This window comes from Persicobacter diffluens, from assembly GCF_036244895.1.
In the GTDB taxonomy this organism is placed as follows: Bacteria; Bacteroidota; Bacteroidia; order Cytophagales; family Cyclobacteriaceae; genus Persicobacter; species Persicobacter diffluens.
Genome location: NZ_BQKE01000005.1, coordinates 173014 through 230684, shown reverse-complemented (window position 1 = coordinate 230684; position 57671 = coordinate 173014). Strand labels below are relative to the sequence as shown.

The following is a 57671-nucleotide window of genomic DNA, read 5'->3' as shown; positions in this document are numbered from 1 at the left end:
GAAGAATGATCCATTAGTTGGAAAAATTTAACTGCTTTTATGGGTAATGGAATTGGGTGTCCTGCCTTTATTGAATTTTTTCAATGAATCGCAATGCCTATTTACATCTTTGGTGAGTAATGAAGTAATAAAAGGTGGAAAATGTTATCGTTAAAAATACTTTAAATGATTGATAATTAATACATTAAAAATCAATTAGTGGAATAAAAAATGTTTTCCATGGAAAAAATATTCCATCATTTGTTTCCGCTTCGGTATTTTCCAAAATTGAAGTAAGCAAATGAAAAACCTATTTAAATTTTTATAATGAAGGCTCAATTTTTTTTATATGGACTCATTCTTATGCTGCTTTTAAGTTGTGCGGAGCACCAACATGAAGTTGAAAGTGTTAATATAGAAGCACGCGTAGATAGTGTCTTTCAGTTAATGACTTTACAGGAGAAAATCGGACAGCTTATACAGTTTTCGGGAAATGAGGAATTAACGGGCCCGGATTCCAAGACACCGAATGAATTAGAACTTATCAATAAAATTAAAGCCGGAAATGTTGGCGCTATGCTCAATGTGGTCGGCGTGGCCAATGTCCGAGAAATTCAGCGTATGGCCGTTGAAGAAAGTCGGTTGGGAATTCCACTACTTTTTGGTTATGATGTTATACATGGTTTCAAAACGATGTTTCCGATTCCGCTAGGGGAGACCGCTTCCTGGGAACCAGAACTCGCAAAAGCTACTGCCGCAATGGCTGCTTATGAGGCTGCAGCTTCCGGCATTAACTGGACCTTCGCCCCCATGGTGGACATCAGCCGGGATGCTCGTTGGGGACGCGTAATGGAAGGTGCCGGTGAAGATCCATTTTTGAGTGGCGCTTTTTCTGCAGCCCGTGTGCGTGGCTTTCAGGGTGAGGACTTAGCCGATCCACTGACCGTAGCGGCCTGTGCCAAACACTTTGCCGGTTACGGCTATGCAGAAGGCGGCAGAGACTATAATACCACCGAGATCAATACTTCAACTTTACATAATGTAGTGCTGCCGCCCTTTAAAGCATGTGTGGATGCCGGAGTGGCCACGGTCATGAATGCCTTTAATTTGGTGGATGGTATTCCTGCTACTGCACATGCGGGCTTGCAGCGTGAGGTATTAAAAAAGCAGTGGGGATTTGAGGGTTTTGTGGTATCAGACTGGAATTCGATCGGGGAAATGGTCGCGCATGGGGTGGCCGAAAATAAAAAACATGCCGCCTTATTAGCGATGACGGCCGGTTCTGATATGGATATGGAGGGCGACTGTTATGCCCCTCATATGCTGGAATTAGTACAGGAAGGGAAAATTAATGTAGCGGAAGTTGAGGATGCGGTAAGAAGAATACTTCGCGTTAAGTTTCGTTTGGGGCTTTTTGATGATCCTTATCTTTATTGCGTAGAGGAGCGGGAAGGTAATCCGGCTATGCAGCAGCAGGCGGAAGCTTTAGCGCTGAAAGCCGCTCAAAAATCCATTGTTTTGCTTAAAAATGAAAAGCAATTGTTACCGCTTAAGCCCGGTCAAAAAGTAGGGCTGATTGGTCAATTGGCGGATGATAAAGATACGCCATTAGGTTCCTGGAGCGCTCATGCGGTGGAGCAATCGGCAGTTTCTTTATATGAAGGCTTGCAACAAGGCGATCATCAACTATCGGTGCGATATGCCCGTGGCCCACAGGTATTTGATCAGAATACGAGCTTCTTTAAGCCGGTGATCTTTAATCAGGATAATCCGGTGGGCATGGAAGCGGCGATTGAAGTGGCCCGACAGTCGGATGTGGTGGTGCTGGCCATGGGAGAAAGCAGATTTCAATCCGGGGAGGCCCGTTCACAGATGGATATAGGCTTTAAGGGGCTTCAGCTGGAGTTGTTTGAGGCTGTCCGGAGGGTGAATCCCAATGTGGTGGTGGTGCTGATGAATGGCCGGCCATTGGATTTATCGGCCATAGCAGACAAGGCGGCGGCAATTTTGGAATGTTGGCATTTGGGAAGTAAAAGTGGGACGGCCATTGCCTCCGTTTTAACGGGTGAATTTAATCCTGGTGGGAAGTTGCCCATAAGTTTTCCCCGATCCGTCGGACAGGTGCCTATTTATTATGCACGTACCAATACGGGCCGCCCGACAGGGAATGAATCGGTATTGTTTTCCCAATATATAGATGGTCGCAATGATGCACTTTACCCTTTTGGTCATGGCTTAAGTTATACTTCCTTTCAATTGGATGCCCTGGAATTGAGTCAATCGGAAATCAATGCCCAGGAGCAAATAAAAATAAGTGTTAATGTAACGAACACCGGAGCGGTGGCCGGAACGGAAGTGGTTCAATTGTATATTCAGGATGTGGTGGCTTCCTCCGCCCGTCCCGTCAAAGAATTAAAAGGATTTAAAAAAGTGTGGCTGGAGGCCGGAGCGGCTCAGCAGGTCACCTTCGAAATAGATGCGCAAGCGCTTGCTTTTTACACCCCGGAAGGGCTGTGGAAAAGTGAGCCCGGAGTATTCAGGTTGTGGGTCGGCAATAGTGCTGTTGGAGGACTTGAAGGACAATTTAAGTTAATATAATCATGTGCGCTGCAAGCCCGTGGGAAGGGTGTGTTAGCCCTACAAGGGAATTTGGCTGGAGGGATCTGAGGGCGGCTAGTGCAAGATTATCGGTGGAACTTATATTTTTTAATGGAATTTACCTACAACCTACTAAACGCTTAACGAAAGCATGATGTGGTTCATCCTATTTTTTCAATTGAGTTTATTCTCACAGCCGGAGATTGTCATCAGTAATACCCAAATCGGGTACTATATTGATGAGTCAAATGCTATGGAATTTGAGGAGATCAATAAGCCTGAACTCCAATGGCAGCACAAGCTGGATTCGAATAAGATTTTTTATATTAATGATAATGCCGTTACTTATTGGCTCAGATTTCCGATTCCGGATGTGATTCAGCACAATAATGTCAATTACTATCTGGAAATAACCGAATCCCACCTCAATCAGGTATCTGCCTGGGTAAGCGGAAAGACAGGAGCCACTAAAGTTGGGGAGGCCGGTTTTTTCGATCGTTTTCCGGAACGTCAAATACCGCATAAGAATTTTGTATACGGTATACCGGATAAAAATGCAGAAAATTATATTTTTAAAGTAAACTCAAGGAAGAATAGTTCCTTTATCCCTAAATTCAGGTCTATCCATTTTCTGTTTCAATATACTTTATCCGAATACTTTTATTTAGGGATCTATTATGGGCTTATTGGTTTAATTGCGCTATTTAATTTAATTGCTTTTATATTTTTAAGACAAAAAAAGTATTATTATTTAAGTCTTCTTTTTATATGTGGTATTTTATTATCCACCAAAGAGGATAGCTTGTTTTTTCAGTTTTTCTGGCCGGAATTTCCGGGCTTCAATTACTTTGTGTACTTTTTTAGTTATTCGGTTTATACCTTTTATCTCATCAGTTTTATACTCACCAATTTGAATACTCCCGGCCGATGGCTGAAAAGCTATCAGCTATTAATGAGTATTTATTTGGGAACACTGATCTTCAAGGATTTCTTTAATGGGGGAACCATTAACTTCATTACCTGGGCTTATATGCTCCCACTGGTATTGATTTTGGTCAAGATTTTCAAATCCAAAATTGAACCTACTCCAAAATTTATTATGGCTATTGCTTTGGTCATGAATATCATTGTACTGGTGCCTAAGCTGGATTTCTTTAAAATTGATAGTATTTTCGTACTATATTCTTTTAATTTTCTTTTACTTATACAAGGGGTTTTATTCACTATTGTATTAGTGCTGGATTATAAGTGGAGTCTGGCCAAGGCCAGAAATTTTCAGGAGAGTCTGATGGCCGAGCTAAAGCACCGGGAGGCAAAAATCAGCCAACAGGTACATGAAAAAACCTCAGAGATTGAGTCTCAGAAAATCATTATTAGTGAGAAAAACCTGGAATTGTCCACTGCCTATAAGGAATTATATTCAAGCAATCAGGAAGTATCACGATTAAATGAAATTCTTCAAAACCAAAATGTGGCATTAATTGAAGAGTTAAACACCGTCACGCAGGCGACGATCCATTCCAAGCCGGTTTCTTTTTCTTCTTTTCAGAAGCAATTTCCGAATGAAGAAGTCTGTTATCAGTTTATTTTTCAGGTCAAGAGCAGGAATGGATACGTTTGTGAAAAGTGTCAGCATCAGCGGTTTACAGAAGGCTCGGAAATGGAATTGATGCAATGTGCCAAATGCCAGTCGGAAGTCAGCATTACCAGGGGCACCATTTTTCATCGACTCAAAATGGATCTGGCCAAGGCCTTTTATATTACCTTTTATGTTACAACGATGGGGGAAGATTTTAATGTTAGCCAACTCGCGGAAAGTTTAGCATTACCCACGAACACTTGTTGGCGTTTTGTGAGAAAGGTCGCGGATATTAGATATAAAAAACAAGATGTTAAAAATGGTTCATGGGAAGAACTTATTCTCCTTTGATAAGCAAGTCTAGTTGTTTCGATAGTATGCAAAAACATTGATAAAAACTGTTCTACATTTTTTTATATAATTAAAAATAAATATTAATTACCCATGCAGTATTTATACTTTTTTATTACACTGTTCGGATTTTTCATCTCACCAATGTTTTGTTCCGCTCAGGCTCCAATTTTCACCGATTTTTTTACGGCGGATCCTTCAGCACGTGTTTTTAAGGATACCCTGTATGTGTATCCTAGCCATGATCGGGATAGTGCCCGCTGGTGGGATATGGAGGACTACTATGTCTATCGGACCACCGACCTCAAGCATTGGGAAAATGCGGGTAAAATTTTAAGCCTGTCAGATATTGACTGGGCAGAAAAATATGCCTGGGCTCCGGATTGTATAGAGAAAGATGGTCAGTATTATTTTTATTTTCCCACCGATCAAAAACATATCGGTGTCGCCGTAGCAGATCATCCTACCGGCCCTTTTAAAGATGCTTTGCAGCGCCCTTTACTTTCCATTTCGGATCCGGGCGTGATTTGCGATCGTGATTTTATCGATCCTTGCCCATTTATTGACAAAGACGGGCAGGCCTATTTGTTTGTCGGGCAAAACACCCTGAATATCTTAGAACTAAATCCGGATATGGTATCGCATGAAGGTAAAATTCACATTATTGATAATTTACCTGATTTTTTTGAAGCGGTATGGATGCACGAACGGCAGGGGATTTATTATTTGTCCTATTCAGGACATGGAAAAATATATTATGCCACCGCTGACCATCCTACCGGCCCTTTTACTTTTAAAGGCCCAATATTAGGGGAGGTGAATAGTGGAACGAATCATCATTCCATAGTGGAATTTAAAGGTAATTGGTATATGTTTTACCATACAAGTGATTTAGCCCTGAGCAAAATTCCCGCTGATGACCCCGAGCAGCAGTATGTGCAGTGGAGGCGTTCAGTTTGTATGCAACAAATCAAGTATTTGGATAATGGTGATATTCAACCAATCAATCATATGACTCCAAAATTTTAACTTAACTATTTTTTTACTTATGAAAAACGCATTTTACAAAATGCTGTACCGTATTTCGCCGCGGCTGATACGGATAGCTTTCGCTTTTTTGATTATCAGTGGATTAGGACATGCCTCTGTGTATGCGGAGCCGTTACAGGAGATTTCTATCAGCGGTCTGGTGACGGACGCCAATGGGGAGCCGCTCCCGGGTGTCAACGTCATTGAGATGGGAACCACCAACGGAACGAGTACAGATTTGGATGGTAAATTTATCCTGGCGGTACAGGGGCCGGAATCCTCCCTGATCATTAAATTTTTGGGCTATAAAGAAATCAGCCAGCGCGTGGGTAATCAGAGCTACTTCACCTTTACCTTAGAGGAGGATGTGGAACAGTTGGAAGAAGTGGTAGTGGTGGGTTACGGTACTCAGAAGAAGGTCAATGTTACCGGGTCTTTGGCGGCGGTGAAAGGTGGGGAGATCGCAGAAGTGCCTACCACGACGGTTACTAATACTTTAGCCGGTCGGCTTCCGGGTGTAGTGATCATGAACCAGTCCGGGGAGCCCGGAAACGATGGTGCCAGTATTAACATCCGGGGTTTTGGCAAGCCATTGATTTTGGTCGATGGAGTTGAAGGTGATTTTAGTAGAATAGAACCCAATGATATTGAAAGTATTTCCGTCCTAAAAGATGGTGCGGCAGCCATTTATGGTGCTCGTGCCGGTAATGGAGTGGTATTGGTAACGACCAAAAGAGGCGGTGTGGGTAAGCCGCAGGTAAAAGTTTCCAGTGCTTATGGAGTGCAGAGTTCTACCACTTTCCCGGAATATGCGGATGCCTTGCAGTATATGGAATTGGTGAATGATTACCAACCGGGCACCTATGGGGAGGAAGATTTTGAACCTTATCGCAATGGCTCGAAAAAAAGTACGAATTGGTATGATGAGACCTTCCGAAAATCAGCACCTATTTTCAAGTCTAATGTGAACGTTTCCGGCGGAACCGAACAGGTAAAATATTTCGTATCCTATGGTTTTCTGAATCAGGCATCCTTATTAAAAAGTAATGACACCAACTACGGGCAGCATAACTTGCGTTCAAATATTAATTTGGCTTTGAATAAAAATTTGGATTTGCGATTTGACCTGGCTTACCGAAATGAACGTCGTGAGTACCCCGGTTTAGGCATGCAGGATATTATGACCAATGTAGCCTTCTCCAATCCAATGTATCCGGCTGAATATCCTGATCCATCCTACCCGGTACATAATGGTTTCCAAATGGGCCCCAATTATTTATCCAGGGCTGATGTAACAGGTTATAAGCATAATGATTTTGCCAATTTGACCGGAAACTTCGCTTTAGAGTATAAATTCCCATTCCTGGATGGATTGAAAGCGAAAGCTTTTGGGAATATTAATAGCTGGAATACAAGAGATAAGAATTTCAGTAAAGATTATAGTTACTATATGTTTGATCCTACTTCAAATATTTATAGTGAGGTAGTGATGAAAGATGTAACAGGGATTTCCCTAACAGAGGGATATGACAGAGGCCAAACTTTGACAGGGCAGTTTTCTTTACATTATGATCAGACTTTTGGCAAGCATACTGTTTCTTCGATGTTATTGAACGAATTGATTGATTCAAAAGGAGACTACATCATGACCGGCCGTCAGGACTTTATCAGTAGTGCCGTAGATCAGATTTTCGCCAGTAGTGCTTTAACCCAATATACCAATGGGTATGGATGGCAGGATGGTAGAGTATCTTTGGTGGGACGTGTAAATTACAATTATGCGGAAAAGTATCTATTGGAATTTACTTTTCGGAATGATGCATCACCTCGCTTCAACCCGGATCATCGTTGGGGTTTTTTCCCTTCCTTATCAGCAGGATGGAGATTGTCCGAAGAAGATTTTATCAAGTCATTAGGATTGTTTGATAATTTAAAAATACGTACCTCCTATGGGGAGTCAGGATTTGACAATATTGGCCAATACAACTTTTTAACGGGTTATCAATTTGATCGGGTATATGCACTCGGAGGCAATATGACCCCGGGAATTAATACCAAAGGTTTGGCTAACCCTTATGCCACCTGGGAGACCATGACCATGTATAATACCGGTTTGGAATTTGATATGTGGGGAGGGAAATTCTGGGGTGAATTTGATGCGTTTTATCGTACAAGAGAAGGGATTTTAGGGCAACGTAACCTGTCTTTACCGTCTACCATTGGCGCGACTTTACCGGATGAAAATATTAATTCTCAAAATAGCCGTGGTTTTGAATTGATGTTAGGTCATCGGAATACCATTGGGGAATTTCAGTATAATATTTCCGCAAATGTTTCCCTGGCCAAAGCCAAGTGGGATCACTATGATGAACCGGTGTATGAAGACGAGGAGACCCGGGCACGTTACCAACAGTCCGGCCAATGGGTAAATCGATACTTTGGCTTTGAGGCCATGGGCTTATTTACCTCTCAGGAAGAAATTGATGGTTGGGCGAATCAGGAAATTGATCCCAGTGCCGGACATAATGTAAATATCAAACCCGGAGATATTCGCTACAAGGATATTAATGGTGATGGCGTGATAAATGAACTGGATCAGGTAGCTATCGGTAAAGGCCAAATACCGGAAATATTTTATGGTTTAAATGCCGGCTTCTCCTACAAAGGGTTGGATTTCTCAATGTTATGGCAGGGAGCTTCCGGTTTTAATGTGGTCTTTAATGCGGAGGCACAACAACCGTTTTACAATAATGCCGTTCCATTGGCGATGTTTATGGATCGATGGACGCCGGAAAACAATGATCCCAATGCACGCTTTCCGAGAACAGTGAGTAACTCCGGAAATGCCAATAATTATCGAAATTCTTCCTTCTGGTTACAGGATGGATCCTACTTCCGACTTAAGAACTTAGTAGTGGGATATACTATTCCTAATCAGTGGATAAAAAGATCCGGAATAAAAGATTTACGCTTTAATATTTCAGGATCTAATTTATTCACTTTCACCGATGTGTACCCCTATGATCCGGAAACTCCAGTTGGGGGCCGAGGATGGGATTATCCACAGCAAACTACACTAATGTTAGGTATGAATTTCACCTTCTAAATGCTAATTTTTTGATATGAAAAAGTTAATTTTTAATATATTATTAGTGTCCGTATTGGCCTCTTGTTCCCATATTTTGGATAAAACGCCATTGGATATTATCAGTGATGAACAGGTTTGGAATGACCCCAACCTCATCCGCGCTAATTTAGTCCAAATTTACAGTCAGGCACCTACCAGAAGACTTTTTAGCTATGGTTTCCCCTGGGGAGGGGATTGGGATGATGGGAATGCCGAACCGGCGCGGGAGCCTGGCTCCTATGTCGTGATTTCAGATGAAGCGATGGCATCCTATTCCTGGGTGGAATCTCGCATTCGTAATCGCGGAGGCGTACAGCGCAATGATGAGTTCATGAAATACTGGGATTACAAAATTATTCGAAACTGTAATGAGTTTCTAGAAAAAGTTACCGAAGGAAATATCCGGGAGGAAGATAAAGATTTATATAAAGCGGAGGTCAGGTTTTTACGTGCCTTTGTTTATTTTGAAAAGGTGAAGCGTTACGGAGGGGTGCCACTAATTCTTCGCCCACAATCACCGGACGAGCCGGAGGAAACCTTATACCCGGCACGAAATACAGAGCAGGAGGTTTATGATTTTATTATTGATGAGTTAACGGAGATTTCTGAATTGCTGCCCTCCCCGGCAGATATGGAAAAAGGAAGAGCTAATAAGTATGTAGCCTTATCGCTCCTTTCCCGCGTAGCCCTATATGCAGGGAGTATTGCCAAATACGGGCAGGTGCAGCTGAATGGATTATTGGGCATTGGAGCAGATGCTAATAAATATTTCCAAATAAGCCTGGATGCTTCCAATAAAGTCATCAATGAGGGAGGCTATGTGCTCTACAATAATTATGAGGATAAAGCGGAAAATTATCAGCGTATCTTCTTAGATGGTGGTAATCCGGAAATTATTTTTGAGCGGGAATTTGTGGGGAATGGGCTTGGACATAATTTCGATTATTTCAGCGTGGTACAGGGATATGGCTCCGGCTGGGGATCGTATTTGAATCCTACCCTGGAGATGGTGGAAGCTTATGATATGGTGGATGGCTCCGATGGCAAGATTGACTGGGAAAATGCCAGCGGCACGATGGAAGAGATCTTGGCGAATAAGGATCCGCGCTTTCATGGCACGGTGTATTTCCATGGCAATTTTTATAGTGAGGAGCCTTTGGCCATACAAATTGTGGAAGAGGACGGAAATTTATTGGATACCGAACCCGGGGAATGGCGGGAATGGCAAACAGATAAAGGAGAAACCAAGTGGGTGCAGAATGTAGGAAAGAATGCTTTTCCATTTAGTGGTGATGGTACCAAAACGGGTTTTTACATCAAAAAATTCATTAATGTAAGCGATTTCCGGGTGCCTTTTCACCAATCCCCAACCAACTGGGTGGAGTTTCGATTAGCAGAGATTTTACTCAACAAAGCAGAAGCGGCTCAGGAACTTGGGCAAGCCGGGGCATTAGAGGCGGTGAATCAATTACGTGACCGCGCTGGAGTGGCCTTGCATACTTCCATTGATATGGATAAAATCCGAAAGGAAAGACAAGTGGAGCTGGCTTTTGAAACGCATCGAATTTGGGATTTAATTAGATGGCGTGAGGCGGAGCATGTCCTGAATCAGGAATTACATGGAGTATTACCTGTACTAAAAATGCCAGAGGATGAATATCGTTATCAGGTATACTGCTGTGATGCACGTGAAGAAGGACTGGATGCTTCCGTGCCGCGCTTCTTCAATCCGGATCGCATGTATTATTTACCTTTTGGCGAATCAATCGTCAATAATAATCCTAAGATTTTAGAAAATCCCAATTACTAATAATCAGAGGGTGAATGGAAGTTCACCCTCTCTTCTCCATTTTTATCTATGCGACGATTTATATACTTTTTTATTCTTCTCCTTTTGTTGGCTTGTGGCAAGGAAGACCCCATTACGCCTGATTTACCCGAAGCGCCTGAAAACCCTGAGCTGCCGGATACAACTGGGGTATTGAGCCAAGTGCCTAAATTTCGAAGGGATCTTTTGTCGAAAGGGGTGAATTTGGGACATTGGTACGCACAGGCTACAATTGATGAATCCCACCTAAGAGGTCGATTCAGTCCACAGGATTTTGATTTCATTCAAAAGAGTGGTTTCAAGCATATTCGCCTTTCGGTATCTGAAGAGGTTTTTTTTAATGAGCAGCAACCAGCACAACTTCACACGCAGTATCAGGAAGTTTTGGAAGAGCATCTGAATGCCCTGATAGACCGACAAATTGGTGTTATTTTCGATTTACACCCCACTGATGGTTTTAAAGAAAAAGTGCATTATGAGCCGGGTTTTGCTGATAAAGTAAGCATTTTTTGGGGAGCGATGGCGGCGCATCTTAGAAAGTATGATCCGAATTATTTGTACTTAGAGGTGATGAATGAACCCTGGGCAGAAGATCCAACGGCCTGGTATGCCGAGCAGGCGAAATGGGCGGCGGAAATCAGGGAAAATGCGCCGAATCATACCATTATCGTGGACGGCAATCTGCAGGTGAAAAAAGATGACTGGGATGATGTCCGGGCCTTCCTATTGATGGAACCACTGAAAGACAAGAATATTGTATATAATTTACATTTTTATCAGCCGATGCAATTCACGCATCAGGGAGCCGTATGGGGATGGCATGTTTTACCTCATATCAGTGGCTTGGAGTATCCCACTAATGCGAGCAATGCAAATAAAATAAAAGAGGGAGCGCCTGATAATATTGAATTAGGTTGGGCTATGGATAATTATGTAAATGATAATTGGGGTCGGGGGAAAATTTCAGAGGTTGTTGCCCAGATAGGGGATTGGTCGAAGCGGTATAGTGTGCCGGTGACCGTCAATGAATTTGGGGTCTATAATTATGTGACCCCTGAAAATAGCAGAAAATTATATATGAAAGATGTACGCACCCTATTGGAGGCGAATGATCTCGGGTGGAGTGTTTGGGAATATGATAAAGGATTTCAGGTCGTGGACCGGAGCTCGGGCATTCAATTTTTACCCGAAATGAAAGAGGTATTGGGATTTTAATTTATAATTATGAGAAGTTTAGTGTTTTTATTTTTTGGTTTAGCACTCCTGGCTTGTGAGCAAAAGGAGCATGCTTCTTATCTAATGACCTGGTCGGATGAGTTTAATTATCAAGGCTTGCCTGATTCTACCAAATGGAATTATGAGGAAGGCTTTGTGCGGAATAATGAATTACAATATTATACGGTTAAAGACCTCAATAATGTAGCGGTTCGGGATGGTCACCTTGCGATTCAATTGCGAAAAGACAGCGCCGGGAACATCACCTCCGGAAGTTTACATACGCTGGGAAAATTTGAATTTACCTACGGCAAGGTAGAAATTAGAGCTAAAATTCCCCATGGTTTGGGGACCTGGCCGGCACTTTGGACTTTAGGCACCAATATCAAAGAGGTCGGCTGGCCTAAATGCGGGGAAATTGATATCATGGAGTTTGTGGGGTATATGCCGGATACCATCCACGGAACGGTGCATACTCAAAATTATAATCATACCACTAAAACAGATCGTGGAGGCCACTTTTATATGCATGCGCCCTGGGAGGATTTTCATGTTTACTCCATGGAATGGTCACCGGAAGAGATCAGAATTTTTGTGGATAATCAACAGTACTTTTCCATATCGGATGATGGCAGCGGGGAGGATAGCTGGCCTTTTAAAAATCAGGCGCATTATCTATTGCTCAACCTGGCTTTTGGAGGATCCTGGGGCGCTCAACAGGGACTGGATTACAGCATATTTCCACAGGAAATGCTGATTGATTATGTGCGTTATTATCAACTCCAAAGTTTGTAACTGATGAAATTATTTTTTGCCACCCTGCTAAGTTTTCTTCCTTTTTTCTCCTTGTTCTCTGCACCTGTATTGGTCACTTTTTCAGTGGATATGAAACATCAGGACAATTTTGAGGGGGTGGGAATTCAAGGAGGAGTAACCAATTGGGGCGATTTGGTGGTGTTAACCAATGAGCCTGGAACTACCATTTATAAAGGTACCATAACCTTGGATACTGATGAAAATAATTATTCTTATCGATTTGTTAAATTGAATATTGACAACAGCTTCAAAACCTGGGAGGAAAATATTCCATCAGAGTGCACTTTCGATTGGTCGGATGGCCATCGGATTATTTATCCACCCACTCAGGACACCATCTTACCTACCGTATGTTATGCGGCTTGTGCAGCCTGTCAGGATGAACCCGGGGATGCGAAGGAACCTGTAAAGGTGACTTTTCAGGTGGACGCCCAAAATTTGGGAGACATCTCGGGTTTGGGTTTGAATGGAAGCATTAATGACTGGAGCGGCACTATTGAAATGGAGCAAATTTCCGGCTCCACCATTTATCAAGCAACAGTGGAATTGGATCCCGAAGTTACTGGTTATACTTATCGATACACTATATTGGATGCGCAAAAGCAAAGCCTTTACTGGGAGGATGTGCCTGATGACTGTCGTTTGGAAAATGACGATAATCGTTGGTTACCGACGCCCGCTGAGGATACTGTCCTGACCGCCATTTGTTATGGAGAATGCGCGGAATGCGAGCCTGCGGATACGGAGGAAGGAGATTTTATCCAACTTCAGGTTAACATGAAATACTTTCCGGAATTCAAATATCCGGCAGTCACTGGGGGTTTTAATGACTGGGGTACACCCATTCCCTTAAATCAGGTCGGTACTTCCTCCATTTATTCGGCCAAAGTGCCTTATGCTGATAATAATAATGGATATGCTTATCGATTTGTAGCACTCAATGAAAGTGGTGAAATTATTTATTGGGAGACGGTACCGACCGATTGTGCTTTAACAGGGGATGAAAATCGATGGTTTCCATTACCAGCAACCGATACTGAGGTGGCGCCGGTTTGTTTTTCCTGGTGTAGAGATAGTCAGGTGGATGATCAGGTTTTTGAAGTAGATGTTTTAGCCCATGACAATGGTGAAGTGTTGGGTGTGGGGCATTATTTCGAAAATCAGCAGGCGAATTTAAACGCACTTCCTGAGGAAGGATATGTTTTCAAGGGTTGGCAGGTAAATGGTGAAACGGTATCCAATGATAATCCATATCAATTTAACGTAATGAAAGACCTGCAGCTTTCCGCCCTGTTTGCACCTTTAGCGGAGGAAAATTTAAAGATTACTTTTTCTGTGGATGTGGCCAATTTGGAGCAGGTATATGCGGTAGGCTTAACGGGAGGGATTATTGATTGGGGAACGCCCATAGAGATGACCCAACAAGCCGATGCCGGCAGTGTTTATGAAACAACGGTAAGCCTCCCTTTAGCGGAGGCCAATAATATCTACACCTATCGTTTTGTCACGCTTTCACAGGCGAATACCGTGGCCCTTTGGGAAGATGTGCCCCTGGAATGTAGGTTTGAAAATGATGAAAACAGATTTTTTGAAACCCCTGCGGTCGATTTAGTTTTGCCTACGGTATGTTTCAGTTCCTGTGACGAATGTAAGGAGTATATTTTGAACACTTCCTCTGAACTTCAGGTGAAGGTTTATCCGAACCCAGTAAATGAGTTGTTGCGCATCATTCCATTCCATCATCATCAAGGGATGGCCATTTCGATTTATGATTTGCAGGGGAAGCGGCTGTTGGAAGACGAGTTTAAAGCTTCAGAGTACCTGTTGAATGTGGGTTCACTTCCTGCAGGTATTTATTTATTAGAATTGAGACAAAATGATAAATATAAAGTGCAACAGTTCATTAAATATTAGAAATAGTTCAAATTTTTAACATATACCAATATCTGTAGTAAGACTAAATTCATTTCTAACTCCTAAAAAATTGCTGATATTTTTTGAATAGCATCCTTTTGAAAGGTTTGTTGCCCATGGCCCGCTGGCTTTATGGGGGTAAGGTTTCGTTTGGCTTTCAGGGAGACGACCTTTCGAACGGGCTGTTCATTTTTTTTATCTTCATGTGTGTTTATACATGCTCTTAAATCCTTCCGGAAATTCGATTTTTGTAAAAAGCGTTGCCAATTATTTTGAATCTGTAGCAAGCCTACGGATGAAAAAATTCCAAAATCGCTTCCACTCATTCGGATTGCCTAGGGACAGGAGGTATTAAACGCACCCTAAAACTTTAGAAAATTATGAAAACAAAAATCATGGTTTTACTCCTCTGCCTCGGAATAGCCTGGGGAGTAAATGGTCAATCCTATCAATGGGATAATGTGATTGTTGGTGGTGGAGGGTATGTGACGGGTATTGCGATTCATCCAAAAGTCAAGGATGTCGTCTACATGCGAACTGATATTGGCGGTATTTTTCAATGGAGTAGTGCCCAGGATCGCTGGCTACCTTTATTTGGGTGGATTGATGCCGATCACGATAATCTATATGGTGTGGATGGTCTGGCACTGGATCCCAATAATGCGCAGGTTATGTATGCCACGCTGGGCAAATATCCTCTTTACGAGGGGGGAATTTATAAATCTACCGATGGAGGGGTTAACTGGAACAAGCTTCGCGACGAGAAATTTGCTTCCAATATGAAGTTTCGAGAGGTAGGGGAAAACATTATCGTTGACCCGAACAACAGCCAGGTGGTGTATGTCGGTACCCGGCTCAATGGTTTATTACGCAGCACCGATGGAGGGTCTAATTGGTCCACGATCGGTTCGGTGAGCAAAGGTTATGTGGGGGATCCGGCTAATTACTGGGAGCAGGCGAATAATCCGATCGGAATTCGAAATATAGCGATTGACCCTAGCGAAATATCCTCCGGACGCTCGAGAAAAGTCTATGCCACCGTTTATACCGAAGGGGTTTATGTGAGTAATGATGGCGGAAATTCATTCAGTAAAATGAATGGAAGCCCTTCGGATTGCATTCGCACGGTGGTCAATAATCAAGGGCATTTATTTGTGACTACCGAGGACGGCGTGTACCGTTACCGGGGAAGCTGGGAGAAATTGAATGTTAATACGGAAGGCTATAAGATGTTTAATGGCATCTCGATAGATCCTTTTAACCAAGACAACCTGTTTGTCAGTAATGGCCGACAGTTGTGGTGGCAGAAACAATATTTGAGTCAGGATGGGGGCGACAGCTGGCAGGAATACAGTGCTTTTAATGGTCGAATGGAAGTACATGATCGTACCTGGCATGCCGAGGATTTGGGATTTTTCCAGGCCGCTACCGCGGACATTGCCTTTGATCCCCATCAGCAGGGGCGGGTCTATACCACCGACTGGTACCAGGTATGGAGAACCGAGAATTTGTATGAAGTGCCTTCCCATTGGTATAATGATGTGAAGGGACATGAGGAGATTGTAGTCCTGGCTTTATGCAGCCCGCATGAAGGCGTTCCTTTATTTAGTGGGCAGGGAGATGTGGTGGGCTTTCGGCATGACAATCAATTTGAAGTACCGACTAAGCGACTGACTACCAAAGCCGAATGTACCGGTATCGATTATAGTGAATCACAAACCCAACATATGGCCCTGGTTTCCGCCAGCGATTGGTATGGGGCGAATACCCAAATTTTCACTTCCTCTAATTCCGGTGCGGATTTTTATGCCGTTAATCAACCCGCTGGTGCATTGAATGGGAAAATTGCCATGTCGGCTAATGATCCTCAAAAGCTGGTTTATGTTTATGGCAACGCGGCCCCTTATTATTCCACTGACGGTGGCCAAAACTGGAAATCCTCTTCCGGGGCTCCGACGACCGCCCTTACGACCACTTATATGTATCAATATGATGATCCGTTAATTTCGGATCGGAAGCTAAACAATACCTTCTATTTGCTGGATCGGACTCAGGGTAAGTTGTATGAGAGTAATGATGGCGGAGCGAATTGGTATACCATCAATACCGCAGGCCTGGTGAGTAGTGACCAATATGCCAATTTAGGAATTGGCTGGGGTGATTATGGGGATTTGATGGGGGTGAGTCAGGGCAGTGATGGTCTTTGGCTCTCCAATGATCGCGGAAGGAGTTTTACGAAGAATAATTACTTTGAGCTGGCCCGGATGTTTTCTTTCGGTGTGGGCCAACAGGCTACAGGGATGCCTGCCATTTATGTTTACGGTAAGCGAAATGGACAGTGGGGCGTTTTTATTTCTGATGATTTTGGAACCAACTGGAGAAGAATCAATGATGATTTAAGCTATGTCGGTAATGCCCCGACCATGATGAAGGGTGATCGTCAAACTTATGGAAAAGTGTATGTGGGCACCAATGGCAGCGGCTTATTTTACGGAGCCCCTACGGATGATAACAGTCAAAACACCCCTTATCAGGGCTACCGGAGAAGTATACCCGGAACCCTGAAAGTGGTGGAATATGATGAAGGTGGTGAGGGCGTCGCCTATCATGATACGGATGCCTCCAACAATGGGGGGCAATTTCGGTCTGATGGAGTGGACATTGAAAGTTGTAGTGAAGGAGGTTATAATATTGGCTGGACCGCAAGTGGAGAATGGTTGAAGTACAGCCTAAAAGTAGAAAGTGCAGGGAGTTATCAACTTACTGCCCGGGTAGCTTCTGCCATTTCCGGCACCAAGAGCCTAAAAGTGGCTTTAGCCGGGCAGACTCAAACCGCCAGTTTCACTCATGCTGTTGGGTGGCAATCCTGGCATGATCTGGACCTGGGCACTTTCAACCTGCAACAGGGGCAGGTGGAGTTAACCCTCGAAATGCTTTCTGCTAATATCAACCTGCAGTCCCTTACGTTCTCAGCGAACACGGCTTCCTGTACTTATAATTTAGTGAATCCGAATTTTGAAGCCGGGGAGCTCAGTCCGTGGCAGGGATGGAATAACGGACTGGAAACCAATGCTGCTCATGTTTATGAAGGCAGCTATGCCGCCGGGACGTGGTGGGGCGGACAGTTGTCTAACACCCTTAGTGAGTTGGCCCCTTCGGTAGATTATCAAATCAGTGTATATGCCCGTAATCTGGAAGCGGGAAAAAATGGGCAATTTCTGCTTAATGATGCCAATGGCACCATCGCTAGTGTGGACATTACCTCCACCAGCTGGCAGCAGTACACACTCAGCTTTTCCACCGGAACCAATCCCTCTTCCCTCACTGTGGTCGCTAAAGCTCCTGCAGATGCCATGGCGGTATTTGATGATTTTCAGCTTTCCTGTTCGCAAAATCAGCGGAGGGAAACTGAGCCTGCTGCATTCCTCATCACGAATCCGGTGGATCAACAACTTCGGTTGACCATTGAGGAGCAACGTTTTCATCAATGGCAAATCCATAATGGGGATGGCCGACTAATGATCAAAGGTGAATGCCAGCCGGAAACCATTATTTCCACTGCAGGCCTGCCAACTGGGCTTTACTTTATCAGCCTTATGGGCGCTGAGGAGGTGCTGACGGAAAAATTAATTATTCATCATTAATCCGAAAGAAGCAAGCGATAATCTTTGCTTCGCTGCAAGCTGGAAAAAAAATAGACCTTTATTTTATGTTTTTCGTAAGGTTGCCGGGGCAGGATTACAAAGTAAACACAATCAAATTTGAACTATTAAAAATTTAGATAACCTATATTTAATGAACCGAAACTTAACTTCCGAATGAATGATTTGATTCTGGTGGTGCACGATTCGGTTTAATTCAATTTTCCCCTTTCATTTTTTCAATTATGAAACATTTCATACCCTTTATTCTTGTTTTTTGGGCATCAGTTGGCTGCCGACCCTCGCGTAATGTGCAGATGGAAAATCCCCCAAAAGCAGCTTACTATTATGACCTCAGCAATTATAAAAGCCAACCCCTGAATTATTTTGAAAAAATGGAAGGGGATTCTCCTTCCAGAGGAAATATTCGTGTCAATAATCAATATTTGGAGTTAAATGGAAAGGCTTGGTTGCCTACCTATGGGGAATTTCATTTTTCACGTTATGAGGCTGATCGTTGGGAGGAAGAGATATTAAAAATGAAAGCCAGTGGGCTTACTGCTATTTCCTCCTATATCTTTTGGAATCATCATGAAGAAATTGCCGGACAATGGGATTGGAGTGGCAATAAGGATCTGCGGCGTTTCGTACAGCTGTGCCAAAAGCATGATATGTTGTTTTTTGCGAGAATAGGCCCCTGGTGTCATGGGGAGGCTCGCTATGGCGGGCACCCTGATTGGTTAGTGGCGCAGTGTCCGGGCAAAATTTTACGTTCTACCCACCCCCTGTATCTGGAGCCGGTGAAAAAATTGTATGCCCAGATTGCCAAACAACTGGAGGGTTTATTTTGGGAAGACGGTGGACCTATTTTCGCCATTCAGTTTGATAATGAAAACTGGGAGAGTGGTCCGGGAAAAGGCCGGGAGCTTATTGATGCGGAAAAGGCCATTGCTTTGGAGTTGGGCATGAAAGCCCCTCTATATACCATCACCGGATGGGCCAATGCGGAATTTACCCAAGGGGAAGTGATTCCCGCTTTCGGCGGTTATGTCGATTATTTTTGGTCTGAAGCGCCGGAATTTTATCGTTGTGCTTCTTTTAGTTTTAGTGAAATCCGGCCCGATGGGGACATTGGCACCGATATGGGATTGCAACAACGATTTGATGATAAATACCTTAATAATCCTTTTTTAACCTGCGAGACCGGCACCGGCATGCATACCGCATTTCACCGTCGTCCGCTGATTACCGCCAAAGACAATGCCGCTGTGGCCCTGGTGGAATTGGGTAATGGTTGTAATGGCTTGGGCTTATTTATGTTCCATGGAGGAACTAACCCCATGGGGAAAAATACCCGATTGCATGAAGCGCTGGAAGATGGCTATAATGATATCACGGTTTTCAGCCATGATTGGCAGGCGGCCATTGGGGAGTTTGGTCAAAGCCGCGATACCTACCATCACTATTTGCCCCTGTTAAATTTCGCTAAATTTTTCGGTGCCGATTTGGCCCCTATGTCACCTGTAATCCCGGAACAGCTGAATGCAAATCCTTTTCAGTCCGATCTTTTACAGCATGCGGTAAGAACGGATGGTAACGCTGGTTTTATTTTCTTTAACAATCATATCAAGCATGATACCCTTTATCAATTTGATCAGGTGCAATTTAGTCTTGACTTGCCTCAGGAAACCTTAGAGGTGCCCGATAGACCGATTACAATCCCTGAAGGAGTTTATGGTTGTTTTCCTTTCAATATGCCGGTCGGTAAGCATCTGTTGAAATACGCCACCCTACAACCTATTGCTTCTTTGGAGCAGGGGCGACATCTTGTTTATACGCAAATTTCAGGTATCGAACCCCTGCTTGCTTTCAAAAGCGGTACCCTTTCTGAGGTTAAGGGGGATGCTAGTATGGATTCAGACCGACAGGGATATGCCTTTATTAGACCATCGGAAAAAGGCATCGCCCGCATTCGATTGAAAGATCAAGAGGGCAATACCATCACCCTCTCCATTCTTTCTCCCTCAGTGGCGGAAAATACTTACTTTCAGGACGATCAGGCGGTGTACAGTGGCGCAGAACAATTGACCTTCACTCAGGACAGTGTCCGGGTGTTAAGCAGCAGGGAAAAAGAGTGGCTGGTACAATGGTCTGCTGACCAAATGGATTCTGTTCAGGTAGGCTTCCAAACCGCCTCCTGGCGTTTGGACACCATTCGCTTGCAGGAGGGCGCCCACTTGCAATACCCTCAGCGATTCGTCGGCGATAATGTTCGCTTGGCCATGCCGGTGGATAGTATTTTTGACCTCGGGACGGTGATTGCGGTAAGTCCTGTTTGCCAGAAGCCATCTCCCGATCAGGTGGATACCCGAATTACATTAGATTATGAAGGGGCCACTGTTCGCCTATTTATCAGGGAGCAATTCGTGCATGATAATTTTTGGAATGGAAGCTCCTATGAAATCAGTCTGTCCCATTTTTCTGCCGAAAAGGAGAAATTGATATATAAAATATTACCCCTGCAAAAGAATGATCCCATCTATATTAACGGACAGTATCTTCCTGATCGGAAGCTAAATGGTAATCTGTTGAAAGTTAATCAATATAAGATTGTTCCGATATATAAAAAATCATTAGCTTTAAAAAGATTCAATTCTTAATTTGAGGTTTAACCTATTGTAGACATTTTTAATATATAGTAATTCATGAAAAAACTATTTTTTTATTGCTGTGCTCTTTTGCTGGGCGCCTGTCAAAGTCAGGGATTAAAACCTTCAAAACCCGCTGATGGCCAGATTGAAGCGATCATTTCGAACATGTCCCTGGAAGAAAAAGCAGGACAGCTGAATCTGATCGCCATAGAAGGTGAGCCTACGGCCGAACACCTGGAAATGATCCGGAAGGGTTTAGTGGGTAGCGTCATCAAGTCCAATGGTGTAAAGGATAATAGCCGATTGCAAAAAATTGCCGTGGAAGAGTCGGTCAATGGTATTCCCATCCTGTTCCAGGAAGATGTCATTCATGGTTATAAAACCATTGCGCCCATACCCTTGGCGGAGGCAGCAAGTTGGGATTTAGAAGCGATCAAAACTTCTGCTCAGGTGGCAGCAAGAGAAGCCGCTGCAGCAGGGATTCATTTGACCTATGCGCCTATGGTGGACATCTCCCGCGATCCGCGATGGGGCCGAATTCTGGAAGCAGCCGGGGAAGATCCTTATTTGGGTAGTTTAGTTGCTGCTGCTCGAGTGGAGGGCTTTCAGGAGGCCGGGCGCGCCAATCAGGAAAATATTTTAAGTTGTGTTAAACACTTTGCCGGCTATGGTGCTTCCCTGGCGGGTATGGATTATAATATTGATGATTTCTCCGAAAGGGCATTGAGAGAAGTACATTTGCCTCCTTTTCAGGCCGCTATTGATGCTGGAGTATCAAGCGTGATGTGTGCTTATACGGCTTATGATGGAGTGCCCCTTACCGCTAACCAATATTTACTGCAGGAGGTGCTTCGGGAAGAAATGGGATTCGATGGATTGGTGATGACCGACTGGCAGACGATTCCTAACCTGGTCAAGATTGGGGTGGCACCTAATGATACCATCGCCACGGAAATGGCTATGGCCGCCGGAGTGGATATGGATATGGTGGCGGAGAAATATGTGAGCCTATTGCCGGAGCTGGTGAGAAGTGGCAAAATAGCAGAAAGGGATTTGGATCAGGCCGTAGGTCGCGTATTACGATTGAAAAAGGATATTGGCCTGTTGGATCAACCAATGCGCGGGCTGAATCCGGAAAAGGAAAAGCAGGAACTCCTTTCGGAGGAAAATTGGAAGCTTACCAAAGATATTGCATTAAAGAGTATGGTGTTGCTTAAGAATGAGTCGGAGGTGTTGCCCATATCCACTGACACCAAAAAAATTGCCGTGATTGGTCCTTTCGCCAATGTGCAGGAAGACCTGATGGGTTGGTGGTCCGGCAAAGGAGAAGCCAAAGATGTGGTGTCCATTTTAGAGGGGATTAAACAAGCCTATCCAAAAAGTGAAATCACATTTGCTGCCGGTTGTAAAATTGACAAATTTGAAAAAGCAGGGGCTGAAATGATCGCCGAAGCTGTTCAGGTGGCCAAGCGCGCAGAAGTGGTAGTGCTGGTACTTGGAGAACAATATTGGATGAGTGGAGAAGGCGGAGGTACGGCCAGCCTGCACCTTCCGGGCCTACAGGAAGCCCTGGTGGACCGCATTGCTGAGCTTAACAAGCCGACCGTAAGTGTGATCGTTTCAGGCAGACCTTATATACTGACCGAAATTGCGGCAAAATCTGATGCGGTACTTCAAGCCTGGATGCCCGGCACCACTGGCGGTGAGGCCGTAGGAGAGATTCTTTCCGGTGCCTTTAACCCTTCGGGTCGACTTCCGGTTACTTTTCCTTCTCATGAAGGGCAAGTCCCGATTTTTTACAGTTACCGTAAAACGAGCCACGATTTTGAGCCGGAAGATCCGGAGAACAGATATTCCACCACTTATCGGGACATTTCCAATAAGCCACTTTATCCATTTGGCTATGGGCTTTCTTATACTGATTTTGAATATGGTTCCATAAAAGTAGATCAGCCACAAATGAGTTGGGAGCAAGACCTGCAAGTGGTTGTAACGGTTAAGAATTCCGGTTCTCGGGCAGGCGTGGAAACGGTACAGCTTTATATCAGAAGAAAATATTGCGAGGTTACCCAGCCATTGTTACTGTTAAAAGATTTTCAGCAAGTGAAACTGGAGGCAGGCGAACAGCGCGAGGTGAAGTTTAATCTTTCTGCTGATAAACTAAGCTTCATCGACCAAAAGCACCAAACCAAGTGGGCAGATGGAGCATATGAAGTATATGTGGGGCCTAATGCAGCGGAACTCCAAAAAGCAGCATTTACCTTTAAAAATAGTGGAAATAAAGCGCTTTCCCTTTAGTGGTGGCGGTAGAAAGAGGCCCGTTTATAAATGGGCCTTTTTCTGATTGTATTTGCCCGGATTGTTCATGTTTAAATCCGCTTATAGTTGTCAGGAGGGTAAGGGAGCAATAGTTACCTGTTTCGTTTTGCTCCAACGATGCAGGGACGTGAGGCGCAAGCAAGTTTACCCAAATTTGGGCAAGGAGGAAATCAGTGAAATCAATCTCAATGCGTTGATAAATAAACCTATAAGGTGGTTTGCTGAATCTATCGAAGAATAATTCGGATTATATTTTTTGTTGTGAGTATTTCTAGAAAAATTTTTATGAGCTATTCCCACCGGCTTAATTTTTTTTTATTGCTGTTTTTTCTTGGAAGTGGTCCGCTCCTGAGTGGAATTTGTCATGCACAATTACCATCTTCTGAGCCAGCCTATCAGGAGCAATACAGACCCCAATTCCATTTTTCACCGATAGCAAATTGGATGAACGATCCCAATGGCTTATTTTTTCATAAAGGAAATTATCACCTCTTTTATCAATACAATCCCGATAGCACCATTTGGGGGCCAATGCATTGGGGGCATGCCACCTCCGGGGATTTAGTACACTGGGAGCACCAGGCCCCTGCTTTATCTCCTGATGCTGCAGGCATGATTTTTTCTGGATCAGTGGTGGTAGACCATCAAAATACAAGCGGTCTTGGTCAGAATGATCAGGTGCCTATTCTGGCCTATTATACCGCACACCGAATGGATTGGGAACAGGATCATCGCTTAGATTTTCAAAATCAGGCAATGGCCTTTTCTCTTGATGACGGGTTAAGCTGGGAAAAATACAATCATGGGCATCCAGTGCTATTTAATCCCGGGATAAAGGATTTTCGAGATCCAAAGGTTTTTTGGCATAGCCCTACTCAGCGATGGATAATGCTTTTAGCCGCGGGTGATCATATTGCGATTTGGAACTCCGGGAATGGAATTGACTGGGATTACTGTAGTGATTTTTACGGGCCAAAATTGGAGGCCGATGGCGTGTGGGAATGCCCAGATTTATTAAAAATGCCCGTAGGGAATACCCAAACCTATAAGTACGTACTGCTGGTGAGTGTAAATGCATATGGACCGTTTGGAGGATCTGCTACCAAATATTTTGTGGGGGACTTTGATGGAAGGACGTTTACCAGCGATCAGCAAAATACCCTTTGGGTAGACTATGGAAAAGATAATTATGCAGGAGTTAGCTGGAATAATATCCCACGGGAGGATGGTCGGTTACTCACCATTGGGTGGATGAATAATTGGGAATATGCCCAAAATACGCCAACGGAGCGATGGCGATCGGCAATGACCGTACCCAAGAGACTCAGTCTGGAAAAGGCAGCAAACCAATACTTGTTAAAAAGCCATCCCATTGAAGCGCTGAAAAGTCTTAGAGAGGAGGCTATAGCAGTAGCTGATGTCCGATTGGGTCATCCTGCTCCCCAACAACAGTTTTTTACCAATGACTTATCTGGTGCCTTTGAGCTGAGTCTTACTATTATGGAGAGTGATGCCCAACAATTTGGCTTATGGTTGCATAATGTACAGGGGGATACTTTCCAGGTGATGTATAATGCCAGTGAGCAAAAAATCATAACCGACAGAAGTAAGGCTGGTACATTTTTCTCAAGGGAAGGCTTTTACAGTAAGCCCACTTTCGTGGAGTGGCCCAAAAGATATCCCCTAAAATTACATCTGCTTGTGGATTGGTCCAGTGTTGAACTTTTTGTACAGAATGGAGAAAAAGCAATGACCAATACCTTCTATCCCTCGACGGCCATCACTAGTATCACTGCCTTTTCTCATGGGGGAAATTCAGCCTTTGAGAATATTGAGGTATTTCCGTTAAAAAGTATATGGTGATAAAATGTAAATAACTAATTATAATTATTAAATATCGATGTTAAAATTAAAAAATCATATATGCTAGTTCCTGTACCCTACAGTAGTTCAGTGAGTTGCTAATAGTTAAACTGCTAAAGGGGGCTGTTGCAAGGGTTTAGGAGCGTGTTTAAAAGCCAAAATTCGCAGTTGAAAATTGATTATTGCATAAGCGATATCCGATTATTTTGAACGATTAGCAGCGCTGTAGTTGAGAAATGATCCAAAATCGCTTCCAATAATTCGAATTTGTAGCCGGATGGTGGGCTTTTAAAGATGCTCTAAAACTAAAACAGATGCTATTATCCCGAAATGAACTTATTCACTCCTTTTTTTGCTGCAAGCTGGAAAAATGAAGCTATAGTTCCTATTTCGTTTTTTCTGAACGAAGCAGAGGAATAAGGAGAATGTAAACGCACTTATGAAAATTCAGGATTTTGCCATCATATTGCTCACTATTTGGAAATAGTTCAAGATATCTGCCATCAGGCTTAATTGTGGCATTGAGGGGTCTCGGCCAAATCCGGTTATAGAGTAGGTGAATGAATATCAAGAAGATTTTTTTTTTATAATTATAAATTAATGAATCCAATATGAATACTCATAAAATCAATACCAGCAGTAATCATAATGGAATAGGGATTCCGTTAAGGTTTAGTAAATGCATAAAGTATAGGATCACCTTATTTTATATAGGGCTTTCCTGTTTTTTTATGTTGTCATGCCATCAGACTGATCGATTACCTCAAAATGATATAGCCCGGGCGATTGAATTACCATTTAAGCTTTCCCCAAATGGCCACTATTTTGAGAAAGACGGAGCACCATTTTTTTGGTTGGCGGACACCCACTGGAGACTTTTTGCGGGAGCCGACCCCCGGGATTTATCAGCGTATTTTCGTATTCGGAAGTCGAATGTAGTCCAGGTTTTCTATACCATGAATTGGGCAAAGGTGAATTATCGTGGAGACAGTGCTTTTTTTGGTAAGGACCCACTTCAGCCGGATCCGGCTTATTTGGATGCTGCCCTAAAAATCACCCAAATGGCAAAAGATGATGATATTAATATTTGCTTAGTCATTGGACAACCTTTGAAATTCGATACTTATCTGAACCGTATTCAGGAAGAGGATCAGGCCTATGCTTACGGCTTTACTATGGGTCAGGCGTTTAAGGCCTGTAGCAACGTGGTTTGGGCCTTGGGGCAGGATTTTGAGGGTGTAAGGCCATCATTATGGAAGGCAGTGGCGGAAGGAGTTTGTGATGCTTATGATGATAATTTTGATTATGATGGACTAGCCCAATGGTCCAATACCCTGATGAGTTATCATATTGGTTGGGAATCTTCCACGGCTGTTCAATTTCATGATGCTCCATGGCTGGACTTTAATATGATCCAAACCAGCCATATGAGACAAGATAATCACAGCGTTTATTTCTGGCCTTGGATGGGATGGCAAAAGACGCCCGTTAAACCTGTACTGGATGCGGAACCTAATTATGAAAATCATCCTATTTGGAAAAATAATGATGAGAGTAGATTTTCTTCCTATGATATTCGAAAAGCGGCTTATCGGTCCGTTTTTGCGGGCGGAGCCGGGATCAGTTATGGGCATAATCAAATTTGGCCCATGCGACAAAATTGGCAGGATAGTTTGTATACAGAGGGGGCAGTGCAGCTTCAGCACCTGAAAAACTTAATTTTAGCTTTTCCATACACGGACCGGATACCTGATCCGGACATTGTACGATCCATCAATCCCAACGATGCCCATAAGATTATTGGATGCCGATCGGAGAAAGGTGATTATGCTTTGATCTATGTTCCAACGGCTGAGCAGGATTTTGAATTAATGCTGGATTGGCTTGGGGGTAGAGATTATCACTTCAAGTGGTTTGATCCTCAGCAGGGTCAATATCTGAATGAAAAAGCCGGAAGTATGGATGCGCCCGAAGTACACCCTTATCGGGAATTTGATCGTTTTCGAAGCCCTTCCAGAAGCCTGGGCATGGATTGGGTACTGGTGATACAGGCGATGGCTGCGCAGGATCCTGAGGTAGATGCTTAACCCGAATTATTCACCGCTGGTTTTGGAATCTATCAAAAGAGGCTGTTTGTTAGTTTGTTACGACCGGATCTACTAGATTTCTGATAGCCCCAATTTGGGTAGGTTTGCTATCTCCTTTTTATCTGCTACACTGGATATAACCTATTAATTTTTATTACGATGAGACTTACTTTTTCCTATTTATTTTTATTGCTACTGCCTTTCTTTTATTGTGGATGGCCCTTGTCGACAAAAGCCCAGGTTTTGGAGCTCTCGGGCGACTGGACTTTCCAAATGGATTCCACAGATCAGGGACTTACCTCCGGCTGGTACCATGGACTTCCCAATGGGCAAGAGGTGCATTTACCAGGCAGCCTGGCGGATAATGGCATTGGCTTTCCCGTGGATGCGAACACCGACTGGACGGGAAAACTTGCCATTCCCGACTGGGAGGAAGATGAAAAATTCAGTCCGTATCTTCAGCAAGAATGGTTATTTCCTTTCTGGTTAAGTCCAAAATTAAAATATACCGGGGTGGGTTGGTATCAGAAAGAAGTGGTGATCACCCGGCAGATGAGGGACTTGCCGCTCGAGCTGTTATTGGAGCGTGTGCATTGGGAGGCTTCCGTATGGGTGGATGGGCAGTTTGTGGGGCAAAGCAACCGCTTAGGCACGCCTCAGATTTTTCAAATGCCGGAAGGCTTGTCGGAGGGTAATCATTTGATATCATTGAGAATTGATAATCGCATAAAGGAGGTGGATGTGGGACATAATGCCCATAGTATTTCTGATCATACTCAAACCAATTGGCATGGGGTGATTGGCAAAATGCAGCTTAAGGCGCGCGCCCCGGCCCGGATTAGGCATCAAAAAATTATGCCCATGGTGGAGGAAAGATCCGTAATGCTGGATCTAAGCTTAGAAAACCTTCAGGAGCAATCGCAAACCGCTTTGCTGGAGGTAGTGGTTTTTTCTGCTGATAAGGAAAATGAAATTGCCCGAATGACGAAAGAAATAATATTACCGAAAGGATCCCATCCGTTACAGTTACAGCTGCCCATGGGCGATGACATTCGGTTATGGGATGAGTTTGATCCCTATTTATATCAGTTGGAAAGCAGGCTTTCGGTCGGGGAGCAGGAGGATGTTCAGCTGGCCGGTTTCGGGATGCGAAAACTGGGTATTGCCGGTACCCGGTTCACGATTAATGATCGCCCGCTATTTTTACGGGGCACACTGGACTGCGCCATTTTTCCAAAAACGGCCTATCCGCCCACCGACCAGCAGGAGTGGAAACGTATATTCAGTACCATTAAAGCCCATGGTTTGAATCATATCCGTTTTCATTCCTGGTGTCCTCCTAAAGCGGCCTTTGATGTAGCGGATGCCCTGGGGCTTTATCTGCAGATAGAGTGCGGAGTTTGGGCACACGCTGATTTTCCGGCTTCTTTGCTGGGGGAAGGAAATCCGGTGGATGACTGGATCATGAAGGAAAGTAGGGCCATTGTGGAGGAATTTGGGAATCATCCGTCTTTTTGTTTGTTTCTGCATGGGAATGAACCCATGGGGCAGGGCCAGGAAGCGTATTTGGCCTCTTTTATTAATTATTGGAAAGCGCGGGATAACCGACGGTTTTATACCTCCGGCGCCGGATGGACCGCACAAGAAGAAAATGATTTTCATAATATTCAAGAGCCTAGAATTCAGCATTGGGGAGAGGGTTTGAAAAGTATTATTAATCAACAAAAACCCAATAGTAATTATGACTGGCGGCACCAATTGTTGGAGAATGACCGACCGGTGGTTAGTCATGAAATTGGTCAATGGTGTGCTTATCCAAATTTGAAGGAAATTGATAAATACCAGGGGAATTTACAGGCGAATAACTATAAACTTTTTCAAAAAAGCCTGGCCGCAAATGGCTTGTCTTCATTGGCAGAAAAGTTCCTGATGGCTTCTGGAAAGTTACAAGCATTGTGTTATAAGGCAGATATTGAGGCGGCCCTTCGCACGCCGGGTTTTGCAGGATTTCAATTATTGGGTTTATCAGACTTTTCAGGGCAGGGCACCGCACCGGTGGGCGTACTAGATGCCTTTTGGGAAGAAAAAGGATATATCCGTCCGGAAGAATTTCGCAGTTTTTGTCAGGAAACCGTTCCTTTGGCCCGCTTCGATCAGTTCGTTTTTAAATCGGGATCTCCCATAAAGGTAAAGCTGGAGGTGGCGCATTTTGGAGAAAAGGTACTGGAGGATGTTCGTCCAAGGTGGGTGCTAAAAAATCAGGCTGGAAAGGTCATAAAGGAAGGGCAATTACCGACCTGTACCCTTCCCGTGGGTAATGTCAATGTGGGAGAGGTAATACTGAAACATTTTAGCGGACAGCCGGAACATTTGATCTTTGAATTTAACATAGGAACATTTAAAAATCAGTGGGACCTCTGGCTTTATCCTGATAATGAAATTCCAACTTATGAAGACATTCAGGTTGTGCAGAAGCTGGAGGCCGCTACCATTAAATCATTAACCAGGGGGGGCAAAGTATTGCTGACGCTTCCTAAAGGTAGTGTGAAACCGCAATTTGGTGGGGATATCGCAGTGGGATTTTCTTCTATTTTTTGGAATACAATGTGGACGGAGGGTCAGCCTCCGCATACCATGGGCTTATTGTTGGATCCGCAAGATCCCTTGTTAAAAGCCTTTCCGACGGAGCAATATAGTAATTATCAATGGTGGGATGCCCTGACGCATGCGGATGCAATGGCGCTGACTAAGATACATCCCGACCTTCAACCTGAAATAAGGGTTATTGATGATTGGTTCACCAACAGAAATTTGGGTTTAGCTTTTGAGGTGCAGGTAGGGAAAGGGAAATTGTTGGTTACCTCTATTGATTTGGTGCACAAGCAGTCAGAAAGAATAACGGCCCGTCAGTTATTAATAAGTATGCTGGACTATATGCATTCAGCGGATTTTCAACCTAAAGTTAGACTGAAAGCTGGGGAAATAGAGCAGATTTATGAGGTCAAAGCCGCTTTTTAGCGTATCCTTATTTCTAAGGATTTTGGCAGAATTACCCCTTCGGACTTAGAGGATGTTTAAAAGCGCACCATCCGGCGGAAAATTCGAATTATTGGAAGTGATTTTGGATAATTTCTCAGCAATAGCGCTGCTATTCTCTTAAAATAATCGGCTATCGCTTCTGCGATAATCAAATTTTCGCTGCGAATTTTAGCTTTTAAACGCGCTCTTTTAGGCCAATGGCAATAATTTTTGGGCAGTGCATTGATATTGCTTTTTTTACTTTTTTAATAATCCATATTGGGGCAAGCTTGTTTGCACCTCCTTCATCTGCTGGTGGGAAAATAATTGAAAGAAGGAACTATTTCTTCATTTTTCCCGCTCTGCATTGAATGAAGAACTTACTCAGGCATCATTCGGCTTAGTCCTCTACCAAACCGGTGGAGGACGAGTCGATATAATGGATTTGAATGGGGTTGATACTTTTTGAATGGGTGATGTGTGTCCCTATCGGAATTTGTTCCCGACATTTCCACCAGTATTTCGATCGTAGGGGCCACAGCCGGAAGGGTTGATTTTTAAAACAGAAAACATAGGAAGCCTTCTTTTTATCGGCACGATCAGCATCCGGGGTGTACTTATGATTTCAAGCATTGGATTATTATTCCATACCCGGCTTAAATTCTGGTAATTTGTTCATTGCCAGCTCCTAGGGGTGGATTTTTTATTCAATTTTTTTATAAATTATGATATCATGATGATGGTAATCACCTTAACTTTTTGATATGAGATTTTTTTACCTACTTTTTTTGTTAACCCTGCTCCACCAAACCGCGCTTGCGGATAAAACCAAATTTGTCACCCTAAACCGGGAGGACGGACTTTCTCATTCTACCGTAAATGCTATTGTCCAGGATCATTCCGGCTATATGTGGTTGGGTACGCAAGATGGCCTGGTACGGTATGATGGTTATGAATTTAAGGTGTTTCGTCCAAAACAAGGAAATAGCCAATCTATTCAGGATTCCTGGATTTCTTCCTTATTTGTAGATGCTAATAATCGACTTTGGGCTCGATTTGATGGGGGCGGTATCAGTGTCTATGATCCGGATAACTGTTATTTCATTAATCTGGTCGCTGATCCGGCCGACAGCACGAGCTTATCCAGTGATCTCGGCCCGACCAATAGTGTTTTGGACAATAAATATACGACTTGCGAAACTCCCGATGGAAATGTTTGGATCGCAACCCGCTATGGACTCAACCGTGTAGATAAAGATTTTAAATGTCGTCAATATTTAAAAGGAAGGGCTAAAAATGGAGGATTAACTTCTAATTATATTAGTTCTCTTTTTTATGATAAAACCCTCAATCAATTATTGGTCGGTACCGATAAGGGCTTAAATATTATTGACCTCACCACCAACGAAGTCCGGCATTATGAGCATGAATTGATGGGGGCACATATTCGCATTATCAATAAAGATCCTTTTAATACCTATTGGGTTGGGACAAAAAACAGTGGTCTCTTTAAATTCCAGCTAAGCCCTTCTGGTGAAATGATCGAGTCAAAACGATTATTGTCCGGGGATCATATTCCTCTTTCAGAACGACAAATCAGTATTCATGAGATATTAGTCTCGTCCACCAATGAAATTTGGGTGGCTATGGATAATGGGCTCTATCAATTTGATTATAGGGGGCAATTGATCAAAAACCACCTGGAGGGATATGGCATCCCTGCCGCCACGCACATTCTTGAGGATGGAAGTGGACAAATATGGGTATCGAGTGTTTCTCCTAATTCAGGATTGATCGCCATAGACCCCAAGTTGGGACAGCTGACAGAATATCATCCCAAGGATGCGAAGGAACATGGATACATGGCCAACTATATACAAACCATGTATTTTGATGAAGAGGGGATCTTATGGATTGGCACTATTAAACGAGGGGTGATCAAGTACAATACGCATTTGGCTCCTTTTGAAGCTTTTAATGAGCAATATTTTATGTATAATGATAAAGTTGATGCAGAAGTATATGGTATACATAAATATCAGGACGAAATATTCGTGGGTACCCGTTCGCGTTTGTATCGGTTTGATGAGGATTTTGGGCTCAATGATATTTACGAGTTTGGTGAAGAAAGTCAAAATATAGTCTCCAACATTATTGGTGTCATAAAGCCTCAAAATGAGCGTTTATGGGTAGGATATTTTCGTGGGAAAGTCAGTGCGTTGGATTTGAAAACTAACCAGTATACGCATTTTGCAAAGCATGATCCCCGAGATTCTACCCAGTTTAATGCCTGGTCACTCCGGGACATCGCCATCACTAAAAATGAAACTGTATATTTTGCCACCATTAGTGGTGGTCTCATCTATCAGAAAAAAGGGAGTAATGCTTTCTATAATCTGGAAGATGATTTTAAAGATATTGACCTGCATTTTGGCGGTATCATGACGGTTAAGGAGGATCATTTAGGCCAGATTTTGATTGGCACCACCAATAAAGGGCTCTACATATATCGCCCCAATAATCACTCGATTCGACAGCTGACTAAAGAAGACAATGGCCTGTCTCATAATGAAATTCGAAGTATCCATCAGGACTTTATGGGCAATATCTGGTTGGGTACGCGCTTCGGGCTAACTGAGCTCAACAGTAATTATGAGGTAATGCATACTTACTTTTATAAAGACGGCTTACCTTCCAATATCATACATGGCATACTCGAAGACGATTATGGCAATTTATGGATGAGTACTAATGATGGGATTAGCCGCTTCGATCTTAAATCCAGGCGGTTTATCAATTTCTCTGAAAAGGATGGCCTTACCGCCAACGAGTTTAATGAGTGTGCCTATTTCAAAGATGACAAAGGGGTGATGTATTTTGGTGGATTTAAGGGTATTACCCGATTTGATCCCCGAGAGATAAAAGCAGATTTTGGTCAGCCAGAGGTACATTTCACCGATTTAGAGGTCAATCAAAAAGTGATTTCTCCCAAGTTGAAAATTCATGATTATGAAATTTTAAATCAAAATATCGACCATACGGTGGCCATCGAACTCCCTTATCAATTGAATAATATTAAGTTGATGGTCAGTACTTTGGATTATCAATTTCCGGATAAAGTACAATACAGGTATAAGCTGGAGCAGCTGGATGATGAATGGAATGTGATTCGTGATGGTGCCCATCAGATTGAATATTCTTCTTTGGTTCCCGGAGAATACCAGCTTAAAGTGCAGGCTTCTAATGCGGAGGGGGTTTGGTCTTCCCATCAGCGCATGTTAGCAATCCATATTTTACCTCCCTGGTATCAGACGATGCTTTTTAAAGCTTCCCTGAGTATATCTTTACTTTTGATCTCGCTTGCCGCTATATTTTTATATATCCGACAGATAAATGTTCGCAAAAAATTACTTACCCAAACCGTTGAGCAAAAGACCAGGGCGCTACAAGCCTTGAATGAAGAGTTACTTAGCCAGCAAAACGTAATGTTGGAACAAAACAGTAGGCTGCAAAATCAGTCCAATGAACTGGAACTACAAAAGAAAAATTTAGAGCTGCTGGGTAAAATGGGCAAAGCCATTACTGCTGATGTGGAATTTACCCTTATCTTTCAAAATATTTTTTCCTCCATCAGTAACCTCATGGAGCTGGATGAATTGATGCTTGGGGAATGGAATAAGAAAACGCAAAAAATTGATCTTTGGGGGATCAAATCCGGAGTGGAGGATTTTTCCAGAGATGAAATTGATATCGAAAGTAATGACCGTTTGTCCTGTTGGGTAGTCAAAAATAATCAAAATCTTTTTAGTAATGACCTGGCTGCTTCGGCAAAATCTTTACTTAGCAAGCCAGCCAGCAAGTATTTCAAAGCTGACGGCCCAAAATCAGGCATTTATGTCCCTATTATTGGGTCCAAGGGAAATGTTAGGGGGGTATTAGTGGCCATCAGTCAAAAAAGTGAAGCCTATACCGAAACGCATTTATCCATTTTGGAAAATATAGCTTCTTATGTATCCATTGCGATGAGTAATGCCCGAGCCTATCAAAAAATTCAGGTACAATCCGAGCAGTTGGTGCAAATTGATCAAATGAAATCTGACTTTTTCACTAATGTTTCGCATGAGTTTCGGACGCCATTGTCCTTGATTTTAGGGCCTTTGGAGGGGCTGATGAATTCCAGAAATTTATCGAGAAATGAGCAGCATACCCTTGGATTAATCGAGCGAAATGCGCGCATGTTATTGGAGTTGGTGGAGCAAATCATGGAGTTATCTCGCATTGATGGCGGGGTGATGAAGCTTAATCAACAAACCACCAACATAGGCGAGCATTTTGAGAATATCAGAGAATCTTTCAGTCATCTTGCCTTACAAAAAAATATTCATTTGTTGGGTAAAAATGGCCTACAAGGGTTGGAATCGGATTACGATGTCAATGTCTTTAATAAAATACTGTATAATTTATTAAATAATGCTATAAAATATACGCCTCAGGGAGGAGAAATTACTTTTTCCGGTCAGTGTAAAGACAGTGGAATTGAATTTGTGATCTCCGATAATGGCGCGGGCATTAGCCCGGAGGAGGTAGAGAAAATTTTTGATCGTTTTCACCGCCTGGCCTCTCATGGCAATATTTCCGGTTTTGGTATTGGCTTATCTTTGGTTAAGCAGCTGGTGGATTTAGTGAAAGGGACCATTTCGGTGGAAAGTAAAAAAATAGAAGATTTTCCGGAAGACCATGGAACTACTTTCTCCATATTTATTCCATTAAAATTACAGAAGGCGAAAAATCTACATGCCAAAGAAAAAGGCGATATGGCTTATGATAGCCTTATTCAGCCGGCAAAATCAGATAAGGCGGATTTAATGCTGAAAACAAAAGTGTTGGTGGTGGAGGATAACCCCGATCTGAGGTATTTTTTGGTCTCTCAATTGCAGGAGGAATATCATACGATTTATGCGGAAAATGGTCTGCAGGCTTTAGAACTTGTCAAAAAAGAACAGCCTCAAATTATTCTTTCCGATATCATGATGCCCAAGATGGGAGGAATCGAACTGTGCAAGAGATTACGGGAAGATACCAGTACCTCGCATATACCCATCATTTTAATTACCGCCAAGGATGCCCCAAAAGATAAAACTGCTGGTTTGAAGGCGGGTGCTTCAGATTATTTAGTAAAGCCATTCCCGGTGGAAGAATTATTTTTGAAGGTGGGCAATATTTTGACCAAACGCCTGCAGCTTATTGAACAGTTTAAAAACAATGTATGGACCGGTATTCAGGAGTTGGGGGATGGCTTGAGTGCCAATGATCAGGAATTCTTATCGGAAATAAAAAATATTATTGAAGATGAAATTGACAATCCTAACCTGGATATTGATCATTTCTGCCATCAATTAGGAGTGAGTAGAACCTGGTTATACAATAAAATGAAGTCCTTGTTGGATATGTCAATGAACGAATTTATTCGGAGTTGCCGGATGAAACATGGGGCTAAATTATTAATTTTTGAGAAAATGACGGTGGCACAATCCGCTTATGCGGTGGGCTTTAATGACCCCAAGTATTTTACCCGTTGTTTTAAAAAGGAGTTTGGGATGAGTCCAAAAGCATATATTGAACAGTCGGTGAATGCATGATTTTCTAATTAAATTCATTTGAGAGGTCATGAATCTAAAGTCGAATGGTTCACCACTAAATTTAGCGGCTCAATATAAGGAAGGAGTAGTCAGGCTGTTATGGTTTTTCAGATTTTTTAATTGCTCAATTTTTGGATAAGCCTGCTTTCTCCTCATTCATCTGCTTCGTTGGGAAAAACTCGAAATAGGAAACTATTCCTTCATTTTTCCCGCCTAGCAGCTAAACGCGGATTTAAGTATGAATAATCCGGGTTAAAAGAATTTGAGCGTGTTTAAAAACCAAAATTCGCCGCGAAAATCTGATTATTGCAGATGTGATAAAAGATTATTTTAAGAAAATAGCCTCGCTATTGTAGAAAAATCATCCAAAATCGCTTCCAATAATTTGAATTTGCAGCCGTATGATGTGCTTGTAAACATGCTCTGAATTCCTGTGCAGCTAAGCGGAAGGCATATGTTATCGGCTGATTGCAGTAGATGAATTTTTCTTGAGGATGACCATATTTATTGGGGTTTATTCATGATTTTTATACCTCTAAAATATGTTTATAACGCATGGTAATAATGAACATTTTAGTTAATAAGGTCGAAAATTATATATGCTTTAATAATGGGGTTGGATCGAATCACGCTTGTTGTGGAGATTTATTCATCATTAATTATGCCCCCGATTGGGTGTTTTTATCCACCGATGTTTACGCTTTTGGTTCTAAATTGATCAAGTAATCATTAATTAAATGAGAATTTATTTCAAACATTTTTATTTATCATTATGAAAATTTTTAATCTATACCAATTTGAGCGTTTTGCGCTACTTTTTTTCGTGGCCGTATTTTTTGTCGCTTGTTCTGATTCCACAACAGTTGACAATCCTGATCCGGGACCAGATCCCGAGCCAGAGTGTGAGGTGCAATCGCCAGAGGCGCTGATGATTAGTGTCAATGGGGAGGAAGTTCCAATGAACGAAGGAAAAGACTTAAGTGAGTTTGATAAAAGGATTGTATTGGGCGGGAAGGATGCAAGTTTACTTTTTATGGATGATGCAGGGAATTCCTGGGGAACCAAAGAGGGGGAAGAAGATGCTTTAGAGGGTGATTTAATGGTGAAAACGGAAACCTGCGGAGAAAATTCTGCTATTGAAATCAAAGATGCCGGTGATGCTAAAGTAGCAGTGGTTAACGCTCATATTGACAATGAAAAATATAAAATAGAAATTGAGGATCAGAACTTTTGCTTTGATTTTGACTGGGATTACACTGCTGCCAATGGCGATGTGAAGAAAATATGGATGATTGGGGTGGTGAATACCGTAAAAGGTCAAATGCCGGAGGCGGCCTGGGGCAAAGGGGTCGCAATGACCCAAAATGCCGATAATCCAGCACTTTGGGAAGCAGATATCTGGGCATATAACCCCTGGCAAGGAGATGATGATTTGAATAATACCCCACTGGATAATGGATATCAGTTTATGTTGGTCTATAACGCCAACGGTGTTTGGGGAGATGAAGATGGTACCGTTAGTTTGGACTGGGGAATTGAGAAAGGGGCAGAACAAGATCTATCAGAAACCTCCGGTGATTTTTTAGTCAAGGCTTTTGTTAAAGACAATACGGGTAAAGAAACGGTAAATGAATGTTCAACTGCCATCGAGTTTGAAGAGGATGGAGAGATGAAAATTGGTAATGATGCAGTAAAAAGAGATTTCCCTGGCTCTGCAGATAAAGGTGTTCACTTTACCTTTAATGTGGAGACTTTAAAATATTCCTTTAAGTTAAACGAATAAATCTTTCAATAAATAATTAGTATAGTATGCTTGGTCCAGCGGGAATTTGAATTCCTGTTGGACTTTTTTTGTGCGTCTGTTTGGAGGTGAATCATTCTAAAAGGTGGATAATAAAATTAGGTATAAAAATTAGGATTAGTCCACCATTGTTTGGATAAGAACTATAATATTTAGTCTACATATCGCGATATCAATTAAATTTTTTTTCATGTAAAAAATTATACTATGATTATCCCCATAAAAAAAATTCGGGCAGTGGTTTTAGTCTGCCTGTTGCTCTTGCCTCTATTAAAGGCGAGGGCATCAGAGATCGTAAGGGTCTCTCCGATGAGCAATACCGTCCTTTTGGTCTATATTGAAGATGGTTTTATTGATACCTATGGTGTGGGGGAGAATGTACCGGATCATATCACTTACCATGATCCTACGGACGCTCAACAGCTTTATCAATTAGAAAATTTTAAGATCTCCAGTACAGATGATGGACAATACTATGCTGCCCAATCACCGATAAATGTAGGCAGGAAATCAAAAGCCATACACTATAATGATGAATGGTCAGCAATTCCTTACGTGATGGGGCACTGGGTATATATTCAATTGCCTTTTGCTTTAAAAAATAATAAACACTATGATTTGCAGTTGGATCACATTGTGAGTGGATCGGGAAAGTGGTCCTTCACTTATGATCCTGTAAAAATGCGATCTGAAGCGATTCATGTCAATATGGTGGGCTTCCCCACCAGCGGGCCGAAATATGCCTATCTTTCTCAATGGATGGGAGATTTTGACGCCACCCCACATACCAATGGAGGCCTGAACCTGGATGCCTACAATGGCAAAACTTTTCGCCTGGTAAATTATCAGACCAAACAAACCGTTTTTACCGGCACCGTGAAATTGAGATTGCGCAAAGATCAGGCGGAGAGCAGCAGTTATGATTTTGCACCGGATTATAATTATACTCGTGCCGATGTGTGGGAATGTGATTTTTCTGATTTTAATGCTCCGGGAGAGTATGTGGTGGTGGTGGATGATTTGGGTTGTTCATATCCTTTTGAGATTGGGACAGACGCCATCAACGAGCCTTTTGTTTATGCGATGAAAGGCTTGTTTTGGCAACGACAGGGCATTGTCAAGGAGAAAACGGATGGAAGCGTGATGCCACGGGATCATCATTATGATGATATCAAATGGTTATGGGATAAGGACTATCTTCCGGGTGATGATCACTCCGGCGATGGTTTTAATACAGCAACTGCCGTGCAAGTCCACGGGATTTATGGTTATTATATGGATGCCGGCGATTGGGATGGATATGTACACCATGCCAAGGTGCCCATGGCTTTGTTGATGTTGTATGATTTAAGCCCTGCCACTTTTAAGGATGGAGATGTTGGTAACAGATATAAACTTTCCGATAGCGGTTCGTGGATTGATGAGGGGAACAATGGTATTCCGGACCTTTTGGATGAGGCAGCCTGGCTGATCAAGTATTACAAACGGTCCAAAGATATTCTTCAAAATAATTATGGCGGCACCGGTGGAGTTCCGGGTTATGTGGGGCGCGATGGGGTGCCGGGCATCAATATCACCGCCTGGCAGGATACGCGGGACTGGTATTTATCGGGAGAGTCTGCCTGGGCCACCTTTTATTATGCGGGATTGGCGGCCTACTATGCAGAATGTCTGGACAAATTTCACCAGCTCACCGGTAGCGGCCACCATCCGGAGTACAACAGCTGGAGAAATGAAGCAATTAATGCCTATAATTGGGGGTTGGCTCATCCACAAAATACCGACTATGCTGATTCAAAAAATGAGGAGTTAAGGGCCAAAGGTTTTGCCGCAGCGCTATTGTACAGATTGACCGCTTACAACCAATATCAGGATGACCTGAAGGCTTATTTTAATTGGGAGCCCAAGAAAACGGATGGGGAGTGGTCGAACCAAAATATTATCGATGTTTGTCAGTCTATTATGGCAATGCTGCCCGCCACTCATCCTAATTTGGATGCTACTTTTCGTGCGGACTGTCGGTCTGAGGTCATCCGTAAAGCGGATGAATTCAAGGTAGCGCATAACCAGCAAAACGCTTTTCGACAGGGGAATGACCGAGACCAGTTTATTCAGATTGGAGGGGTGAATACTCCACGATTAACGCTCGTGACAATTGCTCATCACCTGACAGGGGATCAAAAATATGCGGACGTCATCCATAATAGTATGAACTATGCCCTGGGTGGGAACCAGCTGAATATGGTGTATTTATCCGGCCTGGGAGAATTTTCGGATCAATGGGTATTTAACCCTAATGGATGGCTTACTACCGATATTAACAGTATGGTGTATTCGGCTCGACCTGATATTGGCTATACCACTTATTTCGGCGCCACCGATTATTGGTGGTACATTTCTATCTCCTCGGAATATTGGTCGCGCACGGCCGCTTACCCGAGTGCGATTGATAACCCCACGGCCTGGCCGGGGACGGAACAAAAGTTCTTTAACCAATACAGTATTCAGGGAGGAGAATTTACGATTCATCAGCAGAACAATTATATGATTTTCAATACCGGCTATCGAAAGGCAATCTCCAATGTGGTAGGTGGGAATTTCAGAGTGCCTGCCTTGCCGACGGTTAATCTTTTGCTCAATGATAATCAGACGGTTTCCGGTGATAAAACCACCCTCCAGGCTACTGCTTCTCAAAACACTCGTTTCGTGAGGTATTATGCCGATTGGAGGTTTATCGGAGAAAGTGACCAGTCATCGAACAATTTCGAGGTGGAATGGGCGCCCTTTTTGCCCGCCAATACGGAGGTTAAACTGACCGCGGTGGCCATTAGTGACAGAGGTGCATGGAGTAAGTACTCCTCCGCAGGGGAGGCTACTGTGCTGATTAATTCGGATGGGGATAGCCAGACACCCACTAATCCATCAGGCCTTTATGCCTTTGAAATAGCCGCCTTGCAATTTAAAATCGCCTGGACGGCCTCCACGGATAATGATCAACTCAAACATTATGAGGTGTTTGTGGATGGCGTCCTTTTTGGCACTACGCCGGAAACGCAATATACTTTTGAGGAGGTGGACCCCCTGAGCAGTTATTCGATTAAGATCCGTGCAGTGGACCGCAGTGGGAATAAGTCGGGCTTTAGTAATACCCTTACCGTCAATACACCCTCCGTGCATTTGGGGGATGGAACGGTTTTTATACAATCTTCGGAGTCCAATGGTTTGGTCAATATGGAAGCGGAGGACTATTCCTGGCGGGGAACCGGCACGGGGCAGTTTGAAGGCAAATTCTGGTTGGAGAGGGAAGATGTGACGGCTGATGGCGGGTTTTATATGAGCGTAAGTGATGATAATAATAAGAATGCAGGAGGTACTTTGGATGGACCAAAAATGGAGTATCTCATAGATTTTAAGCATGTGGGGACGCATTATGTCTGGCTGAAGTGTCAACCCGATAATGCCTCCGACAACTCCATAGTGCTTGCCTTTGAGGGGCAGAATCTTGGGGACTGGAATCTTGGCGATCATTCGGACTGGGTGTGGAGAAAAAGTGAGCTTACCATTAATGTCAGCAATACGGGTATTCGCACTTTAGGGATTTACATGCGGGAAGATGGTACCAAAATCGACCGGATACAAGTGAGTCGAGATCCGAATTATCATCCGAATCAGGATACCCAGCCGATATCTGCTATTATCACTTCTCCGGTGGAGGGAGCAAGCTTTGAGGCCGGTGAGCTGATAGATATTCAAACATCGGTGACCGGCAATATTAATGTGGTTTCTTTTTTCAGAGTCACCAATGGGGAGTGGTTCTTTCTGGGAAATGACCTGAGTAATCCCTTTAGCTGGCAGGCCAATGATTTTCCGGAAGGAGAGCATCAGCTGGTCATTCAGGCGAAAGATTTTGATGACATTGCGACTCCTTATTATTTTGTTAATATCACGGTTGCTGCTTCAGAGACGGTTTATGTCCAACAGCCGGATGGAACGGTCACTTTTGAAGCAGAAGGCTATATGAGTGCGGCCAATGGTCAAAATAGTTTTGTGAATATGCAATGGCAAGAAGTAAATGATTCAGGTGCCAGCGGATCTTATTATATGGTTGTACCGGACAATAATAACGCCAATGCCAATAATTCGCTCGAAGGGCCAAGTATGTTTTATGATATCGATTTTACTAAGACTGGCAAGCATTATCTTTGGGTGAGACATCGCTGTAGCAATGGGGCAGACAATTCTATCACCACGACTTTAGAGGGACAAAAAATATCGGATTGGCATTTACCCGATAATACGACCGATTGGCTATGGACCAAATGTTCGGCCACCTTTAATGTGGATGCTACCGGTCTGAAACAATTCGGAGTATATATGCGGGAAGACGGCACGCCGGTAGACCAGTTTATCCTTACGAATTCTTCCACTTTTAATCCGGATCAGAATAACGCAAGGGAATTGGTAGCAGGATCAAGAGGAATAGTAGTTTATCCTAATCCTAGTCAAGGGGAGGTGCAGGTAAAGGGTTATGATCAAGTGCTGAAACAGATTCTGGTATACGATATTACAGGAAAACTAGTTTTTCAAAAGCAGCCAGTAAGTCGTTCCTATCAGTTTAATATTTCCTCAGGGATTTATACTTTAAAAGTAATCAGTGATGAGGGATTGAGTGTCCATCAGCTGGTGGTTTATTAACCCCAATTATTCACCGATAAATAAAGAGCGTGTTTTAAAGCACACCATTCGGCTGTAAAGTCGAATTAGTGGAAGCGATTTTGGATAATTTCTCCGCAATAGCGATGCTGTTCTCTCAAAATATTCGGGTGTCGCTTCTGCAATAATCAAATTTTCGCTACGAATTTTGGCTTTAAAACGCGCTTTAAGTAAGCTTGCTTCATTGGGTTATTATCAAATCAATAGGATGATGATTGCTGATTTGTTAATAGCCCAAATTGAGGTAGGCTTACTTTTTTCTTATTCCTCTGCTTCCTTCGAAAAAACCTAAGATAGAAAAAATATCTTCATTTTTCCGCCTTGGAGCGAAGGGAGGATTCAATCCTGAAAATTCCGGATAATCAATTATTTGGCTTAAGATTAATCTTCCTAAATGAATTAATACTCCACTACCTTGTGGATTAATTTTTAATAATTAGTAGCGATTATTTTTTAAACCTTTTAATCGCTATGAAACGCTATCTACTATTTATTTTATCCTTTTTGTGGTGGTCCTGTAATTCCGCAACTTTCTCTGATGGACAATACCGTATTGCAAAAATAGATCAGGGCTACCAAATTATGGGGCCCGAAGACCGAATACAATTGAATTTTTTCAAAAAGGGATTAATCAAAGTGACCCTTTTGGACCAAAGTGAGCACGATTTTAGTTTTGTGGAGCAACAAGAGCTAATGATGCCGGAGCTCAGGGAGTACCGGGACAGTTTGGTGATGATCGGTGACCAGCTGAGATTAATGATCTCTAAAAGTCCCTTAACGCTAACCTTACAAGATGAAAATGGAAATAAATTAACGACACTCACTTCCACTCAGCTAAAAGGAAAGAAAAGGCAAATTAAATTTGAGCGGCATAAAGTGGAGGCTTTTTATGGGATGGGGCAAAAAACAATTGGTGTAAATCGTATAGGGCATGCATTTTCCACCACCAATAATCACCAGGGAGGCTATAGTAAAGCTTATGAAAATCTTCAGGTTAACATTCCCTATGTCTATACGGATCAAAATTTTGGAATTTTTATTGACAATAGTTATACCGGATATTTTGATTTATGCAAGGCGGATTCAGCGGCCTGGCATTACGAATCCAATGGCGGACAAATGGTATTTTATTTCACTACCGGACAAGATCTTCAGGCTTTACAAAATCAATATTTTCAACTCACGGGTTTTCCCGCTTTACCCCCTCGATGGGTATTTGGTTTGATGCAAAGTAAATGTAGCTATAAAAATGAACAGGAAGTCAAATCGGTGGTAAAGGAGTTTCAAACACACGATTTGCCTTTGGATGCCATTATCCTTGATGCTAATTGGTTTGGGGGCTATGATGATGGTAGTCATAATATGGGGAATTTTACCTGGTTAAAAAGTAATTTTCCCAATCCCAAATCTTTTATGCAGGATTTAAAATCGCAGGGAATCAAAACGCTGATTATCAATGAGCCACAAATTAATGTTTCCTCTGAAAATTTCGATTTTTTAGATCAAAAAGGTTGGTTGATGAAAGTAGGTGATTCGTCCTATGTTTTGCCTTCTTTTTGGGCCGGATCGGCGGCCTTGCTTGACTTGACCCACCCCGATGCCCAACAATGGTTATGGCAAAAACAAAAGGCTAATTTAGACCTGGGCTTAGATGCTTTTTGGGTGGATCTGACTGAGCCGGATGTTTCGACGGAAGAGGGACAATTTTTTGGAGGAGAAGAACCCAAGATACATAATATTTATAGTTATCTATTTGCTCAGCTGTTGGATCAGGGCATGAAAAAAGACTTCCCTGATCGCCGACTTTATAATATTACAAGAGCAGGAACGGCAGGTATGCATAAATTTGGGGCATTCAATTGGTCCGGTGATGCGGCCAAAAACTTTGAGGCGCTGGAGTTGCAAATCCCTATGTTGATTGGGTGCTCGATGAGTGGAATGCCGCATTTTGCCTCCGATATTGGGGGATTTACCAACGCATGGGATCGGATTGGTGATTGGCAAAGCTATGATGGTCCCAAAGCCCGGACAACACCGGAATTATATACCCGATGGTTTCAGTTCGGTGTATTTTCACCCATCTTACGTCCTCATTCCGGGGAGGACCAACCCTGCGAACCCTACGCTTTTGATCAGCAGACGCTGGACATTACCAGAGATTATCTGAAATTACGATACCGCCTCATTCCTTATATTTACAGTTATGCTGCCAGGACGAGCTTCGAGGGAGAGCAATTAATTAAACCCCTTTTTATGAAATATAAAGACCCGGTTACGCCGGCAGTGGAGCGCTCCTACCTCTTTGGGGATTTTTTAGTGGCCCCGGTTTACCGGGAAGGGGTACGGAAGCAAACCGTCTATTTGCCCCAATTAGCAGAGGGGGAAAAATGGTTTGATTTCTGGTCCGATCAGGAATATGCCGGTGGGCTTGAGCATCAGGTGGAGGCCGGTTTGGAAAAAATTCCTGTATTTGTTTCCTCCGGTACCATTTATCCTCTGGCGGATGAGGTGATGCGGGCAGATCAATTAGACCAAAGCCATCTATCAATCGTAGCCTACAGCGGAGCGGGCAGCTTTAAACTTTATGAGGACGATGGCCTGAGCAGAGGCTATGAGCGGGGACACTACGGCTGGACGCAGTTTGACCTCACTCCAAAGCAAAAGGGATTGCATTTAAAGGTATCCGCTACCGGGGAGCAAGCCTATGATAGCCGTTCCTTTACGATTATCCTTAAAGATGTAGCTGAAGCCGGAAGCCTGATCATTAATGGGGAAAAACTGCAGGAGGGTGCTTATAAATACGACGCCTCCAAAAAGCAGTTGATCTTCGAATGTGAGAAGAAAAAAGGGCAGGATTTGGAGATTCAAGTGGAGGTTTGATTCCTAAACCAAATGAAGCATTATTAAGCTGGATTATTCATGCTCTACCTCCTTATTTAGTGGACATGCTGGAAAAACGAAGGTATAGATTTCTATTTTGAATTTTTCCGACGAAGTGGATGGATGAGAAGAAAGCATGAATTATTCGGCTAAAGAAATGTTTTTCTCAGCGCATGTTTAAAAGTGTACTCTCCGGCTATAAATTCGAATTATTGGAAGCGATTTTGGATAATTTCTCAACAATAGCGCTGCTATTCCCTCAAAATAATTGGGTGTCGCTATGGCTATACTTCTAATTTTCGATGCGAATTTTAGCTTTTAAATATGCTCTAACAAAATCTATAGTTTTCTAAATCATAATCTTAGCCCTGCTTTTTAGTACGCTGGGGGGGATCTTGTGCGAAAAGCTGATTGATTAATCCACCCCAATTTAGGGCTTTTGTACTACATTTTAGTGAACAATATATTTTTATATAATCTATGAAAAGGATATTTACTACTTTTTTGTTAATACTGATCCAGTTCCGTTTCGGCTTTGCCCAGGATCAGATTTCGGTATCGCCGATCACCGATCAGTTGCTGTCGATTTTTATTGATGATGGCTATGTTGAATATGCCGGTACGGCTAATGCAGATGCAAAAGTTCATAAGCATTATTACCGGGCGGACTTGTTGGATCAAAGTAATAGTTATTGGCTTTCCTCCTCAGGAGACCCTCAGTATGCGCAAGCTGTGGGCCCATTGGCAGTGGGCAGAAAATCCATCGGGACCGAGTACAGTTATCAGGGTGTAGTCTGGAGCGCAGGCAAATATGTGCCAGCGGAGGAGAGTTGGTCCAGTGAACATCGTATTTTCCTGCGTCTGCCACAGCCGCTTAAAAGTGGAGAAGAATATACCCTCGATATTTCGGCATTGGAGTTTGCTGACCATCAAACCCTTTCCTTTATCTTTGAAGAGGAAAATCTCCGCTCCGAAACCATCCACGTCAATACTATCGGCTATGCGGAGGATGCCCTAAAATTCGGGTATTTATACCAATGGGCCGGATCCTTGGGCGCCATTGATTTATCAGCTTATGAGGGCGCTCCTTTTTATGTGTTGCGGGAAAGCGGGGGGCAGGTGTTGGAAGGCACGGTGGTTTTTCGAAAAGCCAAAACCAATGTAGAAACCGGGCAACCAGAGGAAACGCCCGATAATAATTTTTTAGGTGCTGATGTCTATGAAGCTGATTTTTCAGCCCTGACGGCTGCAGGAGTATATCGGCTGGTGGTTCCCAAAATGGGTTGTTCTTACCCCTTTAAAATTGGGCAGGATCCTCTCTGGGAAGCTTATTATGCAACCGCCAGAGCCATTTATCATCAGCGTAGCGGTATTCGGATTGAAGCCAGTTATGGCGGCCAGCCGTACATTCGTCCCATTACTCAAAATCCATTTGTGAATGATCCCGAAGGCCATTCCTATCAGGGGCAAATTTTGTATTCTGATTTTCCCTATATGCAATGGGATAATGCGGACAATGGTGGGAATAATACGGGCCAAATTATCAGCGCAGCTGAGGGTAATGTGCTAAATGTAGCGGGTTGGTACCAGGATGCAGGGGATTGGGATGGGTATTCCCACCACCAGCGCGTCCCGATGACATTGATGACCATGTATGAATTTTTCCCCCAACATTTTGGAGATAATGAGTATGATATTCCCGAAAGTGGTAATGGGATTCCCGATTTGATCGACGAGGCTTCCTGGTTGGTGAAATTTAATTTCAGGCTCAGGAAAGCCCTGATGGAGGCAGGCTATTCTGACGGAGGCCTGGGAGGGGCACGAGTATGTGCGGATCCTTATAATAATACGCTTGGCAATCCGGAACATGAGGGGACACCTTCCTGGCAGGATCATCGTCCTACACTGGTGACGCAGGCGGATGCTTTTATGACTTATATGTATGCCGGGGAGGCTGCCCAATTGGCCATCATTCTAAAAAAATTAGGGCGAAATCCGGAAGAGTGGCCGGTAGAAATGCTGGATGCGCAGACCTTTGATGCTATGACCAAAGTAAATGCAAATTGGGTGCAGGAGGCGATAACCTCTTTCGAATGGGCTGCTGATCCGGCGAACCAACCTGCATCAGGAAATAATTACCCCGAGGATTTGTATATATACCGAACTTATGCGGCGGTGAATTTATTTCGCCTCACGGGGGAACAACGCTATCACCGGATAGCCGAGGAAGGTTTAAACCGGTTTAAAAATGCCGTAAAATTCACCGATGACCAGCGATTTTCAGCTTATACTTATTTGTTAGCGGATCAATTACAGGTTAATCAGGAGCTGCAGGATGCACTTAAATCCGCTGCATTGACTACCGCAGCAAATGCAGGAATGAAGGCTGCGGAAAAAAGAGCTACCCGCTGGGGCGGCTTGTTTGATATGCCGATGTTGGTGGGGCAATCCACAACGCCATGGATGTTTGAAACCATGGTCGCTTATGCCCTGTCCGGAGATCAGAAATACAAAGAAGTGGTGCATACCACTGCCGACTATTTCCTTGGGACCAATCCTCGGCATAGTACCAATATGACCGGGGTGGGGCCCAGACCGATTTTGCGTGGGTTTAACCTGGATGGCCGTACGATTACTGAAAACTGGGGTGTGTTCCCGGGTTGGATTCCTTATGGCCCATGGGCATTTACGCCAAAAGAGCAGCAAAAAGGATATACCCATACCATGGCCGATGGCATCGAACGTCTGGGAGGACAGGGACCCTGGAGTGAACATTGGCATAATTTTTCCATGACGCCAACTGTTTTAGAGTGGCCCGGCCATGAGCGTATGTCACAAAATGTGATTTCTCCGATGCATATGGAAAATACAATCCACCAAAATTCATTGCACGCTGCTATTGCGTATGGTTTCGTTAATGGACGAGTATTCACCAATTCCGGTAGTGTGGAAAAAGTAGGCTCCATCCATGTTTCGGAAAGTGAGATAGATGATTTTCAATATATTAATGACGCAAAAGTGATTGCCGTGAGTCTGGATAATAAACAGGCGACCCAACCCATGTTGGTATGGTCTAGTTCGGAGGAGTCCGTAGCGCATGTTGATCAATTTGGCAGAATAACGGCACTTGCGGATGGGCAGGCAACGATTACCGTACAAACGTTGGATGGTTCTGTTGCTTCGCAGATCAGGCTTACCAACCAGGGTTTACAGCAACGGCCGGTGGAGGAAGTGAAAATCAGCTTTGAGGGGGAAGTGTTAGAAATGCTCAATGGGAGCACAAAAAAGTTAACCGTGGAAGTTCTTCCGGAGGGAGCTTCCGATAAGACGGTATCATTGGAAACCTCTAATGCAAATGTTGTTCGTATTGAGGAGGAAGATTTAATCGCCATGGCGGTGGGAGAGGCAATCATTACGGTTCGGTCAAATTCCAATACCGCTGTTTTCGATGAGATAAGGGTGAGGGTGAATCAAGCGAATTATACCATCATCGCCGATTTTGATGCCTATATTCCCGTTTTTGGGCAAGGTAAATTGGAGAAACAGGTGGAAATTTACAGTGACCATGACCAAATCGACTATGCAGCCGATAATCCGCTTAAGAATGGGATTAACGCCTCCGAAAAGGTATTGGCGGTGGAAAGGGGGGGCGGTCAATGGAAATTATTTGGCTTTAGTTCCCCTACGCTTTACCCTTATTCGACTTGCCAACATCTGGACTTTTCTTTTGATTTTCTCTCTCAGGACTTAAACGAAATTTATTATCAAATTACCACCGTGGAAGGGGGAAAGGTAGACGGCCGCCTGCCGATCACGCCCTCAGATCAATGGCAGACCCTTTCGCTGGCGATACCGGATAAAGGCAAGATGGATAATTTTTCAATTTTTGCCAATCCGGAAGCCGTTGCTGCGGATTATACGGTCTATTTTGATAATTTTCGTTTGAAGCAAGCGGCGGACACGGAGGCTTGTGGCCAGGAGCACCAAACGGTATACATCGATTTTGAACAGTCTAATTTCAATTGGCAAGATGGGAATGGCTCCTTTGGATGGAATGGAGAAGAGGAAGTGTTTGTGAGTGAAGTGGTGGATAATGTGCAGCGGGATGGGGATAATGGCTCTGATAGGGTTTATCATTTTGAAAAAACGGGTACTAATTTCGGTGGTGGGTTCGGTCTTCAGACGGCCAGTCCAATCTCTCTTGGGAATAATAATGAATTTTTTCTACAAATGCTTTCTGAGGTCCGCACAGAAAATATTGCCCTGAAATTAATTCAGTTTGATCAGGATGGAAAAGAACAATGTGCTTTGGAAGTACAGCAAATGCGCATAGACCTGGCGCCTTATCAATGGAGCACATTTTCCTTTCCTGTACATGAAATGATTTTCAGTACAAAAAATGACGACCTTGATCGGGAGGATTTTCAATATATTCATCAGATCATCATACAACCGGATGTGGGGGCTGGCATCCCCAATCATTTTTATGTGGATAATATTGGTCTTGGCCTGCAGTGGTCCGCAATACAGATTGTGGTCGATAAAGCGCCGGTGTTGGAGGTCACAGAAGAGTGCCAACTAGAGGTAGAGGTGGATCCGCGGGAGCTGGGCCTACCAGAACTTCAGTGGTTCTCCTCCAATCTTGAGGTCGCGACGGTAGACCCGAGTGGTAAGGTGGTGGCGGTGGGAGCCGGAGAAGCTATCGTGTCAGTAGAGGCGTTATATTTTCCTCATCTTCGGGACGAAATTAGTATTAAAGTAACGCCCATAGAGCAGGTCCCCCCGCTGAAGGTTGGAAGTGGGCAAATCAAACTTTACCCAAACCCGGTGTCTACCCAGCTGCATATTTATCAGGCTGATAAAATAAGAGAAGTAGAAATTTTCAATTTATTGGGAAACAGGGTGTGTAAAAAAGAGCATTTGGATACCCATAATATTGCATTAAATCTTAAGGATTTGAAAACAGGAATTTATATTGTAAGGGTAGTGGGGGATCAAAAACAATGTTTTTATAAGCGGATATTAAAAAAATAGATGGATCACTACCGGCCATTCTACTAACTGCTCGGCTTACAAACCCTAAAATTAGGCTGTCGAAAATCCTTTAATGTGAGAAAAAAAAACTGTTCTGATCACGCCAGAGTCATTTGTCAGGAAGAAACCAGCTATCAGTCCGAAATATTCGACAGCCTACCCTACAATACCCAGATATTAAGAGCTTGTTTAAAAGCGCTCCATCCGGCTTCAAATTCGAATTATTGGAAGCGATTTTGGATAATTTCTCCATACAGCTAGACATTTATTGATTTGGGGCAAATTTTCCGATCATGGCTTAAGAAGTGAATCAGGATATACTCGCCCCAATTTTCTATTCTGTAATCAGCTTCTGCGATGCATTCGACTCCTTTTCGAAAAACGGAAATGGATCTGTACCTTTTACCATTGGCATAAGTTTTCAGACGAACATTTTTGTACTTTTTTAACCCATGAGCTATGGATACCGAATATGCAAAAACGACAATAGCCATCATTAACCGACATCTATCTGCTCCCTGAACATTCATTTTTTCAAGGTCAAAACCATTGGTCTTCAAATGTCTGAAACATGTCTCAATTTGCCATCGCTTCCGATAGTCCTCAGCTACTTTATATGCGTTTTTAGATAGATTTGTCAGAAGGAAAATCACAGGTTCCTTTTCCGCATCTTCACTTTTCTTGATGACCATCCGGCAATTGTCTCCGGCTTCAAACTTCATCTTAGCGGACATCGTTTTGCCCTTCACCTTACTATTTATGACTTTTGAAATCATTTGCGCTTTCGTCATAGATTTTTCATTCCACTGATTCTTAAAGTTGCATTCTTTTACCCGAAGCACATATTTAAAGCCGTTATCCTCAAGGTATTTGATGAATTTCTGTCCTGCGTATTCACGATCAGCCAAGAGAATTTTGCCTTCAAGATTGAATAACTTTGACGCCTCTTCAAGCAACTGAATTCTTTCTTCCTGATTACTGATGCCCTTCTTTTCCAGATTCATGAAATAGATCGGCACAGCTACTCCATTATACAAAATTGCCAAGGTCATGAAATGAAAAGTGCGATCCCCTTGCTTCCAACTGGTGCCATCCACCATCAAAAAATCCCCACCTTTATGCATATGCATGGCGGATAATTGCAATAGATCACTCCATAAATGGGTGTCAGAATATTCCGTAAATATGCGGGTTAAGCGTTTGTAATGACCAGAGGCGGAAGTACTCTGATTTTCTAAAATGCTACCTATGCAATCTTTCACTTTATTAAGACATACGGTTCCTTTTCGGATGATACCTAAACTTAAAGCGAGTACATTTTTCCAGCAAGCTTTACCCCATTTTGGAAATTCTTGCGTAAGTTTGCTGTGAAGCGAATTGAACATAGATCTTTGTTGGTGTGGGAACCCAAAGTTACTATTGTTGATTCGCTTTTTACGTTTTTAGGCAAAAATGTCTAGCTGTATGTAATTTCTCAACAATAGCGATGCTATTCTCTCAAAATAATCGGGTATCGCTTCTATAATACTTCAAATTTTCGCTTCGAATTTTGGCTTTTAAACACGATCTAAATCCGATGAATTCATGCTTAAATCCTCGTTTAGCTGCATCGCGGGAAAAAAAGGAATAGTTCCTTATTGCAAGTTTTTTCAACACAGTAAATGATTGAGGAGAAAGCTAACTTAGCCAAATTCTGCTTATTAAAGGGTTAAAAATAACCCAGCTTCCGGCTGCGAATTTGACTTATTGGAAATCACTTCCAATAATAAATCGAAAACGCAGTCAGATGGAGCATAATTAAATACGCTATTAGCTGATGGATGAATAATCAGTGATTAATATATAAAATCAACATAATCATTTGCATATTGGTAGTCGTCATATTTCCATAATTGGATATCTGAAATTTCTAATGATCCGGCTTTAATCGGCGGAAATATTAGGCGTAGTTGATTAAGCTTGCCGGTCCATTGTTTATGGTCGGAAAGGTTGATGATATAGGCTTTCCAGTCAGAATGGGCTTGGAGGTTAAAGCGGAATTTATTTTGTTCCGACCATTGCATCAATTGTTGATTCCCCAGACTGTCAATGACGGTATTAAAATATAATTCACCTGAATTTATCGAACTATTGTTTTTTATTTGGAGGACTAATTGATTTCCTTCCGATAAATTGGCCTTGATATTCATCGGGGAAGTAATCTGCCATTTTCCATTTTCGGTGGAAGTAATGGACTTATTCTGCCATTTCATGCTATTGTTCTTTGCTTGCCAACCCTGAGGGCCATTTTCAAAATTCCAATGGCAAAGAGGTGTTTTAATATCCTTATTTTCAGGGGCAAAAGTAAAGGCATCCAGGGTGATGGCAGGGTAAGCCACCGATTTAAACAGTATACATATTTCACGGACGTCTTTCATGGATTTCAATGGGCATTTGATGGCTTTGACTTTATTCCAGCTGAACGGGATTTCTGCAACGCCCAGAACTTCCCCCTCAGGTCCATTGGCTCTGATCTCTATTAAGGCCGGTTCTGCTTTTCGATTATTAGCGGCCAGCAGGGTGATCTCCGTTTTATCTTCCAGGTGATGAATATTGGGATAGCAAACATAGGCATTTTCTTTTGTAGGACTGATATAAAAATCGTCCGCTATTCCATTCACTTTTCTTACCTCTTTGGCTTTAAAGAAATTTTCAGCCTCCAAACGAGGTCGGTTAGCATCATAAGCACCCACGCCATAGCCGCCATTTTCATCCACATACACTGATCCATCACCTCGAAAATGCAGATAATATATAGAAGAACCCCGCATAAAGGGATGGATACAACCATGGCATTTATTATTGGCCGTGACGACGTAATCCTGTTGATGCCAGCTGAATACCGCATTATGATTGCCATAAAATTTTCCGCCAACCGTATAGGGACCATAAATCTCTTTGGATACGGCATATGTTTCTCCGAAGATTAAATAGTATTGATTATTTCTTTTAAAAATAAATCCCTTATCATCAATTCGGTATTGCCCGTAAATTTTAATAGGTCGTGGTACTTCCGCTAAGCTTATCATATCCTCATTTAATTTCACAAGGTGGTATTGATCATGATAGGTTTCACCGAATAACAGATAAGGCGTTTTGTTGGCATCATCGTCGATAAACACCGCTGGATCGTATTGATGGCAATTGGTCAAACCTTCCGGTAGAAGGGGTTGTTGGAGAATGTCCCTATAGGGCCCTTCCGGTTGATCGGCCACTACTACGCCAACCTCTTTGTTTTTTTGGCTTAAATACCAATAATACTTTCCATTTCTCTCTGCGGCATCAGTGGCCCAACAACTTTTCATTTTCCCCATATAGGTATCCTCCGGGAATAAATCAAATTCCTTTTCCCAATGAACGAGGTCAGAAGAACTCCATATCCACCATTGGGGCATTTCATAATCGCGGGCACTATAATTGACATCTCTTCCCGCAAATAAATAGGCCTTGTTTTGAAAGATATGAATATGGGGGTCTGTAATGCCTTGAAAAGGAGCGATCTGCTTATGAATTTGGCTCAGCCCCTTCAGACAGGGAAATAATAAAAAAATGATGAATAGATTCCTATAGATATTCATGACAATTAACTAGGATTAGTTCTGGGTATAATATCAATAGCTCCAAAATATTTAAAGTATTTTATCATAACAATGCAGTTTTGGCGAGTTGATGATTCCTCAACCTTTTTGATATAAAACATAGGGAATTGTAGTAAAATAGCGGGCATATAGGGTTGTTCCCAATGCCACCGCCTGCGGGGTATTATCATTCATATTTTGGTAATAATTCATCAAAATAATAAGCGCGCCCTCGGGAGAGCACTTGGGTGGCTATCGGGATTAATGCACCATATAGGATTAATTTTCAACCATCAAATTGATTATTTAAGTGATATTGCCTTTATCATTTATGAGTACAATTATGAACAATCCTATTTATTGGCTAAGGTCCATTCGACTTTATTTTTTTACACTTTTGTTGTGTATGGCTTGCTCTCCGCTTTCCAATAGTGAAAAATTTAATATTACCATGGAGAGTCCGGAGGGCCATTTTTCTGTGAATATTTATTTAAAATATGGCCTATTACATTATGCTGTTTTGAATCAGTCTGAAGAGGTAGTCATGGGGCCTTCGAGTTTGGGGATAAAAACCGATAGGCAGGACTATACGACTATGTTGAGGTGTTCAAAGCAGGAACACGAGCAGGATTTGTTGGAAAATATGGTATTGATATCCGGCAAAAAGACCAATAGGACGGCGATCTATCATCAATCTAAATTTACTTTTGTCAATAGTCAGGAAAGGGAAATGGTATTGGAAGTCAGAACCTTTCAAGATGGCTTTGCCTTTCGGTATTTTATTCCTGAACACGCCAACAACTGGAGCCAGGTGCAGGAGGAAAGTACGGAATTTTATTTCCCTCAGGGGGGATTATCTTGGTTACAACCCTATGATCAGGCAAGTGAGTGGACACCGGCCTATGAGAATATATATGAGGAGTACAAAATGGCCAGCCCATCACCCACCCAGAATGGATGGTGTTTACCGGCACTGTTTGATAGTGGAAATAAGTATTTCCTGATTAGTGAAAGTGGGCCTTTTACCCCCTATGCTGCCATGCATCTGGCCGAGGGAAGTAAGAAGGAGCTGTACCGGCTGGCATGGCCAGATGCGATGGATGCCAATGGCTTGTATGATGCTAAGCCCCGAATTCAGGGGGATATTACTACGCCCTGGAGGTGTATCACGATCACGGAGGACCTTTCCACTCTGTTTTCATCCGATTTGGTCAATCTGGTGGCGCCCCCTCCGGTTTCAGGGGATACGGACTGGATTGCCACCGGCCTGTCTTCCTGGAGCTGGCTGACAGATCATGATAGTCCGCAGGATTTTGAAAAATTAAAACCCTATATTGATTTAAGTGCCAGAATGCAATGGCCCTATGCGCTAATAGATGCCAACTGGGATAATATGTCAAATGGTAGTATTGAGGAGGTGATTCAATATGCCGAGGAGCGGGATGTGGGGCTTTTTTTATGGTACAATAGTGGCGGCAAACACAATGTGGTCACCGAGGCGCCACGTAACTTGCTCCATGATGCCTATGCTCGCAAGAAAGAGTTTGAAAGATTACAAAAGTGGGGCGTGAAGGGCATAAAAGTAGATTTCTTCCAATCCGATAAAAAAGAAATCATGGCTTTATATTTGGATATTTTGAAGGATGCGATGGATTATCATTTAATGGTGAATTTCCACGGTTGCACCATTCCAAGGGGCTGGGCCAGAATGTATCCTAATCTTATCACTATGGAGGCTGTCCGGGGGGAGGAGGTTTATTATTTTGGTAAAAACTTCCCTCAAAAAGCTCCCGTAGCCAATTGTATCCTGCCGTTTACCAGAAATGTGGTGGGTTCTATGGATTACACCCCAACGGTTTTTACCACTTTTGATCACCCTCATTTAACGACCATGGGGCATGAGCTGGCGTTGGCCTTAATTTTTGAGTCGGGTGTCCAACACATGGGGGATAGTCCGGAAATGTATGACGCTTTACCCATTCAAACGCGGGAATTATTGAGTGAATTACCCGCATCATGGGAGGAGAGTCGGTTGCTGCAGGCACGAATTGGTAAGGAGGTGATTGTGGCCAGACGCAGTGGCAATGCCTGGTATGTGGCCGGAATTAACGGGGAGGATTTTCCGAAGACCTGGAAGCTTAATTTGGGCGCGCTGCAGAAATTCGGCGCTTTCAATTTCAGTACTGATACTCCTTCTTTAACTGGGGTAAGTGTTCAAAAGATAGCAATTCAATCCAGTAATGCGGTGAGGGTATCGGCTTATGGTGGTTTTTTGGGGAAGATCGAGCTGCCTTCATAGAGGCTTATGGTGGGAGGTTATCAGTATTCGTTTAGATCGTGTTAAACAGCTCAGCATCCTACTACAAATTCGAATTATTGGAAGTGATTTTGGATTATTTTTCAACAATAGCACTGATGTTCTCTAAAATAATTAGGTATTGCTTCTGCAAAAATTAACCCGAATTATTCACCGCTTGTTTTAGAATCTATAGCAAGGGACCGTTAGTCAATTTTTTACGATTGGGTCTGCTAGATTTCTGAAAGCCCAAATTTGGGTAGGCTTGCTTTTTCCTCATTCATCTGCTTCGTTGGAAAAAACTCGAAATCGGAAACTATTCCGCCTGGTAGCTAAACGAGGATTAAAGCATGAATAATCCGGGTTAAATTTTCGATGCGAATTTTGGTTTTAAACACGCTCTCAAACTTAAATTTTTTTGAAATAATGCTATCAAAATTATTGCATCTAATTTTTGATACTATAATTCTACTATTATGAAATATATTAAAGTATTATATCTCTTATTTATGGTTTCTTTTTTATTCATTTCATGCCATAAAAAGGAAGCTAAGAGTAGTGATTTTCCTCAGGTTAAAGCATTGATAGAGCGGCAATTGCCGCAGCATCATCTTGCTTTCGAACTTAGAAGGGTTGTTCCAAAGTCGACGGATACTTATGGGGAGTATTTGTTGGAAAATGGCCCGGATCAGCAGATCATCATCTCTGCCACTGATCCCATCTCTGCTGCTCAGGCTTTTTATCACTATGTGAAATATGTAATGCACGGGCATATAGGCCGACTAGGTCGACAAATTCCTTTGTATGAGCGATTGCCATCGGTGGCAAAGCCTATTTTTAAATCAACGAAAATGCCGCACCGCTATTACCTTAATTATGTAACCTATAATTATACCATGTCTTTTTGGGACTGGAAGGATTGGCAACAGGAACTGGATTGGATGGCCATGCAGGGCATCAATCTTGTTTTGACCATCAACGGGACAGAAGCGGTATGGAAAAATACGCTTGAACAAGTGGGCTTTTCAGAAAAGGAAATTGCCGATTTTATCCCGGGGCCTGCCTATACTTCCTGGTGGCTGATGGATAATTTGGAGGGATGGGGTGGTCCCATTAATCAACCGGCCATTAATCAGCAGGTTGCCTTGCAGCAAAAGATACTGAAACAGTTGCGTGATTTCGAAATGGAACCCATTCTACCGGCATTTTATGGCATGGTGCCCAATGCCATGATGGAGCACTTTCCCAACAACCAATTTCATAGGGATGGCAAGTGGGGTGGCCTTCAACGTCCCGCCTTTTTGATGCCAAACGATACGCTTTTCCACCAGCTCGCTGATATTTTTTATAAGGAACAGGAAAAATTATATGGCAAGGCATCCTTCTATGGCGGAGATCCTTTTCATGAAGGAGGTAAAAAGGTGGCTAATCTTGCGCAGGCGGCTCAGGGAATTCAGGCAGCGATGCTTAACCATCAACCGAGTGCCAGCTGGTTTTTACAAAGTTGGCAGGAAAGCCCTACCGATGCCCTGATCGAGGGAACCAAGTCCGAAAACACCTTGATACTGGACCTTTTTGGGGAGATGGATCCAGCATATTGCCAAAGGGAGATTTTCAAAACTACTCCTTTTATGTGGGGAAATGTCAATAATTTCGGGAACAATACCTATCAATAT

Annotated in this window: 24 protein-coding genes (1 of these 24 running past the window's edge); 22 read left to right on the top strand and 2 right to left on the bottom strand. The window is 42.9% G+C overall.

Going from position 1 to position 57671, the window contains the following annotated elements:
• Positions 1-306 precede the first annotated feature (306 nt).
• The 20 genes from bglX (AAA970_RS24195) (at position 307) to AAA970_RS24100 (ending at position 50082) form a co-directional block, all read left to right on the top strand.
• Positions 307-2577: a beta-glucosidase BglX gene (gene bglX, locus AAA970_RS24195; RefSeq protein ID WP_338239471.1), complete on the top strand. Its 2271-nt coding sequence runs from the start codon at positions 307-309 to the stop codon at positions 2575-2577.
• A 151-nt stretch (positions 2578-2728) separates the two neighbouring features.
• Entirely contained in the window at positions 2729-4507 is a 1779-nt protein-coding gene (locus tag AAA970_RS24190) for a 7TMR-DISM family protein (protein ID WP_338239470.1), read from the top strand.
• A gap of 93 nt (positions 4508-4600) precedes the next feature.
• The gene (locus AAA970_RS24185) at positions 4601-5536 is read left to right on the top strand and encodes a family 43 glycosylhydrolase (RefSeq protein WP_338239469.1); all 936 of its coding nucleotides are present in this window, start codon (positions 4601-4603) and stop codon (positions 5534-5536) included.
• A gap of 19 nt (positions 5537-5555) precedes the next feature.
• A complete protein-coding gene (locus tag AAA970_RS24180; protein WP_338239468.1) occupies positions 5556-8642 on the top strand; it encodes a SusC/RagA family TonB-linked outer membrane protein in 3087 nt (1028 codons plus the stop codon).
• 16 nt (positions 8643-8658) lie between these two features.
• Positions 8659-10473, top strand: coding sequence for a RagB/SusD family nutrient uptake outer membrane protein (locus tag AAA970_RS24175; protein ID WP_338239467.1), 1815 nt, complete (start codon positions 8659-8661; stop codon positions 10471-10473).
• Between the two features lie 48 nt (positions 10474-10521).
• A complete protein-coding gene (locus AAA970_RS24170) occupies positions 10522-11706 on the top strand; it encodes a glycoside hydrolase family 5 protein (protein WP_338239466.1) in 1185 nt (394 codons plus the stop codon).
• Positions 11707-11715: 9 nt separating this feature from the next.
• Positions 11716-12501 carry a glycoside hydrolase family 16 protein gene (locus AAA970_RS24165; protein WP_338239465.1) on the top strand — a complete coding sequence of 262 codons (786 nt, stop codon included), beginning with the start codon at positions 11716-11718 and terminating at the stop codon, positions 12499-12501.
• Positions 12502-12504: 3 nt separating this feature from the next.
• Complete coding sequence (locus AAA970_RS24160) at positions 12505-14436, top strand: T9SS type A sorting domain-containing protein (protein WP_338239464.1); 1932 nt, start codon at positions 12505-12507, stop codon at positions 14434-14436.
• Positions 14437-14816: 380 nt separating this feature from the next.
• Positions 14817-18080 carry a carbohydrate-binding protein gene (locus tag AAA970_RS24155; RefSeq protein ID WP_338239463.1) on the top strand — a complete coding sequence of 1088 codons (3264 nt, stop codon included), beginning with the start codon at positions 14817-14819 and terminating at the stop codon, positions 18078-18080.
• Positions 18081-18322: 242 nt separating this feature from the next.
• Positions 18323-20737, top strand: a complete 2415-nt coding sequence (locus AAA970_RS24150; RefSeq protein WP_338239462.1) for a beta-galactosidase — start codon at positions 18323-18325, stop codon at positions 20735-20737.
• Positions 20738-20782: 45 nt separating this feature from the next.
• Positions 20783-23026, top strand: a complete 2244-nt coding sequence (bglX, locus tag AAA970_RS24145; RefSeq protein WP_338239461.1) for a beta-glucosidase BglX — start codon at positions 20783-20785, stop codon at positions 23024-23026.
• Between the two features lie 306 nt (positions 23027-23332).
• Positions 23333-24910, top strand: a complete 1578-nt coding sequence (locus tag AAA970_RS24140; RefSeq protein ID WP_338239460.1) for a glycoside hydrolase family 32 protein — start codon at positions 23333-23335, stop codon at positions 24908-24910.
• Positions 24911-25521: 611 nt separating this feature from the next.
• On the top strand, positions 25522-26997 hold the full coding sequence (locus AAA970_RS24135; RefSeq protein ID WP_338239458.1) for a glycoside hydrolase family 140 protein: 1476 nt from the start codon (positions 25522-25524) through the stop codon (positions 26995-26997).
• A 159-nt stretch (positions 26998-27156) separates the two neighbouring features.
• Positions 27157-30015 (top strand): glycoside hydrolase family 2 TIM barrel-domain containing protein, encoded by a 2859-nt coding sequence (locus tag AAA970_RS24130; protein ID WP_338239457.1) that lies wholly within the window; start codon positions 27157-27159, stop codon positions 30013-30015.
• A gap of 764 nt (positions 30016-30779) precedes the next feature.
• On the top strand, positions 30780-35654 hold the full coding sequence (locus AAA970_RS24125) for a two-component regulator propeller domain-containing protein (RefSeq protein ID WP_338239456.1): 4875 nt from the start codon (positions 30780-30782) through the stop codon (positions 35652-35654).
• A gap of 564 nt (positions 35655-36218) precedes the next feature.
• Positions 36219-36380, top strand: coding sequence for a hypothetical protein (locus AAA970_RS24120; RefSeq protein WP_338239455.1), 162 nt, complete (start codon positions 36219-36221; stop codon positions 36378-36380).
• Between the two features lie 46 nt (positions 36381-36426).
• Positions 36427-37437: a hypothetical protein gene (locus AAA970_RS24115; RefSeq protein ID WP_338239454.1), complete on the top strand. Its 1011-nt coding sequence runs from the start codon at positions 36427-36429 to the stop codon at positions 37435-37437.
• A gap of 225 nt (positions 37438-37662) precedes the next feature.
• A complete protein-coding gene (locus AAA970_RS24110) occupies positions 37663-42150 on the top strand; it encodes a cellulase N-terminal Ig-like domain-containing protein (protein ID WP_338239453.1) in 4488 nt (1495 codons plus the stop codon).
• 489 nt (positions 42151-42639) lie between these two features.
• Entirely contained in the window at positions 42640-45048 is a 2409-nt protein-coding gene (locus AAA970_RS24105; RefSeq protein ID WP_338239452.1) for a glycoside hydrolase family 31 protein, read from the top strand.
• Positions 45049-45528: 480 nt separating this feature from the next.
• A complete protein-coding gene (locus AAA970_RS24100; protein ID WP_338239451.1) occupies positions 45529-50082 on the top strand; it encodes an Ig-like domain-containing protein in 4554 nt (1517 codons plus the stop codon).
• 257 nt (positions 50083-50339) lie between these two features.
• On the opposite strand, the gene AAA970_RS24095 is transcribed toward AAA970_RS24100, so the two are convergent.
• Both AAA970_RS24095 and AAA970_RS24090 read right to left on the bottom strand, forming a co-directional pair.
• Positions 50340-51467 (bottom strand): transposase, encoded by a 1128-nt coding sequence (locus tag AAA970_RS24095; RefSeq protein ID WP_338239450.1) that lies wholly within the window; start codon positions 51465-51467, stop codon positions 50340-50342.
• Between the two features lie 450 nt (positions 51468-51917).
• Positions 51918-53699: a family 43 glycosylhydrolase gene (locus tag AAA970_RS24090; RefSeq protein WP_338239449.1), complete on the bottom strand. Its 1782-nt coding sequence runs from the start codon at positions 53697-53699 to the stop codon at positions 51918-51920.
• 331 nt (positions 53700-54030) lie between these two features.
• On the opposite strand from AAA970_RS24090, the gene AAA970_RS24085 reads away from it, so the two are divergent.
• Positions 54031-55998, top strand: coding sequence for a glycoside hydrolase family 97 protein (locus AAA970_RS24085; RefSeq protein ID WP_338239448.1), 1968 nt, complete (start codon positions 54031-54033; stop codon positions 55996-55998).
• A 473-nt stretch (positions 55999-56471) separates the two neighbouring features.
• Positions 56472-57671, top strand: the 5' portion of a protein-coding gene (locus AAA970_RS24080) for an alpha-N-acetylglucosaminidase (RefSeq protein ID WP_338239447.1). The gene runs 966 nt beyond the window's last position; 1200 of the gene's 2166 nt are visible here — the first part of the coding sequence; its start codon is at positions 56472-56474; its stop codon lies off the right edge, out of view.

Bases quoted from the DNA above. Each gene is read 5' to 3' on its own strand.
- AAA970_RS24155 (WP_338239463.1), top strand. From the start codon at position 14,817: ATGAAAACAAAAATCATGGTTTTACTCCTCTGCCTCGGAATAGCCTGG.
- AAA970_RS24130 (WP_338239457.1), top strand. From the start codon at position 27,157: ATGAGACTTACTTTTTCCTATTTATTTTTATTGCTACTGCCTTTCTTT.
- AAA970_RS24085 (WP_338239448.1), top strand. From the start codon at position 54,031: ATGAGTACAATTATGAACAATCCTATTTATTGGCTAAGGTCCATTCGA.
- AAA970_RS24100 (WP_338239451.1), top strand. From the start codon at position 45,529: ATGAAAAGGATATTTACTACTTTTTTGTTAATACTGATCCAGTTCCGT.
- AAA970_RS24090 (WP_338239449.1), bottom strand. From the start codon at position 53,699: ATGAATATCTATAGGAATCTATTCATCATTTTTTTATTATTTCCCTGT.
- AAA970_RS24125 (WP_338239456.1), top strand. From the start codon at position 30,780: ATGAGATTTTTTTACCTACTTTTTTTGTTAACCCTGCTCCACCAAACC.
- AAA970_RS24140 (WP_338239460.1), top strand. From the start codon at position 23,333: ATGAGCTATTCCCACCGGCTTAATTTTTTTTTATTGCTGTTTTTTCTT.
- bglX (WP_338239471.1), top strand. From the start codon at position 307: ATGAAGGCTCAATTTTTTTTATATGGACTCATTCTTATGCTGCTTTTA.
- AAA970_RS24135 (WP_338239458.1), top strand. From the start codon at position 25,522: ATGAATACTCATAAAATCAATACCAGCAGTAATCATAATGGAATAGGG.
- AAA970_RS24105 (WP_338239452.1), top strand. From the start codon at position 42,640: ATGAAACGCTATCTACTATTTATTTTATCCTTTTTGTGGTGGTCCTGT.
- AAA970_RS24095 (WP_338239450.1), bottom strand. From the start codon at position 51,467: ATGTTCAATTCGCTTCACAGCAAACTTACGCAAGAATTTCCAAAATGG.
- AAA970_RS24180 (WP_338239468.1), top strand. From the start codon at position 5,556: ATGAAAAACGCATTTTACAAAATGCTGTACCGTATTTCGCCGCGGCTG.
- AAA970_RS24165 (WP_338239465.1), top strand. From the start codon at position 11,716: ATGAGAAGTTTAGTGTTTTTATTTTTTGGTTTAGCACTCCTGGCTTGT.
- AAA970_RS24160 (WP_338239464.1), top strand. From the start codon at position 12,505: ATGAAATTATTTTTTGCCACCCTGCTAAGTTTTCTTCCTTTTTTCTCC.
- bglX (WP_338239461.1), top strand. From the start codon at position 20,783: ATGAAAAAACTATTTTTTTATTGCTGTGCTCTTTTGCTGGGCGCCTGT.
- AAA970_RS24170 (WP_338239466.1), top strand. From the start codon at position 10,522: ATGCGACGATTTATATACTTTTTTATTCTTCTCCTTTTGTTGGCTTGT.
- AAA970_RS24150 (WP_338239462.1), top strand. From the start codon at position 18,323: ATGAAACATTTCATACCCTTTATTCTTGTTTTTTGGGCATCAGTTGGC.
- AAA970_RS24175 (WP_338239467.1), top strand. From the start codon at position 8,659: ATGAAAAAGTTAATTTTTAATATATTATTAGTGTCCGTATTGGCCTCT.
- AAA970_RS24120 (WP_338239455.1), top strand. From the start codon at position 36,219: ATGAACATTTTAGTTAATAAGGTCGAAAATTATATATGCTTTAATAAT.
- AAA970_RS24115 (WP_338239454.1), top strand. From the start codon at position 36,427: ATGAAAATTTTTAATCTATACCAATTTGAGCGTTTTGCGCTACTTTTT.
- AAA970_RS24190 (WP_338239470.1), top strand. From the start codon at position 2,729: ATGATGTGGTTCATCCTATTTTTTCAATTGAGTTTATTCTCACAGCCG.
- AAA970_RS24185 (WP_338239469.1), top strand. From the start codon at position 4,601: ATGCAGTATTTATACTTTTTTATTACACTGTTCGGATTTTTCATCTCA.
- AAA970_RS24110 (WP_338239453.1), top strand. From the start codon at position 37,663: ATGATTATCCCCATAAAAAAAATTCGGGCAGTGGTTTTAGTCTGCCTG.